This is a genomic window from Streptomyces iakyrus, from assembly GCF_000717055.1.
GTDB classification, from domain to species: Bacteria; Actinomycetota; Actinomycetes; order Streptomycetales; family Streptomycetaceae; genus Streptomyces; species Streptomyces iakyrus.
In genome coordinates, this window is the sequence record NZ_JNXI01000003.1 from 57,237 (window position 1) to 114,068 (window position 56,832).

Below are 56,832 nucleotides of genomic sequence, written 5' to 3' on the forward strand. Positions count from 1 at the left end.
GGACCCGGGTCGGCGTTCCTGTCCGCGCTCCGGTACACACAGATCGTCATCGGCTCGGCGCCGGTGAACGGCGACCCCTGCCAGTCCCCGTAGCGCGCCTCCAGACGCAGCCCGGCGCGTTCGGCGTACGCATCGATCTCTTCGGGTATCGTCAGCCTGCTGCTCTCCGAGGCGAGCCGGGTGCCGCCGCCCTCGTGCCAGATGTGTGACAGGTGCCAGAGCTGTCGGGCGGGGACGATGAGGGAGTACGACTGCAGAGCGGCGTTCTCCCCGCAGGGGATGAGGAACGTGTCGCGCAGGCGCCCCTCGTGCATCGCGTCCACGAAGGCCGGATTGTGGGTCTCGACGACCACGGCACCACCGGGGGCCAGGGCCTGCGCACAGGTCTCGAGCACCTGCTGCTGTTCTGCGGGGTCCAGCAGCATCGACAGTGTTCCGCACACGCAGAACACCAGGCCGTGCTTGCGCTCGCTCCGGTAGGTCCGGATGTCGCCGTGCACCGCGGTGACGGGCCGCGGCTCGCGCGCCAGTGCTTCGCGCAGCACCTGCAGCATTTCCGGGGAGGAGTCGACACCGACCACCTCACCGGCCTGGTCCGCCAGCGGCAGGGCGATACGTCCTGTGCCGACGCCGAGTTCCAGTGACGCCGTACCGTCTCCCGGATGGAGGTCGGCGAGCCGTTTCACCGTGTCGTCCCCCGGCGGGAATATTCGGTTGTAGAAGTCGGCGAACTGACGTCCGTAGCCGAGGTCCTGGATATCACTCATGTGACCTGCTCGATAGACGATGGTTCGGAGATCGCACAGGGGGCGAAACTCCCTTTTCTGGGCAATGAAGGGGAGGGCGGACAGGTCAGGACCGGTACGCCCTCCCCTGGTGGATCAGCTCGGCTGCTTCGAGCCGGCGACCGCGAGACTGGGGCCGCTAACCGAAGCGAAGCCCATGCAGGCAATTGCAGGGGTCGCGAGGACCGGTGCGAGTTCATCCATCTGCTGGGCCCGGTCGGACCTCAGCGGCAACTCCGCCAGTACGCTGCTGGCATTCACGCGTTCTGTCAGCACGGACACGATTACTCCTTTTACGTCATGTCATGGTTCGGGGAAGGCTCGGCCGCGCCCCGTCAGATGCACGGCCAGGGGCCGGATTCAGTTCGGCTGCTTCGAGCCGGCGACCGTGTAAATGTCGGCCAATGCGACGGCGACGGCGGCGGCGGCGGCGACCAAGGCGGCGGAAGGGGTCGCGAGGACAGGTGCGAGTTCGTCCATCTGCTGGGCCCGGTCGGCCCTCAGCGGCAACTCCGCCAGTACCCTGCTGGCATTCACGCGTTCTGTCAGCACGGACACGATTACTCCTTACGTCATGTCATGGTTCGGGATAGGCTCGGCCGCGCCCCGTCAGACGCACGGCCAGGGACCGGACTCAGCTCGGCTGCTTGCTGCCGCCGGCCGCGAGACCGGCGCCGAACGCGTTGGTGACCGCAACGCCGACGCCCACTCCGGCGGCGAAGGCCACGGCGGTGGCAGGGGTCGCGAGGACCGGTGCGAGTTCGTCCATCTGCTGGGCCCGGTCGGCCCTCAGCGGCAACTCCGCCAGTACGCTGCTGGCATTCACGCGTTCTGTCAGTACGGACACGAGTGCTCCTTACGTCCAGTCATGGTCAGGGGAAGATTCGGCCGGGCCGCGACAGGGGCACGGCCAGGGGGCCGGATTCAGCTCGGCTGCTTACTGCCGATAGCACCGGCGACGTATGGGGTGGCGACGACGTAGAGACCGACCGCAACCACAACGGCGCCAGGGGTCGCGAGGACCGGTGTGAGTTCATCCATCCGTCGGGCCCGGTCGGCCCTCAGCGGAAACTCCGCCAGTACGCTGCTGGCGTTCACGTGTTCTGTCAGCACGGACACGTGCTCCTTACGTTCTGTCACGGTCAGGGGAAGATTCGACCGGGCCGCGACAGGGGCACGGCCAGGGGGCCGGATTCAGCTCGGCTGCTTACTGCCGAGAGCACCGACGGCGTAGCCCACGGCGTATGCCGCCACCGAGACGCCCACTCCTGCGGCGAAAGCCGCGGGCGTGGCCATCACGGGAGTCAGCTCCGAAAGGTGGCGGGCTCCGTGCGTCGTCCTCAGATCGCCGAACAGCATCGGCGATCTGCCATTGACGTGATCAGAGATACTGGTCATCGTGCAGATTCCTTTCCTGTGTGGGTATGAAGTCCGCCGGAACGGTTCCGAGCGCGGATTCTTCATGGGCATGTGCCGTGACGGCCGGCCACGCTGACGGGCAGGGACGGGCCGCGGGTTCAGGCACACCGAACGCTGCGGCCGTACGTGAACCGCGCGCAGGCATATGGGTCAGTCGCACCGGTTCACGGCGCTGTGCAGGTGCCGGGGATCGGGCCGAGGTATGCCTCCAGGAAGGCGACCGTCGGACAGAACGCCCGGGAGCTGTAGCCCAGGCCGTGCACGTGCCCCGGCAGCACCAGCGTCGTGGCCTCCACGTCGGCTTCCACCAGGGCGGCGTTCATGACCTTGAGCTGGTTCAGCGGAATCTTCTCGTCGACCGAGTTAGCCAGCAGCATCGGCGGGGTGGTGGAGGCGACATGGGACACCGGAGAAGCGTCCGCGGCCGTCGCCATGCAGGCCCGGGTTCTCCTCGGGTCGCAGCCCAGGTAGTTGAGGGACGTCATGATGTTCTCGGGACTGGCGCCGGTGAAGTCGGTGAAGTCATAGGCGCCCGACCATCCGACCGCGGCCGCGACCGAGACCTCACCCTGCCCCTTGCCGGTCAACGCTGCCGTATGGGTCGCGAGGGTGGCGCCGGCCGAGGTGCCCCAGACCGCGATACGGTCCGGGTCGACCCGGTAGGTGGATGCGTTCTCGGCCAGGAACTCGGTGGCGGCCTGGACGTTCTGCACCTCGACCGGAAAGCCGGCCGTCCCGCGGGGCGGCATGCAGTAGTCGATGGAGAAGACGGCCCAGCCCTTCGACGCCAGATACGTCCCGGTATTCACGAACCATTCAGAGTTCCGTACTCCCGACACGAAGCCTCCGCCGTGCACGAGGATCACCGCCGGTGCGGCGTCCTCCAGTGGCGGTGACGGCAGGTACGCGTCCGCGAGTTGGCTCTGCATACCCTCGCCCGGGCACTCCTCCGTCAGGTAGGTGATGCCTTGGACGACCTTGACCCCGGTGTCCGTCGGCGTCACGTCCGCCGCACCTGCCCGGCTCACGGCCAAGTAGGCGAGCAGGCCGAGCGCGGTCACCCCGGCCGTCAACAGGCCGACCGCGCGGTGCCGCTTCCGGCGGCGGGTGTGCAATGCTCGCGCTACCAACAGGTTCCTCCTTTGAAAAGGCGCCGCAGCGGCGGCCGTTCTGTCTCTGCTCCTGCCGCAGGCATGCGTGTGCTTCAAAAGGGGCCGCCCGCGAGAGGGAGATGAACGACGTGATCGGCGCCCCAGGCTCACGAACATCAGTTTCCGTACGGTGGGTCCAGATCCGGTCGGCCGACGGTTCAGTACCGGTATGCCTGCTGCTCGCGCGGGGCGGTGGCGATGTGGCAGTCGGAACAGCGGGGTGCCGTGTGCTCCGCATGCCGTGAGCGGTGCCCGTGGCGCCCTGGGCCGGCAGCCGGCGCACAGGGCAACCGGCAACCGGCAACCGGCAACCGGCAACCGGCAACCGACCGGAGGGACGTGCGACCGGACACGGTCATGCGTCCGGGGCGAGGGCAGTTGCAGCCGCTGCCCCGATCGCCGACTGTGCCGCTACCTCGTTGGCGTAGAGACGGATCAGGTGCGACACGGCATACAGGGCGTCGGATGCGGCGATCTCCCCCGCGGGTAAGGCGACCACCCCCATCTCGATCAGCCGTTCCACCGTCCACAGCGCCGGCCTCTTCTCACAGCCAAGCGCCGTGGCGGCCTCCTCCAGGGTGAACAGTGCGGGCAGGGGCCCGATTCGGAGCAGGGCGGAACGGGTGGAGTCGTCCAGATGCCGCCATTGGTCGGCGACATGGCGCCGCACCGCGATGTCGCCCGCGGAGAGCTCGTCCAGTGCCGTCGCGGGGTCGTCCAGCCGGGCCGCGTACTCTTCGAGCGGCAGGTGCCGCAGCACCGCGAGTTTGAGGCCGGCGGCCCGGACCGCCAGCGGCAGCATCCCGCAGGCCGTGACGATCCGCTCGGCGGCGGCCTGGTCGGACCGCACCCGGCGGGGGCCGATGACCCGACCGAGCATGTCCAGCGCCTCGGGCATGGAGTATGGCGGCACCTCGACCCGCAGGACGGGAGCGAGTCCGGCGAGCTGGGTCCGGGCGGTCACAACGGCCGAGCTCGGGCCGGCACTCGGTAGCAGCAGCCGGACACTCGCCTCGTCCGGAGCGTCGTCGAGCACCAGCAGGAGTTTCTGTCCCACCAGCCAGGCACGCCAGAGTGCGGCGGCCCGCTCCGGCTCCTCCGGCCTGCTCTCGGCCAGGCCGGCGAACGACCACAGCTCGGCCGTCAGCGACGCGAGGCACCGGGGCTTCCCGCTGTCCTCGCGGAGCCGCACGAAGATCTGCCCGCCGGGGAACTCGTCGCGCAGGCGGTGTGCGACATGGATGGCCAGTGCGGTCTTCCCGGCACCGGCCGGTCCAACGGCGACGACGGCCGCGCTGCCGCGCGCAAGGGCCTCCCGCAGTTCCCGCACCTGGTCCTCCCGGCCGGTGAAGTCGGCGGTGTCCGGCGGCAGCAGGGCAGCAGACCTCCCCGACTGAGCGATTTTGCTTCGGCGGGCCGGCCCGGTGCCGGGCGGGAAGCCGGCACCCGTTGTCCCCTCGCCCAGGATCGAGTGGTACAGCGCCTTCAGCGCCGGGCTCGGGGGCAGACCCAGCTCGCGCGACAGATGCTGCCGCAGTGCGTCGTAAGCCGCCAGGGCCTCGGCGCGGCGTCCCGACCGGTGCAGTGCGGTCATCTGAGCGGCCCTCAGCCGCTCCCGCATCGGGTGCTGCTCCACGAGGTCACCGACGGCTTCGACGACCTCGTGGGCGTGCCCGAGCCCGAGTTCGGCCTCGGCCCAGTCCTCGCTGACAGTCAGGTATCGGCTCATCAGGCGGTCAGCCTCCGCCTGGACGGGTTGCGAACTTCGCAGTTCCGGCAGCGGAGGCCCGGCCCACAGCTCCCGTGCCTGCCGGAGAAGACTGGCAGCGGCTTCGAGGTCCCCGCTCGCGGCGGCCTGACGCCCGGCGCGGCCCATGGCCTGGAGCCGCAGGGAGTCGAGGTCGGTGTCGGCCAGCCGGAGGCGATAGCCCCCCGAGTGGTGGACGAGCCGGTCCGCGTCCCCTGCTTCGGCCAGGAGCTTGCGCAGCGCCGACACATACATCTGCAAGTTCTTGCGCGCGGTTCTGGGCGGTTCGTCCTCCCAGACCGCCTCCGTCAGCATGTCGACGGAAACCGGCGTGTTGGGGTGGCACAGCAGCATCGCGAGGACCAGTTGCTGCTTGTGAGGGCCGAGTGGGAGCATCAAGCCGTCGATTTCGGCCGACAGGTGCCCGAGGACACGGAACCGCACACGTCCCGGCTGTGGTCCGCGCCCGGGGTCGGATGCCTCAGGCATGGGCCGGGCCCGAATCGACCCCACATCGTCGGGCCAGCCGGCCAGGGGGACGGCCACGGTTCATGCGCCGTACCCGGGTCTTGCCACGTGTTGCCCGAGAGTCCGGGCGAGCCGGATGTTCGGGGCGGCCGGCCCGGTCGATGTCACCGTCACGGCCGCTGCCCGTGGCCCCCTCATCAGGCAGCTCGCCGAGTGCCGCCCTGTCGCTCTGCCGGTCGTACCAGGCGCATGGCCCAGCCATGGAGACTCCTTCCTGCCAGGCGCAAAGGCATGTCGGGAGCGGAGGCTAGGAACCATGGTTGTGAAAATTCTGTGACCGAGCGGGGACCCGGGTCCGGTGGTCCGGAGCCCAGGTCCCCGTTCACGTGGAAGGCGGGATGGAGTTCCCGACGATCAACCGTCCTTCGCGGTATCGGATTCCACGGCGGCGACCGCGCTCTCGGCGTCGTCCAGGATGCGACCCAGCTCCGCGGGGTCGGTGGCGGCCGGATCCGGTGCGCCGGTCACCGAAGGGGCGGCGGAGCTGCCCGAAGGCTGCCTGCTACCGGCTGTGCCGTCGTCACCACCACATGCGGTGGTGGCGACGGCGCACAGGGCGACCACCGCAGCCACGGCCACGCGGCGGGACCATACGGGAAGGATCACGAGGTGGCCCCGTCAGTGGTGGTGTTGGCCTTGCACCAGTCGGAGACCTTCGAGAGGTCCTTGTCCCGCTGCTGGAGTGTGGGCACGAGCGACTTGCGGTGGGTGAGCCGGCCGTTGAGGTAGGTCTCGACCTCGTCGTGTCCCGCCGTCCTGGCATTGTCGACCCTCTGCTGGAGCCGTGCGATGGAACCGCGCGCGCTCACGGGGCCGTTGAGGCGGGTCAGGGCCTTGTCGATGCGCTTGTCGATCCGCACGGCACGCTTGCACAGCGCCTGTGCCCCGTCCCCGGTGGGGCCCGCACTCGCACTGGCCGTGGGGCCGACGCCGTCGGCGGCGGCGGGCCCTGCGCCCCCGAGCAGCAGGGCGATGACGGCGAGGGGCACCACGGTGCTCTTCCTGCGCGGCATGAGGTTCTCCTTCTTCGAACGGTTGCGACGCTCCGCCGCAACGAGGGAGAAGCTAGGAGCCGCCTTTGTGGAAACTCTGTGGCTCGCCCGCGCCCGTGGTGAGCCAGTCCCGGCGCAGCAGGGGCAGGGTCGCGGTGACCGGGCCCCGTGCCGGTGAGAGGGAGACGTACTTCGAACCCGGGCCAGGGCCGCCGGGCCGGTCTGGACGGTGATCCGGCCCCGGTGCAGCGCGGTCTGCTGGGCGACCAGGGTCAGTCCCAGGCCCGAACCGGGACTGCCGGGGCGCTTGTGGAAGCGTTCGAAGACGGCTGCCCGCACGGCGGGCGGCATCCCGGGACCACGGTCGTCGACGCTGAGTACGGCGACCGGGGCGTGCTCCTCCTGGGAGCGGCACCGGGACACGTCGACCGGTGCCGGGCGGCCGTCCGTGCAGCCGTGGGCGAGGGCGTTCGCCAGGAGGTTGTCCACCATCGAGCGCAACCCCGGCTCCCAGCCCTGCACGCGCAGGCCGCCGGAGGCGCCAACCACCACCTGCGCCTCCCGGTGGCGCCGCCGCAGATCGGCGGCGGCATCCTCGACCACGTCCGCCAGGTCGACGGACCCGAAGGCTTCCGCCTCGACCAGGTCCCCCTCGGCCGGCGCCCTCAGCATGACCAGCAGACCGAGCAGCCGACCGTGGTCTCCCCGAAGGTCCTCCAGCACCTCGACCCGTTCGCTCTCGGGAAGGTCAGGGTGCCCAATGAGGTGCCGAAGTGCGTCCTCGTGCTCATCAGCGTATTCCGCAGTTCATGCGAGGCGGCTGCGGCGAACGAGCGGGCGGTGGCCAGTGCCTCGGCGATACGGGCGGCCTGCTCGTCGTAGCGCGCAAGTACGGTCTGCAGTGTGCGGGCCAGAACGTCGACCTCGGCGATCCGGGTCGGAGTGTGGTCCAGGCGGGCGGGGCTCGTCCGGGGATCGAGGCCGCCGGCGCGCCGCCGAAGCCGCCGCAGCGGGCGAGCGGCGCGGGCGGTGGCCACCCAGACCAGTAGTCCGGACGCCGGCGCGGCGAGCAGAGCGGCGGCGAGCACCCGCCGCCGTACGAAGCCCCGTTGGGTCCTGGCCGCGGTGTCGGGCGAGAACAGCCACACCGTCCCTCGGGCACCGGGTTTCGAACCGGTCACCGGCACCGACAGCACCCGCTAGCTCGCGCCGGCGGCCCGCACCGTCACCGGAACCCGGGTGCCGACGGGCAGCGGCACCGAGGCAGCGGGCTGCGGGCCGCCCGACACCGTGCCGCCAGGGCCGGTGAGTCGTACGCCGACATCCAGCGGAGGTATAAAGCTGCCGCTGCCGTGCCTCCTCGGCCGCCGGACGGTCCTGCGCAATGACGCGCAGCAGTGCCTTGGCGTCCGGTTCCACCGCCGCCGCGCGGTCCAGCAGATGGGTGTCCTGCTGGGCATTACGATCGTTCTCGACCATCCGCAGCAGCAGGGCGCCCGCAGCCAGTACGAGCAGCGGTACGACCGTCCCGACGGCCAGCGCGATCCGGGTGGACAGCCTCATCGCCCACCTCCGTACGGAAGCGACGCCCGGTCGTCGCGCAGGACGAAACCCACCCCGCGCACGGTGTGCAGGATCCGGGTGCGGCCCCGGCTTCCAGCTTGCGCCGCAGGTAACTGAAGAAGGTGTCCACCGCGTCCGTGCGCACCTCGAAGTCGTACCCCCACACCCGGTCCAGCAGCTGGTCGCGGGTGAGCACCAGGCCGACGTTTCGGGCCAGCACTTCGAGCAGGGCGAACTCGCGCCGGGTGAGCGTCAGCGGTGCCCCCTCCAGCAGCGCCTCGCGCCGCGCGGGGTCGATCACCAGAGCACCGGCACGCACCTGGCCGGTGGCCGCCGGGGGCCTGCGGCGCAGCAGTGCGTGCAGCCGCAGCACCAGCTCCTGCAGGGCGAACGGCTTGACCAGGTAGTCGTCCCCGCCTGCCTGCAGGCCGGCCACCCGGTCGGCCAGCTGGTCAAGTGCCGACTGCATCAGCACCGGCACGTCGTCGCCCTCTGCCCGCAGCGTCCCGCACACCTCGATCCCGCTCAGGCCCGGCATCGAAACATCCAGCACCACCGCGTCCGGTGCTCCGTCGCGGACGGCCGACAGCGCACCGCGGACATCGTCCGCCAGGACCACGGAGAAGCCCTCGAGGCGCACGCTCCAGCGAGCGGCGGACGGCCGCGTCATCATCGGCGACCTGTACCCGCTCTCCCGCATCCATATCCGTCCCCACTTCGGCGATCGTACGTGCACCGACGCACAGCCCCAGGGTCGGCTGCACCGCCCACCGGCACACCGCGCCCACCCGGCGCCCCCACCACGAGACTTACGTAGGAGCACGTAATCGGACACGTGGTTTCACCGGCTCGGGCACCCGCGGGCCGATGGCTGTCGACTGCGGCCTCTGACGAACAGTCCTGAGGGTTGTCTCCGGTACCTGCGAGAGGCCCACGGCCGGTTCGCGGCCGCGGCACGCCAAGACCTGCACTCCGCGCACCCCCGCCCGGCAGCGTGATGAAGCTGGGCGGGGTGCGGTCCGTACCGGCCGAAGCCCTTCCTCGCCGAGCGGCGCCGAGAGTGGACACCGAAGATGCTCCCGCAGGAACGCCCGTCGGCTGCCCGACTACCGCGCGGACAAGTCCGCTCCAGTGGCACAGCGAACTGCGACCGAGCTACTCAGGGATGACCGTGAGCAGTCGCCCGTTGGTCAACTCGGCGAGTTCCGAGGCGGTTGTGGGGAAGACGGTCCGCGGAGTGCCGGCAGCGGCCCAGACCTGGGAATACTCGGCAAGGGCTGCATCGACCACGGTGGGGAGCTGTCGCGGGTGACCGACGGGTGCGACACCTCCGATCGCTTGCCCGGTGGCCTGACGGACCTGCTCCGCTGTGGCACGCTGGAGCCTGCCACGCCCCCAACGGGCCGCAAGGGCCACCGTGTCCACCCTGTGGCGACCGCTCGTCAGGACCAGGACGGGTTCACCGTCGGACATGAACACAAGGCTGTTGGCGATGGCGCCGATGTCGCAGCCGAGGGCAGCTGCGGCCTCAGCCGCGGTGCGTGTCGATTCCGAGAGTTCGCGCACCTGTCCCGGCACATCGGCTGCGGCGAGGCAGCGGGCCACATGCTGACTTCGAACGGGCAGGGCATCGCTGTAACGGGGGGACATTGCACTCCTTGGCTCTCCTCGGCTACGTTCCATAAACAGAACGTTCTGAAGATGGAACGCTAGGCGTTGCGGATCGCCACAGTCAACGCCCGAACGAGCGCCAAGGAGGAGCATGGGACTGGCGGAACAGGTGGGTCGCCGTTTGAAGGAAGCACGTGTCGAGCAACGGCTGTCCCTGTCAGAGCTGGCGCGGCGGTCGATGATCGGCAAGGGAACCCTCTCCGAACTCGAGTGCGGCCGGCGCAATCCCACCCTCGAGACGCTGTACGCGCTCACGACCGCGCTCGGGGTCCCCCTGAGTTCGATCCTGGGCCCGGCAAAGCGGACCGTGATCTCCGGCAGCGCCGTCGACGCGGTCCTCACCGAGAGGTTCGAGCACGCCGACGCCGTCACAGAAGTGTTCCGCATAGGGATCCGCGCCGACGCCGTACAGGAATCGGCCGCCCACGCCCCGGGCACGCAGGAGCACATCATCGTGCTGCGGGGCACTGCGCAGGTCGGCGCAGTATCCTCTCCGCACCTGGTGCGTACCGGCGAGCACATCCAGTGGGCTGCCGACGTACCGCATCTCTACGGCGCACCGTCCGGGGACGTTGAGGCCGTCCTGATCGTCCGCTATCCGGTCGTCCACCCGTGAGGCCGGATCCCCCCGGCAAGTCCGGTCGGTCTCGGAGCTTGGCACGCGGGTTGTCCGAGTCAAGGGTGGTCGCCCCAGTCGCTCCGATGCGCAACCGCCACAGGCGGCCCCCACGCCGAGTCGCACCGGCCGCCGCCGGGCTGATCGCCGTACTGGTGGGAGTCACCAGTTCTGCCGCGCTCGTCTTCACGGCCGCCAAGAAGGCGGGTGCAGGGCCGCAGGAGATCACTTCCTGGATGCTGGCCCTCGGGGTCGGCATGGGGGTGACCTCCATCTGGCTGTCACTGCGCTACAAGGCGCCGGTCGTGACGGCCTGGTCCACCCCGGGAGCGGCCCTGCTGATATCGGGGCTCGACGGCGTCACCATGGCGGAGGCCGTCGGCGCCTTCTTGGTCTCGTCCGTACTGATCATGCTCAGCGGGCTGACGGGCTGGTTCGAGCGGGCCATGGGCAGGATCCCGGTGCCGCTCGCGGCGGGGCTACTGGCCGGGGTGCTCGTCCAGTTCGGTATCGGGCTGTTCAAGAGCATGAGCAGCGACTTCGCCGTCGCGTTCTCGATCTTCTCCGTGTACCTCGTGGGCCGTCGGCTGGTGCCCCGGTACGCGATCATCGCCGCACTCGCCATAGGCGTCGTCGTCGCCACCGTTCAGGGCTCCCTGCAACCGGGCCACATCCAGCTCGAGTTGGCCCAGCCGGCCTTCACCGCACCTGTTTTCTCCTGGCAGGTCGTCCTGAGTGTCGGTCTACCTCTGTTCATCGTCACGATGGCGTCCCAGAACCTACCGGGCGTCGCGGTACTCAAAGGGGACGGATACGGCCGCGTGCCGGTATCACCGCTGATCACCTGCACGGGCGCCACCAGCGCACTGCTCTCGCCCTTCGGTTGTTTCGGCCTCAACCTCGCCGCCATCACCGCGGCCATATGCACCGGCCGTGAAGCGCACGAGGACCCCGACCGGCGTTATCTGGCCGCTGTCTGGGCCGGCGTGTTCTACCTGTGCGTGGGCATACTCGGCGGAACCGTCAGCTGCTTGCTGACTGCGCTGCCCCCGGCGCTCGTCCTTGGCATCGCCGGGCTCGGCCTGCTCGGCACCATCGGAAACTCCCTGTTCTCCGCGCTGTCGGACGAGCATTTCCGGGAGTCCGCCGCCGTGACGTTCCTGGCCACAGCGTCCGGCGTGACGCTGCTCGGAATCGGCTCGGCGTTCTGGGGTCTGCTCGCCGGGGCGCTGACCTTCGCGGTGACGCGCGGGGGCCGACGGCAGACTCGGACAGCTGCCCGGTCTTCCGTCTCCGCCGACACCTCTTCCGCCCCACCGGTCACCGCAACTCAGCGTTTTCCAGGGTGAGATGGAGATCCGCTAGTGATCCGGGCTTGAGTTCACGTCTCGCCACGTGAGTCGTGGTTCGTTTCAGATTGTGGCTGGGGCGGTGACAGCGGCTGGAGGCTGCGGTCTGCTGGAGGAATGGGGGACAGCAGGCTGCAACCGCTGGTGTTATCCGAGGACGAGCGGCTGGTGTTGCGGGGGTAGGCCAAACGGCGGACAACCGCGCAGGGCCTGGCCAAGCAGGCACGGATCGTGCTGGCCTGCGCGGACGGACTCAGCAACACCGCGGTGGCCGCGCGGCTGGACACCGATCGTGGGACCGTTGCCCGGTGGCGGTGCAGGTTCCTGCGTGACCGCCTTGACGGACTGTCCGACGAACCCCGTCCGGGAGTCCCCCGCACCATCACCGACGCCCAGGTGCAGGAGGTGGTGGTGCGCACGCTGGAAGAGACGCCCCAAGGCGCAACCCACTGGTCGAAGCGGGAGCTGGCCCGGCGGGTGGGCATCTCATCGACGAGTGAGCTGCGGATCTGGCGGGCCTTCGGGCTGCAGCCCTGGCGCACGGAGACCTTCAAGATCTCCCCGGACCCGCTGCTGACCGGCAAGATCCGTGACGTGGTCGGGCTGTATCTGGCCCCGCCGGCGAACGCGGCCGTCTTCGCGGTCGACGAGAAACCGCAGATCCAGGCCCTGGAACGGACCGCGCCGGTACTGCCGATGGCCCCGGGCACCCCCGAACGCCGCAGCTTCGACCACGTCCGGCACGGCACCGTGGACCTGTTCGCCGCCCTGAACAGCGCCACCGGCAAGGTGATCGGGAAGCTGTCAGCGCAGCACCGGGCCGTGGACTTCCGCGACTTCCTCGACGAGATCGACCGCCAGACCGATCCCGGTCTGGCGGTGCACGTGATCTGCGACAACCTCTCCGCCCACAAGGCGCCGGTGATCCACGAGTGGCTCCTGGCCCACCCCCGCTTCGAGCTGCATTTCAGCCCGACCTACTCGTCCTGGATCAACCAGGTCGAGCGGTGGTTCGCCGAACTGGAGCGGCGCTGCCTCGAACGCGGCGTGTTCTGCTCACTCGACGAACTGAAGACCGCGCTCAAGGACTGGATCAAGAACTGGGACGAACAGGCCCGGCCTTTCAAGTGGACCACGACCGCAGACCAGATCATTGACCGCATCTGCCGCTACTGCCCCTACTGCCCCTACTGCCCCTACTGCCCCTACTGCGACAGGATCTCCGAGCCAGGGACACTAGGCGGACAGACCCGCCGAACCGGTTGTCGGGCGAATCTTCGTGCAAGCGGCACTCCACATCCGCCTACGTGCGCGACGAGGGCTGTCGGGGCTCAACCTCTCATCGCGGAGTCCGGCCATGCGCCGTATGAACTCCAAGCCCTCCCCCGTCCTCCTCCGCACAGCCGGCCTGCCCCTTCCCCGCTCCCCGTGACTTCCGGATGCGGCCCTGCGATCCTTGTGCAAGTGCACGTACTGCCCGACGGCGAGGTTCCACATGTAACGGGCGTGCCCACCGATGCTCGGGCATGACGGCCGCCTGTTCGCTTGTCGGGTACGTCCGAAACCGTGCCATGCCGTGAACCCGGCCCGCACGTTCCCCGACCGCGCAGGCCATCGATCAACTCAACTGTGTGAGTAACCGCTCCCGGCCACCGCCCGGCCGGCCCCCGGCCACAGGGGCCCACAGGGCCCCCTCGACTTCGAGATGCCGTACCGCCTCGCGGTCGGCCCCAGCCTCATACCTTCCGGAACGCCGCATCGCCCTGACGATGCATCGGCTCCCCCTGCCCGAAGTCAATGTGACGATGGGCTGACCGGCAGGAGCAACCTGCCATGGCTCTGTGGCGAGCCCGCGCCATCCGTATCGGACTACGTAGTTCCACCGATGCCGAAGACGCCATTCTGGCTCAGACTAACGCCCACCCGTACTCCACGTTGATCGGCAGCCGCTCACGTGAACAACGAAGATTTCAGATCACAGTCCACGTATATATGGGTAACGGTTGGCTCCCCCGGACCGCTGCTCGTCTGCGAGGTCGACTCCTTCTCCGACTGGGGCGGTGCAGTGCACGGCCCTGACTACGAACTGGATTCTGCCTGCGACTATGCCCGTGCTTGGTCGGCGGTCCACCCGGACGACGGTGACCTCGAGGCCGCGTTCGTGCGTTTCGGCGACCACGAGGAACATACCGGCCTCATATGGGAAATGGATGGCGAGGGCAGGGCGGAGATCGCATACGCCCGGTACCAGAATGGCCCTGTCGGGAACGACGACAACTTTCTGATCATGCGCTCATGGATTCCCCATATGAGGACGGATGCGCCACGTCGACGCGCCACCGAAGCGTCCGCGGCCGAAGAACAAGAAGTAGGGGAGCTTGAGCTCCGAAGCGGCCGGGTCGTTGTCGTCTGGGCAGCAGTGAACGCTCATGAGATCGGCTCGTACGCGACTTCGCAGGAAAGAGCCGCGTCGATCAAGGCCCTGGGCCGGCTGAACCCCCCTGTCCAACTCAACCTGGATGGCCAGCTGGGCCTCGGTACGGTGCTGTGGGTCAGGCCGGGCACATATCGCGTCGCCTGCGGATGGCACGAAGGAACTCGCGGACAGTATATGCCCGAGGAAGAGATGTACGGACCACGGCAGTTATATGCGGACGACGACTGGAGCTGTCGCTGGGTCCGCTTCACCCGGTCCGACGACTCCGTAGAGGCGTGAGTCCACACACGAACGGCGCGCGATCGTCCCCGGGCGTTCGCAAGTCCGCTGGGATGGCCACATATACACCGGCCCGTTTTCGAAGCTGACGTTCAGCGTGTACCGCTTTGTCACCCGAATCAGCGGTACCGCCACCCCTGTTGCGCTGTACATGTTCGTCTCCGTCAGTGCTGAGCTGCATCAACGCGAGGACATCGGCACCGCGACAGCTCGAACCCCCCAGAGAAAACTCGTCATTTCCACGGCAGTTCCCTCACATCCACATGGGGAAATCTGCTCCATTGATTCGCCAAGAGAGAGTCGAGACATGAACCAGTCAACTCAGGCCAAGAACTTCTCCCTCACCCCCGAGGAACTCAAGAAGTTCCACCGGGACGGCTACATCGGCCCGTTCGACCTGTACGACAAGGACGAGATGGAGGCCGATCTACAGGCCCTGCGTCCCCGGCTGCTGAACACGAAGAAGGCCATCTACGGCGGCGGAAAGGCGGTGTCCGGAAACACCAACCTGGCGAACTACGACCGGCACCTGGACATCGATTTCCTCGCGGACCACATCACACGGCCCGAGATCGTCGACCGGGTCTCCAGCATCCTCGGCCCGGACACCCTGTGCTGGCGAACGGAGTTCTTCCCGAAGTACCCCGGTGACGAGGGCACCGACTGGCATCAGGCCGACAACTTCTCCAACGTGGCCGGTTCCAAGCATCCGCAGATCGTCTGGCCCGAGGACGCGAAGTTCGGCGGCACCATCACCGTCTGGACGGCGTTCACCGAAGCCAGCGTGGAGAACGGATGCCTCCAGTTCATCCCGGGCTCGCACAAGACGATGAACTACGACGAGTCAAAAACAATGGATTACAACCCGGACGCCATCAACACCACGGAGAAGAACGGAATTCGCCGGGGGTTCTTCGGCCACGACTACCGTCAGCTCCAGAAGGACCCGAACTGGAGCCCCGACGAGTCCAAAGCGGTGTCCCAGGTCATGCGCCAGGGCCAGTTCATCGTCTTCTGGTCGACGCTCATGCACGCCTCCCACCCGCACGGGGGTCTCACCGACCAGATGCGTCTGGGCTTCGCCGCCCGCTATCTGCCGACCTCGGTGAAGGTCTACCCGTACTCCACCGAGCTGGAGGAGTTCGGCGGTCAGGCGAGCCTCGCCCGGTTCGGCAACGTCCTCACCACCGGTCAGGACACCTACGGTCACAACCGGTTCGTCGAGAACACGGTCACCGGCCACCCGTTCCGGACCCGCTGACATACCGAAAGGACAGCAACAGTGTCGAACAACACCCAGAGCGCCCGGACCCTGAGCCAGGAAGAACTGGAGCAGTGGGTCGTCACCACCTGCCGGGACCTCGGCCTCGGTACCGAGAACGCCGGTTCCGACTTCTTCGCGGCGGGCGGCACCTCACTGACAGCGATCCGGCTGATCGCCAAGGCGGAAGAGGAGTTCGGTGAGGACGCCCTCACCCCAGAGGAACTCTTCGCCCGCAGCAGCGTCCGGGACATCGCCGCCGCGATACTCCACAGCACGCAGGCATGAGGCAGCCGGCCGTGCGGTCTGCCAGCGACATATGGGTGCCGGTGATCCGACCCGCCTCGGGGACCTGCCGTATCCGGCTGATCTGCTTTCCTTACGCCGGCGGCGGCCCCGATCTCTTCAGAACCTGGGCGGACGGCCTGGACGACGGGGTGGAACTGCTCGCTGTCAGACTGCCCGGCCGGGGGCCGAGGCTGCGAGAGCCGCTCTACGAGAGCTGGAAACCCCTGATCGCGGACACGTACAAGGCGCTTTCCAGCGCCGGTTGTCTCACCGGCCCGCACGCCTTCTTCGGGCACAGCTTCGGCGCCCGGCTGGCGTACGAGACGGCCCGTCTGGCCGCCGAAGCCCTTCCTGGCACGACCCGGCGGTTGTTCGTCGCCGGCAGCCGCAGCCCCGACCACCCGCAGCACCGGCCGTACCTGCACGAACTCCCGCACGAACGATACGTCGAAGCGGTGCGCGCCATGGGCGGGACCCCGGCCGAGATCCTGGACAACAGGGCCATGATGCGGCTGTTTCTGCCGGCCATGCGCAGCGACATGCGACTGGCGGAACTGTGGGGCGACCGTCACGGACGCTCCCCGATGGACGTGCCCATCACGGCCTTGTACGGGCGGGACGATCCCATTGACGGGCGGGCGGCGATGCGCGGCTGGAGGCGCTGCACCCGCCGGCAGACGGAACTGCTGGAGCTGCCCGCGGGCCACTTCTTCCTGGAGACGCACCGGGAACTCCTACTGGAAACGATCAACGACAGGCTGGTGAGCACCGTATGACCGCCGCGCCCGACCGGTCGGCCCCGCAGACCGGGGCACCCCCCCGGATCGAGGCCGGGCCGGCCGCCCTGGCCGCCCACCGTGCCCTCAACCAGGGCACCGACGCCCCCTACCCGGCTGTCGGTGTCAAGGAGCTGTTCGAAGCGCAGGCGGCCCGCCGCTCCCATGCCACCGCTCTGGTACACAAGGACGGCAGCCTCAGCTACGGCACGCTGGACGCCCTCGCCAACGACCTGGCGGCAAAGATGCGGACGGTGGGCGTCCGCCCCGGGGACTCCGTCACCGTGCTGATCAGCCGCTCTGCGGAGCTGATCATCGCCCTGCTCGCGACGATCAAGTGCGGCGCCACCTACCTCCCCGCGGACGCGGCCTGGCCGGACGAACGACTGCGCACCCTCCTGGACAGGACCGGCTCGACCCATGTCCTCAGCCGGGCCGCCGACCTCGACGACGTCGCCGCCCGGCTGCCCGGCCGGCGGGTCCTGCCCGTCGAACGTGACAAGCTGACCGAACGCGGGGAAGCGCCCCCGCACCGCGGCTCGCCCGACGACATCGCCTACATCAACTTCACCTCCGGCTCCACGGGCGTCCCCAAAGGTGTCCCGATCCGCCACCGCGGCATCGTGCGCCTGGTGCACCAGCCCCGCTATGCCCGCCTGGACGAGGAGTCCGTCCTGCTGCAGTTGGCGCCGGTCTCCTTCGACGCGGCCACCTTCGAGATCTGGGGCGCTCTGCTGCACGGCGGCACCCTGGTGCTGTACCCCTCGGCCTTCGTCCGCCTGGCCCAGTTGCGCCGTACCCTGGCCGAGCACCGGGTGACCGTGCTGTTCCTCACCACCGCGCTGTTCAACACCGTCATCGACGAGGCACCGGACACCCTCGCGGGTGTGGGAACCATCCTGACGGGCGGCGAGGCGCACTCCCTCACCCACATGACCACGGCGCTGCGCGCCTACGGACCGGACCGCGTCGTCAGCGTCTACGGTCCGACGGAGTGCACCACCTTCTCGACCTACCACCCGGTCCGCACGCTCCACAGCGATGAGTCCAGCCTCCCCATCGGCCGGCCCATCCAGAACACCCGCGCCTATGTCGTACAGGACAGCCGACTGTGCCCACCCGGCGAGACGGGCGAGGTACTGCTCGCGGGACCCGGTCTCTCCCCCGGCTATCTGGGACTTCCGGATGCCACCGCGCACCACTTCGTCGAACGGGAAATCGACGGCGTACGGGAGCGTCTCTACCGCACCGGCGACCGAGCCTTCCTCTCCGAGCGCGGGGATCTCGTCTTCCAGGGCCGCCTCGACGACCAAGTCAAGATCAACGGGTTCCGCATCGAACTCGGCGAGGTCGCCTACCACCTGGACGCGCATCCCGCCGTGCGCCGCAGCTTCGTGACCACCCGGCCGAACCGGCAGGGTGGTCAGGAACTGGCCGCTTTCGTCGTGCCGGACGCGGCCGACCGCGATCCCGGGACCATCCGCGCCCACCTGAGCCGCCGCCTGCCCGCCCACATGGTCCCGGCCGTTCTCCACGTGCGCGCCGACCTGCCGCTGACCACCACGGGCAAGGTGGACCGCAGGGCACTGCTCGCCTCCCTCGACGCTCCCTCAGCGCCTGTGGGAGTGACGTCATGAACGCTGCCCTGCCACCGGTCGGAGGCTTCCTGGCCTCCGGTGAACTCGCCCGCGACTTCCCGTTCTTCGACAACACGCACGACGAGTTCCGGACCCTGGTCCGAGCGCGGCTCGCCGAGAGCGTCCTGCCCCACGCCCAGGCATGGGAACAACAGGGGCACATAGACCCGGACGGCTGGAAGGCCCTTGGCGCAGCCGGCCTCCTCGAAGTGGGCCACAGCGGCGACGACTTCCTGCGCAGCGCCGTCCTGCTGGAGGAACTCGGGGCCACCGGATACGCCGGGATCAGGGCGTCCGTCGGGGTCCACGCGTACATGGCCCTCTCGTACGTCCTGTTGTTCGGCACTCCGGAGCAGCGGGAAGCATGGGTTCCGGCTGCCCATCGCGGCGAGCAGGTCACCGCACTGGCCATCAGCGAGCCGAACGCGGGATCGGACCTGCGCGACCTGCGGACCCACGCCCGGCCGAGCGGCGCCGATGACGCGGCCGGCTTCGTACTCGACGGACACAAGAGCTACGTCGCCAACGGCACTCGGGCCGGTCTGCTCGTGGTCCTGGCCCGCACTCGTGACACAGGCGCCGACCGTGGGCTGGCCGGCGCGAGCATGCTGCTTGTCGACGCCGACAGCCCTGGCGTGACCCGCCGCCCCCAGCCCATGGCCGGCTGGCGGGCCGCGGACATCGCCGAGATCGACTTCGACCACGTCGAGGTCCCGGCGGGGGGACTGCTCGGGCGCCGCGACCGCGCCCTGCTCCAGCTCATGCGCGCGCTGGACTTCGAGCGCCTTGTCGCGGGCCTGCTGGCCGTCGGTGGCGTGCGGTACACCCTGGAACTGCTCGACACCCATGTCCGCACGCGGCAGGTCAAGGGCGTATCCCTCGGCGCCCACCAGGCCGTACGGCATCAACTCGCTGATCTCTTCGGCGAGTTCGACATGGTGCACCGGTACGCCCACCACGCGGCGTGGCTGCACGCACAAGGACGGCTGGACACCCGTACGGCATCCGTACTGAAGCTGCGCTCCACGGAGCTGGCGGTCACCGCCGCACAGGTGTGCGCCCGGTATCACGGGGCGCTCGGATACCGGGAAGCGGCCGACGCCGCCCGCGTGCACCGTGACGCGACGGCCGGCACCATCGCCGCGGGAGCGAGCGAGCTCCTGCGCGACATGATCTTCGAGGCGAACTGACATGGCCTTGCATTCCTCCGCGCCCACGTCCCCCCTCACACCTGAGCGTTCGACGCGCCGCCGGCGGATGGCGGCCGTTGCACTCACCGGTGTCCTGCCGCTCGCCGTCATCGTCCTCGTCGCGGTGATCGCCGACGGCACCGCCCTCGATGTGCCCGGTACGGCGGCGCGCCCCGAAGCCGGCGCCGGACTGCACCTCGGGAGCACGGGGCACTTCTTCCTCGCCGCCGCCGTCGTGGTGGCCGCCGCCCACCTCGGAGGCGCGCTGGCCAAACGGCTCGGCCAGCCCCGGGTCATCGGCGAGATCTGCGCCGGCCTCGCCCTGGGGCCGTCCCTTCTCGGCAATCTGGCCCCGGACATCACGACATGGCTGTTCCCGCACAGCGCCCTCGGGCCGATCAACGGACTGGCCCAGATCGGCCTGGTCCTCTTCATGTTCGGCGTGGGCCAGGAGCTGGCCGGCATGCGCCTGCGCGGCACGGCCGCCCGCGCGTTCATCGTCAGCCAGTCGTCGATGCTGGTTCCCTTCGCCCTCGGCGCAGCCGTCGCCGTTCCACTGGCCGCTCGCTACGCCGGACCCCATGGGAACGGCATCGAGTTCGTCCTGTTCATGGGCTGCGCACTGAGTATCACCGCGTTCCCCGTCCTGGCCCGGCTCCTCTCCGACCTGGGTATCACCAGGACCGAACCCGGACGGCTGAGCCTGTTCGCTGCGGCGGTCGGCGACGGCACCAGCTGGCTCGTCCTCGCCGCGATCCTTGCCGCGGCACACGGCTCGGACCCCACGACACTGCTGCTCAACGGCGTCGCGGCGGTCGCCGCGGTCGCGCTGTTCCTCGGGCCCGTGAAGCGTCTGCTCGCCCGCTGGGCGGAGCACAAACGCAGCAGCGAGGCCGGCGCGCTGGTGCTCGTCGTCGGAGTGACCGGCGCTGCGGCCCTGACCGCCGCCATCGGCGTGCACCAGCTGATCGGCGCCCTGCTGGTCGGACTCGCCTGGCCGGTCCGCCGCGAGGGCGCCTTCGATGCCGGTCCGACCGTCGAGCGGTTGACCGATACGGCCAGGACCGTCCTGCTGCCGTTCTTCTTCTTCGGATTCGGGCTCACCGTCGACCTCAGCACACTGGGGTGGAGCGCCTCACTCGTCGCGGTGTTCCTGGCGCTCCTGGCGCTGGCCACCTTCGGCAAGATCGCGGGTCCCGGCCTGGCCGCATGGCTGTCCGGCATGCGGCCAGGCCCCGCGTTCGCCCTCGGCGTGCTGCTCAACGCCCGGGGCCTGACCGAGCTCATCGTCATCCAGATCGGCTACGACGCCGGAATCATCGACGCCCGGATGCTCGCCATCCTCACGCTCGTCGCCCTTGCCACCACCATGATGACGCGCCCTCTCCTGCGCCTGTTCCGTTCCGGCCTCGGTACTGGTGAGCTCGTATGCTCAACCGTCGCGTATTCCGAGAGCGACGGCCCACCTGCATCGCATCGAGATCGCGCCCGGTCATGACGCCCGGCGGCGGAGGTACGCGGGCATCTCCAGCCCGGTTCCGGCCCCGGCTTCCGCGACGCCCCGGAGCGGACAGGCGGCGCTGGAGTCCTCGCCGTCCGGGTCGGCCGCACCTGCGGTGGCCAGGTGTTCGAGGGCGGAGAGCAGCTCGGACAGCCACTGAAGGCTCCAGGTGTGCCTCGCCGCCGCCGGACTCACCCCTGACGCGGGCCGACCCGACGACGATCCCCATCCCATGCGATGCGTATCTACTCCTCGGCCTGGATCCTGTTGCGGTACCAAGTGATCCCGTATCGCAAGCGTGTACACATCTCCCGAATCAACCTGTGACCGCAAGCGCCTCCGCTCGGCCTGGTCAGCCCTCCCAGAGGTCCCGCCTCCTTGACAGGGCGCTGACAGCCCTGCTGCGGGTCTTGGCGGAGGCGTATCCGCCGACCGGCCGGTACGACCTCGTGGGGCGTGTCGCGGTGCCGGGGGATACGGTCCGCGTGGTCGGGGCCGATGTGCGCGTCGACGGGGACCTCGTGCTGGAGGAGCAGGCGGTGCTCTTCGTCCTGGGCGGGCTGAAGGTCACCGGGGCGCTGGGCAGGCCGGACTACTCCATGGTCGCTGCGCGGGAGATCGAGTGCGCCGACGGTGCCACCACCGGCGAGGTGCTGGCGCTGCGCGGCATCCGGTGCCCCGGCACCTTCTACTTCGGCCACAACGACCACGCCGCGCGCGCGGCATCGTACGACGGCGGCGTCCTCGTCGCCTTCGAGTGCGGCAACACGTTGGGCCGGGTCGACGTCCGGGAACGGGCCACCGACTGGGACTTCCCCGCCACAGCCCGCGGCCTGGGGCTCCCCGACGACGAGGGCGACCTGCTGGGGACGTACACGTCGAAGCTGCTGGGCGACGGAGACCGGGCTTGACCGCGCGGTGCGGGGGGCGTGGAAGTAGGGCAAGCTGAAGTTCAACCGCATCAGGACCACCGTCCTCGCGGCGCACACGCGCGCGCTGGCCGCCCGCTCAGAGCAACACCAGGACGTACTACTCCGCTTCACCAGCGACCTGGCCGGCCCTTCACGAACAGTCAGGCCGAGCGCAACGTGACACCCGCCAAGGTCGAGCAGCGCTCATCGGGAGGATGCCGGCGCACCCTGCAGGGCCTGGCGGACATCGCGATCGTCCAGTCCCACCTGTCCACCCCGAGCATGTGGGGCATCAGCCGCTACGACGCCCTCAAGCGCCTCTTCACCACCGGAGCAGGGATCGTTCGCGGTCAGCGGGTGATGAGCGCGTCGAGTCCGGCCCGCACCGCCCGGTTCATGGACGGAGCAACGGACGGGTTCTTCGAGCGGCATTGCGAGGATGTGCGGAAGGCCCGCAGGGCGGGGCACGCCAAGTATTTCGAGAAAGTCCTGGAGGCGGAGAAGCGCGCCAAGACCATCGAGGAGTGGTGCCCTGGCGTCGTCCCGGGGTTGCTCCAGACCCCGGCATACGCGCGGGCTGTGGTCCAGGCAACTCACCCCCTGTCGCTCGACGAGGAGATTGAGACGAAGGTCAGTGCCCGAATGGCGCGGGCCTCTTCGAGGAAGACCACCACACCCCTACTGGGTGATCCTGCACGAGTCGCTGCTGCTGGACCCGATCCTGGCGCTGGAGGGAATGACAGAACAGCTCGACCGACTCGTGGAGTTGACGGAGCGCCGCCGCGTCGTTCCGCAGATCCTCTTGCGGAAGGGTGGCCCACACCCTTTCATGATTGGCACAGTCATGATCATGACCTTCCCTGACGCTCCTCCGCTGGTCTACACGGAGTCGCTGCACAGCGGTGACACCATTGACGATTCTGCGCTCGTGGAGGAGTCCGCCAGGTCGTCATCTCGGCTCAGGGCCGCCGCACTGTCACCAGAGACGTCCCTGGCCATGATCAAGGCTGCGGCAGAGGAATACCGAAATGGCAAGCAACCGGATCGACTTGAGTGACGCGCTCTGGTTCAAGAGCAGCTACAGCAACGGGAGTGGTGGCCACTGCGTCGCGGTCGCGAGCGGCTTCCCCGGCCTCGTCCCCGTACGTGACTCCAAGGCCCCCGAAGGCCCCGCCCTCATCCTCACCGCCCCCGCCTGGGCCCCCTTCGTCGCGGCACTGAAGGCCGGGGAACTGACCACCTGAACCGTCGGGCAGCCATGTCACGCCGACACGGCAGCCCGCACGGCTTCGGCTTCGACAGCGGCCAGTTGGTCCATGCCGAGCCAGAACGCGGGATCGTCCCTGCCGGTGGTGCCGTGCACAGTGGCGAGAGCGGCGCGGTGACGGGCGGACAGGTCGGGACGATGCTCGATCTCCACCTGTGCGTGCCAGTGGGTGCGCCGCGCGCCTGGCCCTCGTTCAACGGGCAGGGTGCCACTGGCCGGCGATGCCCTGAGCGAGCATCCACCGGGCGGCGTCGTCGCGTCGAAGTGGCGCAGCTCCTGGGTGATGCGCTGCATCTGAGCGGTGCTGAGCGCGGCCCGGTCCGGGAAGACTGTTGCCGCTGTAGGGCACTGAAGACATCGACGTGGAAGTAGTGCATGTTCGTGGCCGGAGTCGGTGACGCTCGGGTGTGGTTAGCAGGAGGCGTAGGTCTCCGGGCCCCAACCCGGCCTGCCCTCCTGGTCCTTGGCGACCACGACCGCCGTCTTCGTCCGACCGTCGACACGGTGCGAGTACAGGACGCGGTCGGTCTCCTCGCGTTCCACGACGAACTGTGAGGGGATGCCTCCCGGCTCGAACATACGGAAGTAGAGCCTCAGCCCGTCTTCCGGTGTCTTGCCGCCGTCGCCCCTCCCCCAGCCGTCGGGCGCACCGCCCCGGGAGATCTCCCCGTTGCACTCCAGCGCCCGGCCCGCAGCGCCCGAGGCGAGCAGCATGGCCTCCGGGGTGTCCCCACTCACCTCCTCGGTCTCGATATGGAGCGGACCGCTGTACGGTGTCTCCGCCGGCCCGTAGTCGATGATCACGTCCTCGTCGTCCTCGGCGCCGCATCCCACGACAGCCACCAGTGCGGCTACCACTGCGACGAGCCACCTGCGCATGTCCGCCTCCCCTTCCCGACCGTTCTTTGCACCACTTCGACGCCGCGGCGGCCCGAAACGTTCGGCGCACCTTCAGCGAGCCGTCCGGAGCGCCCTACGGTACGTCCGCGCCGAGACCTCGATCGCCGCGTGCAGATGCTGGCGCAGCGGGGCGCCGGTGGCGAGCCGACGCGGAACGGCCCGGTCGACCACTGGATCGACACGGGAATGACCGCAGCGGTGGTCCGCAGTCGGGAGCAGCGCTACGGCTGCCGGGTCGTCGGGGTGGCCACGTCACCGCCGACGACAACTACACATCACAACTAAGTAGCTCTACTGATGCCGGCATCGGGATGCGTGGTTAGCCTCGCCATACGCGGCGCCGGCGGCCCCGGTACAGGTCTGGTCAGCGCATCACGACGCACCCGAATCGGAGGATTCAACCGTGAGCGACCTGAGACCCACGCCGCCTCCGACCTTTCCGCAAGTGGGCAACCGCGGGTTCGGTGATCCGAGGGGACCCGTCTCCGCTCCCGGTGCAGGACGGCAGCGCAAACGCAGGGGTGGGCGAGTGATCGTGGTTGTTCTGCTGGTGGTCGGGCTGCTCGCCGGTATCACGCCCCTCGTGTACACGCAGGCGCGCCGCATCCTGGGCCTGTACGATCCCACCGCGTCGTCGGACGGCGTGACGCTGCGGACGTTGCCGTTGAGGGGCCCCGTGGCGTACTCGCCCGACGGGCGCACCCTGGCTTCCTGGAGTAGCAACGGCACTGTAGAACTGTGGGATGTCGACAAGGGCACGCGTCGACACGTCCTGCCCTTCGCCGTTCACTCCAATGCGCGACACTCCTACCGGAAGGTGGTTTTCGCACCGGACGGCGACACGGTGGCGACGGAGCTGAACGACGGGAAGACAATCCAGATCTGGGATACGCAGACCGGTGCCACGCGCATCGTGATCAAGGTCCCGGTCACCCATCCCGAGGGGCTGATGCCGCTGCGAGGCGTCAACAAGCTGGTGTATTCACCCGACAGTCGTACCATCGCGACCACCGGTGACCATCTGCACATCTGGGACGTGGCCACCGGCACGCTCCGCCACCAGATCGACGTCTCGGCCCGGGATGCGGCTTTCGCGCCGGACGGCAGGACCATCGCCGCCGTGGCCGAATGGCAAGGCGGCATCTGGGACGTCGCCACCGGTGCCCAGGTACACCCGCTCGACCCGTCCGGAGGACATTTCAGCTGGACGGTCGCGTTCGCGCCGGACGGACGAACCGTGGTCGCCGATGGTGACAGGGTTCGGGCCTGGGACACGGCGACAGGTGCTGTGCGGTGGTCGTCAGGGCCGTATGCGGGAAGCGCGCCGGTCTACGCCCCGGACGGGAGCCTGCTGGCGGAGCGCAGTGGCGACGACGTCTGGCTGGTCGATCCGGCGAGCGGCAAAAAGCTCCGTACGCTACGTGGCCTGCATGGTCTCCTGATATCGGTCGGCAATATCGAGCAGGTGGATCAGATTGCCTGGGCCCCGGACAGTCACACCCTGGTGGTCAGGCACAGCCGCGCGAACGAGTCCTGGGCCAACACTCCGCAGGTCTGGGACGTCAGGACCGGTACCGCAGTCCAGCTCCTCAAGGGACACAAAGGCCCGGTTCAGGATGTCGCGTACTCCCCGGACGGCCGCACCATCACCACCGTCAGCGGTGACGGGACCGCGCGGATCTGGCGCGCGACCCCATGACTGAGGTGCCCTAACGGCTGGACGCGCTGGGCATGGCGGTTGCCCTGGCTGGGATCGCCGTTGCAGCGGTGGACGAGGGCACGTCGGGCCCGCTCGGGGCGTTCGCCTTGTGCATCGCAGCCGCTGCCTGCTGGGGCGCCTCCAATGTCCTGACCCGCAAGGCGGCCCCGCCAGACGCGCTGAATGTCATGGTCTGGGTCAGCACGATCCCGGTACTTCCGCTGCTGGCCTTGTCCCTTTTGCTTGAGGGCCCATCGTGCGACCTGGCGGCGCTGCGCACCCTCGACTGGCAGGGCGCGGGCGCAGTCCTCCACGTCGCCTGAATCACGACCGTCTTCGGCTTCGGCGCCCGGGGCTGGCTGCTGCGCCGGCACCCAGCATCCACAGTGGCCCCCTCCTCCCTCCTCGTCCCGGTCTTCGGGATGTCGTCAGCGACCGTCTTCCTGGGCGAACCGGTGAGCGGGCTGCGCTGGTGCGCGGCGGTTCTGCTGGTCGGCGGCGTGGCCCTGACCTCGTTCGCTCCCCGGCGCCCGGCACCCGTGACCCACCCCGGGGACGTCCCGGCAGTGAAGGCGGCAGTTGGCCGATCGTGAGGGGCGGAGGGCAGAACCGAATCCCTCGAAGCGAGGATCGAAAGCGTAGGGACACTACCCGTCCGGCAGAACCCCATAGGCGAGCCATGAAGCTCTGCAGGCGCAGGCCTCTCCCCAGAAGCCAGCACTATGAGTAGCGGCCGATCGAGTCGAGTGCCCTTGACCACAGGCCAGGTAGGTCCGATCCTCACCGTCCCGGGATTGACCGGCCTGGGAAGGCACGGTCAGGGAATCCAGGTACTCGCTCAGCGTCTACTCGGTGAATGCCGTGTGGTCCTTCTCTCTGTTGCCCATGACGAGCTGCACCGGCAGCGACGGGGCGAGGGAGGCGATGTGACGGAATGTCCAGGTGCTGACGGCGGGCCAGCCCGAGGCCATGTGGCGGAACACCGCCGGGGTCGCGCTCCGCAGGTGGTCCATGGGTGTGCCCGTGGCCGCCGGCAGTCACTGTCTGCCGGTGCTCCGCGCGGGTGGCGAGGGGCCGCCGGCCAAGAATTCCGGGGCAGGCGTGACGCCGCCTGAAGAATACCCGCGAACTCCCGCGAGACGGGAAAAAGTAGCCGGGATCACATTCACTTCGAACGTCGAATGAATACGGGATTTCGGACATGAACCCGAGGTGAATCATTCGTGCACACATCCCTTCCATGACACCAAAGGGCTTCCCGAACGATCGGTCGGTCGGCATGGTCGATGTGCATTCCGGTTCGGCTCCCAGGAGAGAAACCATGACCATGGCCAGTCCACGCCGATTGGTCCAGGACCACCCCTACAGAGGACCCGCTGGTCCCTCGGACTCCATCGAGGTCCGCTTTCTGCGGCCGGATGACGTCGAGGCGCTCATCACGCTGGAGCAAGCGAAGTGGGACCAGGACCAGGCGGCGGACCGCGCGGAGTTGACCGCCCGCATCCAGGCGTATCCACGGTTGAGCATCGGGGCGTTCGAGCCGGGTGGAGCGGCGCTGGCCTCGTTGTTCATGAAGCCGATCACGACCGCGGTGTTGAGCTCGGCAGCCACCTGGGCCGACTGCGCCCGGGTGGAGGCGCCCCGTCCGGAAGCCACCGGATCGCTCTTCGGAATCAGCCTGAGCAGTGTCGAAGCGGACGCGGTGACCGCCATATTCGAGTTCTTCTGGCCACACGCACTCAAATACGGCTGGCGCGATATCTATCTCGGCTCCCCGATGCCCGGCCTCCGGGCCTGGAGACGCATCAATCCGGACGTTCCGACGGACGTATACATGCGTGAAAAACGTCACGGCCTCCCCCGTGACCCGCAGCTGCGTTATTACCACAAGAAGGGATTCAAAGATATCGTGGCCTGCAAGCCCGGATATTTTCCGCACGCCGCGTCACTCGGTTACGGAGCCATACTCCGCGGGCACGTACCGCTGTCCGCCGGTGCTCCGCTGTGGCGCCTTGTGCCGCTGCCGTGGCTCAAGCAGATGCGGCGGCTCCTTTTCCGGCTGGTGTAGCCGACATGAGCACCGAGCACACCGTCATCATCGGGGCGGGCATGGCCGGACTGCTGACGGCAGCGGTGATCGGGGCGACCGGTCGCCCCGTCACCGTCCTCGAACAGGACCGGAGCCATGGAATGCCTGCGCCACGCGGCGGTGTTCCACAGGGCCGTCAGCCCCATGTACTGCTCCACCGTGGTCTGTCGGCGATCGAAGAGCTGCTTCCCGGGCTGCGCGGGCAGTTGGTCGCCGCGGGCGGAGTGCCGCTGGACACGGGCGAACTGGCGTGGCTGGGCGAGCGCGGGTGGGCACCGTTCGGCACACCCGCACTCGAAGTGGTCTCCGCCACCCGCCCGTTGGTCGAGCACCTGGTCCGGCGGCGGGTGGCAGAGTTGCCCGGGGTGGAGCTGCGTGGCGGCACGCGAGTGCGGGGCTTGAGCCGCTGCGCCACCACGACCGGCGGGGCCTGGCTCCTCGAGTGCTTCGACGCACCGCCCGTTCGGGCCGACCTCGTCGTCGATGCCTCCGGGCGCAGCTCCCGACTGCCCGACTGGCTGACACAGTTGGGCATCGAGGCGCCCGCGACCACCGTCGTCGACGCCGGATTCGGCTACGCGGGACGGATCTACGCCGCCCCACCCGATCACCTCGGACGGGTCGCGGGCATCGTCATGCTTCCGGTTCCGGGCGCACCGGCCGGCGGTGTGGCGCTGCCGGTCGAAGGCGGACGCTGGATGGTGGCGGCGGTAGGCGCCGGAGACCACCGGCCGCCCCGCGACCCGGCCGGTTTCGACGCCTTCCTGAACCGGCTGCGGGACCCGGCGCTCGCCGACTTCACCCACAGCGCCCACCCGATCGGCGACATCACGGTCCACCGCCGCACCAACAATGTACGGCGCCGCTACGACCGTCTGACGCACTGGCCGGACGGGCTCCTGGTCGTGGGTGACGCCCTGTGCGCCTTCAACCCGGTCTACGGCCAGGGCATCACCGTCGCCGCCACCCAAACCCTGCTACTGCGGCAGGCGCTGGCCTCAGGCGTGCGGCCGGGATGGGAACGGCGGCTGATGCATCGGCTACACCGAGCGGCGGACCTCCCCTGGGCCATCGCGACCGGGGAGGACCTGCGCCACACCGTCGGCGGCCCGGCATCGGGCCTCGACGCGCTGTTCGGCCGATGGTCGGGCGAGGTGGACCGGCTCGCCGCGCACGGCAACCTGAGGGCACAGCGCGCCCTGGACCGCGTCTACCATCTCGTCGGCTCCCCTGCGGGCCTGCTCCACCCGGCGCTGCTGGCCGCAGCTGTCCGGGGACGCCTCCTCGGACTGCCCACCCCGGTCCCCCGACCGCCACTCACCACCAGCTCCGCACAGCGGGACCAGACGGACACCGAGCGGCATCCCGCGTACCCACCGCCGCCATGACCGCCTTGGCCTGCCCCGGCCCGTGTGCCATATCTCAACTGCCCGGGTCATTGTCGGTCCTTGCCAGGTCAGCGGCGCCGCCCTGGGAGCCCAGGTCGGCGAAGAAGTCGGCGTTGGCCGCCAGGTATGGCTTCTACTTCGTCAGGAGCTCGAGGTCGTAGTAAATGGCCTCGGCGGAGCACTGGCTGGCAGACGCCGCAGTCCCCGCATGTGCTCGCTCGCACCGCCCACTGCCCACCCGAGGGCGGACGCCCATGGACCGGACGATCGGTTTCAGCGGGTGGATGAGGTTGGGTCGACCGCTACGATCAGGCCTTGAGCGTGCGGGGCCAGGGAGGGCTGTGTATGGCCGGCTCGGTGGGTGTCGGACGGCGCAGGATACTCGTGTTCGGCGCCGTGACCGTGGGGGCGGCGTGTACGCCGCCCCTGCGAGGCACGAACGGCGAGAAGAACGAGGTGCGCACGGACGTGGAGCCGTTGGAGCGTAGATTCACTGCGTTCGGTCCCCTGTCCGATGCGCACTGGCTCGGCACCGCCTTGGGCCAGGATGCAAGGGGGTCCGCTCCCGGGCCCACCGATGTCCGAGTGGTGGGTACGGCTCAGCTTAGGGCGGGGGTCGGTGCTGCCATTGTTGGGGCGCCGCAGTGGCACTTTCGGCCTGACCAGCCGGGTCCGCTGCCGGAGGAACTCGCCTCCTTCATGCCCAAGAGTGCCAGGTGGGTCCGGAGCGAGTCCTTCGACGAGGAAGTGACGGGCGGGGCCTACCCTGGTGCGTTCTATCTCCGTATCGACGCTGACCAGGTCTACTTCGACACGACCAATCCGAACACTCCTGCCGGCCCAGGGACTTTGCGAGGTCGCGGGTTGAGGGAGATCGCCCGGTGATGGGCTGTCATGTCACGTTGGTGTGGGTCCAGATGCCGATGCAGGCACGGCTTCGGTGATCATGTAGGTGTCGAGTCCGCATGACCACAACCGAAGACCGTGCCTGCTGTCTCACCTTCTCCCATCCCCCCGGGCCTGGGGCAACTGGCCCGTACCCTTTGCCCGCAACCGCTGCCGGACGCAGTGTGCCTGGCCCGGTTTCTTGCTGGCCTGCCCGATCCACGCGACCGTCGCGGCCGACGGTTTCCGCTGCTGGCGATGGTGGCGGCCGCCGCAGCCGGCGTGCTGGCCGGGGCGAGGTCCCTGACCGCGATCGCCGAGTGGATCAACGATGCGCCCCGCTGGGTGAGCATGGCCCTGGGCGTCGCCGTCGACCCGTTCACCAAGACGGTCACGGTGCCCCACCTCACCACAGTGATGCGGCTGCTCACCCGCCTCGACGGCGATGCCCTGGACACCGCGGTAACTGCGTTCCTGCAGGCCAGGTCCACTGACCGGGGCACGACGAAAGCACGGTGGCGGACAGGCGCCGTCGACGGGAAACAGTTGCGCGGCTCCCGGGCGGCAGGCGGGAAGGCGGTGTGGCTGCTGGCCGCGATGGACCACGCCGGAACCGTTCTCGGGCAGCGACAGATCGAGGCGAAGAGCAACGAGACACCCGCATTCGTCCCACTCCTGCAAGACCTCGGCCTGGAGATCACCGTGATCACTGCGGAGGCGGCGCACCCGCAGCACGCGAACGGCCGGTGGCTGCGTGAGCAAGGCGCCCACTACATCGCTGTCGTCGAGGGCAACCACCCTGGCCTGCTCAAGCAGTTGAGAACACTGCCATGGGCCGACATCGCCCTGGATCACAAGGGCCGAACCAGAGGCCGGGGCCGGCTCGAGGTCCGACACCTGAAGACGGTCACCTTCCGGCACCTCAGCCCTCGGAATCACGTGATCAACCGGACAGATCGACTACACGCAAAGTCCCTGCCGCGGGTGGGCAGGCTGCGGTGCGGGCGGAGAGCGCAGCGCAGCCCCCGTCCCTGCGTCTTTCACGACAGGAAGACTGACAGCGGTGCGCAAGCGCTTGGGCCTTCTGGCTCACCACGGAGTCGTTCTTCCTGCGCCTTCATACGGGTCTCGACGCCCTCGACGAGGTGAGACCCGTCGGACTGGAGGCGGTGCGAGAGCACGACGAACGCAGCGGTACGAATACACCCGCACCGTCGACTGCTACTTGCGGTACCTGGGCGACAGTGCCCGAGCGGCGGCCGAGATGTGCGTGCAGTACAGACCACTGCCGGGTTCAGCGGTGGTCTGCGCGGCGTTTCGATGGTCTCGGCGGCTAGAAGTTGCCGCGCTTCTCCTGCTCGCGCTCGATCGCTTCGAACAGGGCCTGGAAGTTGCCCTTGCCGAAGCCCAGGGAGCCGTGGCGTTCGATGAACTCGAAGAACACCGTGGGCCGGTCACCGATCGGCTTGGTGAAGATCTGCAGCAGGTAGCCGTCCTCGTCGCGGTCGACGAGGATGCCGCGCGAGGCCAGTTCCTCGATGGGTACGCGGACATGGCCGATCCGGGCGCGCAGTCCCGGATCGGTGTAGTAGCTCTCCGGGGTGGCGAGGAACTCGACGCCCTTGGCCCGCAGCACGTCGACGGTCCTGATGATGTCGTTGGTGGCGAGGGCGAGATGCTGGGCGCCGGGTCCACGGTAGAAGTCGAGGTACTCGTCAATCTGTGAACGCTTCTTCGCGATCGCCGGCTCGTTGAGCGGGAACTTCACCCGGTGGTTCCCGCTGGCGACCACCTTGCTCATCAGTGCCGAGTACTCGGTGGCGATGTCGTCGCCGATGAACTCGGCCATGTTGGTGAAGCCCATGACGCGGTTGTAGAAGTCGACCCACTCGTCCATGTGCCCGAGTTCCACGTTGCCCACGACGTGGTCAAGGGCCTGGAAGATGCGCTTGGGCTCGCTCTCCGGCTTCACATAGCCAGACGTCCGGGCCACGTATCCGGGCAGGTAGGGGCCGGTGTAACGGGACCGGTCCACCAGGGTGTGGCGGGTCTCTCCGTACGTGGCGATGGCCGCCGTCCTGACGGTGCCGTGCTCGTCGGTGACGTCGCGCGGCTCCTCCAGCACGGTCGCGCCCTGGGCGCGGGCGTGCTCGACGCACTTGTCGACGTCGGGCACCTCGAGGGCGATGTCGATCACCCCGTCACCGTGGCGACGGTGGTGGTCCAGCAGCGGGCTGTCCGGATCGACGCCGCCCTTGATCACGAACCGGATCGCTCCGGAGCGGAGCACGAACGCGTGATGGTCGCGGTTCCCGGTCTCCGGACCGGAGTAGGCGACCAGCTCCATCCCGAAGACCAGCTGGAAGTACAGCGACGCCTGTGTCGCATTGCCCACCGACCAGACCACCGCGTCCCATCCGGTCACCGGGAAGGGGTCGCCCTGGGCGTCGTACTCCACGAGCCCGACCAGCTGCCTGAGCTGCTGAAGGTCGAGCTCCGCCAGACGTTCCTGGCTCGTGAGGGTCTCTTCCACACTCATGCGTCGTCCCTTTCGCTGTGCCTGTCCCCAACGGACGGCGGTCAGGACACACCGAGCCCCCCTACCAGCACAAGAGTCGCCCTTTGAGCTGTTCAAGCTGCTCAGTTTGTCCCCTTGACACGCGCTTCTTCTATACAATCTGCCTAGCTGAGAGTGGCTGATCGTCATGGCTGAGGATCTGCCACCGAACTCGATGGACATCGACGTGCTGCGCTCGCTGCGGGACAGCCCGCGCGCCGGCGTTCTCGAGCTGTCGCGGACGCCCGGGATGGCCCGGGGAACCGTCAGGGCCCGACTCGACCGATGGGAACGCAGCGGTGCCCTCGTCCGATTCGGCCCCGAGCCGGATGGGGGCGCGGCGGGATTTCCGGTCCAGGCGTTCGTGACTCCGGAGATCGCCCAAGAAGGCGCTCGATGACGTTCTTGCCGAGCTTGCCGCCCTGCCCATGGTGCTGGAGGCGTACGCGACGACGGGAGCCTCAGACGTCCCGTGCAAACTGGCGGCCTCGTCCACGAGGACGCCTACCGCGCTCCTCAGTGAAGCCCACCGGCAGGCAGCAAGGCGCCGGGGTCAGGGGGGCCGGCAGCCGTACGGCGGCGGACGCCGCGCGTCGTCAGGCATTGCTGAGCGACGCCAGCCGCGAGGCCGCCTCCTTCACCTGAGCAGCAACCGACTCGACATCGAACTCGTGCATGGCCACCACGCCGACCGAGGCGCCTACCGCGCCCGGGACCTCGAACCCGGCCGCGACACCGGTGGCCCCCTGCTGGAGTTGTCCCGAGGTGATGCTGTAGCCCGACTCCCTGGCCCGCGCGATCTCCTCGGACTCCTCCGGCCAGGGCGGCTGCAGCGCGAGGATGGCGACGCCGTTCGCCCCTCGCTCCAGCCGATGCCGGACGCCGATGCGGTAGCCCACCTGGACGGGACCGTGATGGACGGTCGGCTGCGCCCCGGCGACGGGAACGCACTCCCGCGCACCGTGCGCCAGCGTCAGAAAGGCGGAGGCACCGGTGGCATCGGCGAGCTCCTGGAGAACCGGCTGGGCCGCCAGTACCAGCTGATGCTGGAACCGCCCCGCCAGCGTCGCGGCACCGGCACCGAGCCGCACCCGCTTGCCCTGCCGGGACACCAGCGCGTGCTCCTCCAGCGTCTGCACGATCCGGTAGGCGATGGCCCGATCGACATCAAGCTGCGCCGCCAGGTCTGCGACCGTCAGACCATCGGCCGCCAGAGAGATCGAGTTCAGAGCCCGAAGCCCACGATCCAGACCTTGCAGGGTGGCCACCGACACCTCCTGATCCCGCGGCCGCACAGGGCACCCGCAGACACCGGCACATCTTCATCGGGCGCCACGTTAGGGCACGTCGCACCCACGAGTGGCGCCGACCGACCTTGACGGTGCTGTCATCGGGGACCTAACTTCGCCCTGTTGCTTTTATCGCACAAAAATGTGCGCTGAGCGCACACTCTTGCATCACACGCGGCACCACGACTCCGAATCATGAGGAGAATCACTTGCCGTACTACCACCGGGCGGGCGCGGTTCCGCCGAAACGTCACACCCAGCACCGTGACCCGGACGGGAAGCTCTACTACGAGGAGCTGATGGGCGAGGAGGGGTTCTCCTCCGACTCCTCACTGCTCTACCACCGGCACATACCGTCGGCGGTGCGGGAGTTCCGGGTGTGGGACCTCGGGGACCAGTCCCTGGTGCCCAACCATCCCCTGGTGCCCCGCCATCTCGCCACGCACGACCTGTTCACGGACGGCGACTCCGGCATCGACGCGGTGACCGGCCGCAGGCTGCTGCTGGGCAACGAGGACGTACGGCTGGCGTATGTCGTGGCCGACACGGTCAGCCCCTACTACCGCAACGCCATCGGCGACGAATGCCTCTACGTCGAGGACGGGCGCGCACGCGTGGAGACGGTCTTCGGGGACCTCGAGGCCGGCGACGGGGACTACGTGATCGTCCCGCGGGCGACCACGTACCGCATCGTCCCGGACGAGGCCGTACGCATCTACGCGATCGAGGCCAACTCGCACGTCGGTCCGGCGCGTCGCTACCTGTCCACGCACGGCCAGCTCCTGGAGCACGCGCCGTACTGCGAGCGCGACCTCCGCCTGCCGGTCGGGCCGAGGCACGTCGAGGGCGAGAACGTCGAGGTGTACATCAAGCACCGCGGGCCGGGCGGTGTCGCCGGAACCGTCCACACCCTGCCGAACCACCCGTTCGACGTGGTCGGCTGGGACGGCTGCCTCTATCCGTACGCCTTCAACATCCGTGACTTCGAGCCCCTCACGGGCCGGATCCACCAGCCGCCCCCGGCCCACCAGGTCTTCGAGGGCCACAACTTCGTGGTCTGCAACTTCGTACCACGCAAGGTGGACTACCACCCGCAGTCCGTCCCGGTGCCGTACTACCACTCCAACGTCGACTCCGACGAGGTGATGTTCTACTGCGGAGGCGACTACGAGGCGCGCAAGGGCTCCGGCATCGGACAGGGCTCGATCTCCCTGCACCCCGGGGGCCATCCCCACGGTCCCCAGCCGGGCGCGACGGAGCGGTCGATCGGGGCGGACTTCTTCGACGAACTCGCGGTCATGGTCGACACCTTCCGTCCCCTGCAGCTCGGTGAAGCCGCTCGCGCGACCGACGACGGGACGTACGCCTACTCCTGGGAGCAGAACCGATGATCGCCCCGCCGACTGCGGAGATCCCCCCGCTACTCGCCGGACTGTTCGACGACGCGGCGGTCTTCCCGCCCGGCAGCCTGCCGATCGAGAAGGCCGTCCGGGCCCACGTGGCGCACACCCGCGCCGCCCATGCCGGGCTCGTCGGTGCGTTCGTTATCGCCGCCAAGGACATCGGCCGTCTCGCCGAGCTGACGGGAGACCTTCCCGAAGGGGCCTTCGACCTCTCGGTGACCGTGCCGCTGCCTGATGTCTCCGACGCGCTCGCCGCCGCGCACCGGATCCCGGCCGTGCGGCTGGTCGCGCTGGAGGTCTCCGTACCGGACGGGGTCGCCGCCAACACGGTCCTCCCCGCCCTGGCCGAGGCGATCGACGACGACGCCGATCTCGCCGTCCATGTCGAAGTGCCGCGCGACACCCGGCGCGACACACTGCTCGCCGAACTCGCCGGGACGCCCTGTCTGGCCAAGTTCCGGACCGGAGGCGTACGCGCCGACCTCTACCCCGACGAGCGCGAACTCGCGGCAGCCGTCCTGGCTGCGACGCGGGCCGGGGTGCCGTTCAAGGCGACCGCGGGGCTGCACCACGCGCTGCGCAACACCGACCCGGAGACCGGCTTCGAGCAGCACGGGTTCCTCAACCTGCTCGTGGCCGCCGACACCGCCCTCCAGGGTGCCGAGGAGACGGAGCTGGTCCGGCTGCTGGCCGACCGAGACGGCGACCGGGTCACCGAGCGGGTGCGCGCCCTGTCACCCCAAGTCCGTGATCTGTTCCGCTCGTTCGGCACCTGCTCCGTCGCCGAACCCGCCGTCGAGTCGGCCGGGCTGGGACTGCTGCCCGCCGCGACGATCGCCGACCTGACCGAGGTGTCCGTATGACCAGCACCATCCAGTTGACCGTCCCGGCCGACTCACTGTTCGGCCTGACCAATCTGCCCTACGGCGTCTACTCGGCGCCCGGTCGAAAGCCGCGCGTGGCGACTCGCTACGGCGGCCACGTCATCGATCTGGCCGTGTTGCTGGACGACGACGTCTTCGCCCGGCCGAGTCTGAACGCGTTCATGGCGCACGGCCACGCCCGCTGGGTCGAGGTCCGGGCAGCGATCACCGAGCGGCTCGCGGGCCGGATCCCCACGCAGGCGGTCCACGACCTGGGCGCGGTGACCCTGCACCTGCCGTTCGAGGTCGCCGACTACGTCGACTTCTACGCCTCCGAGCACCACGCCTCGAACCTGGGCAGGCTCTTCCGGCCCGACAACCCGGACCCGCTGCCGCCGAACTGGAAGCACCTCCCGGTCGGCTATCACGGCCGCGCGGCCTCCGTCGTCGTCTCAGGCACCGACATCGTCCGGCCCTCCGGCCAGCGCAAGGGCCCCCAGGACCCGGCACCGGTCTTCGGGCCCTCGACCCGACTCGACATCGAGGCCGAACTCGGCTTCGTCCTCGGCACCGGCACCGCCATGGGAGATTCCATCGGCGCCGAGGACGCGGAGCGGCACATCTTCGGGGTGGTGCTCTTCAACGACTGGTCCGCGCGCGACATCCAGGCCTGGGAGTACGTCCCTCTCGGCCCCAACCTGGGCAAGTCGTTCGCCTCGACGATCTCGCCGTGGGTGGTGCCGCTGCTCGCCCTGGACGCCGCCCGGGTCCCGCTGCCACGCCAGGAACCGGCCGTACTGCCGTATCTCCGGATGCAGCGGCCGTGGGGCCTCGACGTCGACCTCACGGTCGCCTGGAACGGCCAGGTCGTCTCCCGGCCGCCGTACTCCGCGATGTACTGGTCCCCCGCCCAGATGCTGGCCCACCAGACGGTGGGCGGCGCGCCCTCACGCACCGGTGACCTGTTCGCGTCCGGCACCGTCTCGGGCCCGGAGAAGGAGCAGAGGGGCGCCTTTATCGAACTGACGTGGGGCGGCAAGGAGCCCGTCACGGTCAATGGCCGTCAGCGCACGTTCCTGGAGGACGGGGACGAGGTCGTCCTCACCGCCACGGCCCCGGGCTCCGGCGGAACCCGGATCGGCTTCGGCGAGGCCCGCGGCCGGATCACCAGCAGTAAGCGGGAGGCGTGATGAGCAAGACGGTCGCCTCGGCCGCCGAGGCGGTCGCCGACATCACCTCGGGCAGCTCGCTGGCCGTCGGCGGGTTCGGGCTCTCCGGGATCCCGGACCGCCTGATCCAGGCCTTGGCCGAGCAGGGGGCCGACGACCTGGAGGTGTTCTCCAACAACTGCGGTGTGGACGGGATCGGGCTCGGCATCCTCCTCGGCCTCGGCCGGATCCGCCGGGTCACGGCGTCCTACGTAGGGGAGAACAAGGAGTTCGCCCGCCAGTACCTCGGCGGCGAACTGGAGGTGGAACTCACCCCCCAGGGCACTCTGGCCGAGCGGCTGCGGGCGGGCGGCTCCGGCATCCCCGCGTTCTACACCCCCGCGGGCGTGGGCACGCCGGTCGCCCAGGGAGGTCTGCCCTGGAGATACGACCGGGCGGGGGACGTCCTGGTCGCCTCCCCGCCCAAGGAGGTCCGCGAGCTCCACGGCCGCCGGTACGTGCTGGAGGAGGGCATCGTGGCCGACTTCGCGCTCGTCCACGCCCGACTCGGCGACACCGACGGCAACCTCGTCTTCAACAAGGCCACGATGAACTTCAACCCGCTCGCCGCGATGGCGGGGCTGATCTGCGTCGCGCAGGTCGAGGAGCTGGTGGAGCCCGGTGAGATCGACCCCGCCCAGGTGCACCTGCCCGGGATCTACGTCCAGCGGATCGTCCACACCGGCCCGCAGACCAAGCACATCGAGAAGCGGACCGTCCGGGAGAGTGCGGCATGAGCGAGCCCACGAGCGAGCAGCGTACCGGCTGGTCCCGGTCCCAGATGGCGGCCCGTGCGGCGCGCGAGCTGCGTGACGGCGAGTACGTCAACCTCGGCATCGGCCTGCCGACGCTCATCCCCAACTTCCTTCCGGAGGGGGTCCGGGTCACACTGCACAGCGAGAACGGCATCCTCGGGACGGGTCCGTACCCCGTCGACGCCGAGGTCGACGCCGACCTGATCAACGCCGGCAAGGAGACCGTCACGGTCAGCCCCGGGGCGTCGTTCTTCGACTCCGCCCAGAGCTTCGGCATGATCCGCGGCGGCCACATCGACACCGCCGTGCTCGGGGGCATGCAGGTCTCCGCCACGGGCGACCTGGCCAACTGGATGGTGCCCGGCAAGACGGTCAAGGGCATGGGCGGCGCGATGGACCTGGTCCACGGCGCCAAGCGCGTGATCGTCCTCATGGAGCACGTCGCCAAGGACGGCTCCCACAAGATCGTCGCGGAATGCACACTGCCGCTCACCGGGCAGGGAGTGGTGCAGCGGATCATCACCGACCTCGCCGTCCTGGACATCACGGACGAGGGGTGCCGACTCGTCGAACTGGCCCCCGGTGTCACCTACGACGAGGTGCGCGAGAAGACGGGTACTCCCGTCAAGGGCTGACCCGGCTCACGACAGAACCACCCCGCGACCCAGGGACTTTGCGGGTTGCGGTTCTGTCCGGTTGAGCACGTGAGTCCACCTGGTTGATCATGTCCATCCGAGTGCGGCCAGGGGGCGGCCCGGGTGGCGGGCGTTGTGGCGGGTGGCGGCGGCAATGTTGGTGCGGCCGTCCTGCCGGCAGACGCTGATGGCGAGGTTGCGAAGGCCGGCCATCACGCGGGGCAGGTGGCCAGTGCGGATGGTGGAGGCGTCCTCAGCGAACATGGTGTCGCGGACGTGGTGGAGCTGGTTCTCGATCTTCCAGTGGCCGCGGATCCAGGCCGCGATCCGGGCTCCGGACACCGCGCCGGGTGGAGGCTGGTAACGAAGTACAGTCGCTCGATCGCGATCTTGTTGCTGGTCAGGTCCTTGCGCCAGCGCATGACGCGTAGGGCCTGACGGGCGCCGGGATAGTCGAGGTGCCGGAACGCGGCTGTCCTCAGGTGTCGGACCTCGAGCCGGCCCCGGCCCCTGGTGCGGTCCTTGTGGTCCGGGCGATGTCGGCCCACGGCAGTTTCCTCAACTGCTTGAGCAGGCCGGGATGGTTGCCCTTCACGACAGCGATGCAGTGGGCGCCCTGATCGCGCAGCCAGAGGCCGTTCGAGCGCTGGGTGTGGGCCGCGTCCGCGGTGACGACGATGTTCTCCAGGTCCAGGCCGTCCAGAAGAGGGATGAACACGGGTGTCTCGTTGCTCGTCGCGTCGATCTGCCGCTGTGCGAGGACCGTTCCGGCGTGGTCTCGCGGCCAGCAGCCATACCGCTTTCGGGCCGGCCGCTCTTGATCCGCGCAGCTGCTTCCCGTCCACGTCGACCGCCCGCCACCGTGCTTTCCCTGTGTCCAGGTCAGCGGCTCTGGCCTGCAGAAACGCGCTCACCGCGGCGTCGAAGGCGTCGCCGTCGAGGCGGCCGAGCAGCCGCATGACCGTGGTGAGGTGCGGCACCGTGACCGCCTTGCTGAACGGGTCGAACGCGAAGCCGAGGGTCAGAAGGACTCAGCGGGGCGCGTCCGCGATCCACTCGCCGATCGCGGTCAGGGATCTCGCACCGGCCAGGACGCTCGCCGCAGCGGCCGTCACGATCGCCGTCAGCGGGAAACGCCGGCCACGGCGGTCGCGTGGATCTGGCAGGCCCGCGAGAAACCGGGCGCGGCACACCGCGTCGGGCAGCGGCTGCGGTGACAGGGCATGGGCCAGTTGCTCCAGGCCCGATGGCATAGGGAAGCTGAGACAGCAGGCACGGTCTTCGGTTGTGGTCACGTGAACTCGACACTCACATGATCAACGAGGCCGTGCCCGCACCTGCATCCGGGCCCCACAACGCGACATGACAGCCCATCACCGGGCAACCTCACCCGACCCACGACCTTGCAAAGTCCCTGCCAGCGCACATCCGCAGGACCGCGTTCGAGCTTTTACGTGGTTTCACGGATGCTGGAACGCATGGCGGATTGTAGGTTTTTCGGGACGGATTCAGTCGCTCGCCGTGAATGCGACGTCACGGCGGCCGTCAATGAAAAAGTCAGCGTCTCCAAGGTCAACCGTGCTTCGCTCCGATTCGAATGCCGATGGTAACCCTCGGCATCAGGCCACAGGCGAAACCGGTACAGGGGCACTTCGAGTCGGACCACGGTCAACCTGCAAGACAAATCAATCATGAAGATTCGCCACACGGAAGGGATCTGTAGATGGCTACACCGCTGACGGCAGAGGGCAAGCAGCGCATCGAGGAAATTCTTGCGCGCGCCGCCGAGGACATCGAGTTCCGGGAGGCACTGCTGCTTTCTCCCGAGACCGCGCTGAGCGACACAGAACTCACGGAGAGCGAGCGGGAGCTCCTCGCCACCATGAAGCGCGTCGCTCTCGAGGAGTGGGGCGTCGACGTCCGAAAGTTCCGCGCCTTCCTGATGGACAACGGGTACGGCAGGGGGAACGACTAGCTATTCCGGTACCCCGGGAGCGCCTCGCCGAATCCCGGCGGGGCGCTCTCACCGCACAGGAGGGATGAATCATGGCGACGTCGTTGTACCTACTCGGCAGCGGCATTCAAAGCCCGCTGCATTTGACAGTGGAAACCCAGCAGGCCCTGCGGATCTGCAGGAAGGTGTTCGTCCTGCACGCCGACCCGGCGGTCATGCGCAGCATCGAGGCACTCGGCCCCGAGGTGATCGACGTGGCCGACATGTACGAGGGCCTGACCATGAGGCAGGACGCGTACAAGGCCATCGCCGACCGCGTCGTCAGCGAGGCCGCCGCGGCCCCGCCGGTGGCGTTCCTGGTCCACGGGCATCCGTTGTTCCTGGTCAGCGCCAGCGAGTACATGCTCGACCTGGCCCAGCGGCAGTCGGTCCGCACCAGCGTCCTGCCGGGGATCAGCAGCTTCGACACACTCATGTGTGATCTGGGTGTCGACTTCGGCTACGGCCTTCAGATGTTCGACACGACGACGCTGCTCATGCACGGATGGATCCCGAACCCCGAAGTCCCGATGCTCCTGTTCCAACTTGCGACGACCATGGAATTGCGGATCACCAAGGAGAACCGCACGGGCACGGCGCTGGAGCCGATCGTCGATCTCCTCGCACCGCTTTACGGGGAGAATCACGAGACGTACCTCATTTCCTCAGCCTCGAGCATCCTGGAGACGGCGGACGTCACACGGATCCCTCTGGCGGCGCTGCAGTCGGAGAGCATTGACCTCACGGGGAGGCCGACACTGTATGTCCCTGCTAAATGAGACAAAGTTGGACCTCCCGACCGGAACGGTCCTGCAGGACGTCGTCAACGACCTCTACACGAACGGCTTCGTACACCTAAGGAGTGCGATACCACCCGCGACACTGAAGGAACTGCAGGACGAGCTGGTCGGATCACTGTCCGCGGCCGCCGAGGACAGCAAAGCAAAGATCGTTCTTGACGCCCGCGGTGAGGTTCTCTCCGCAAGCGGCCTGGACAGATACAGCGACTTCATATTCGACCTGCTCCGTATCCCCGCGCTCCTGGAATTCGTGGGGGGACTTCTTTCCACCGGCGCGATCCCCCTGGTCGCGGAGTATTTCGCCAAACCGTCACAGGGCTCTGTCGCAACGCCGCCGCACCAGAACCAAGAGTTCCACAAGGACCATTTCACCGACTGGCTCGCGATCGGCCTCTGGTGCCCCCTGACCGAGGTCACGCTTGACGACTCGCCCTTGGAATACGGCTATCCGGCGACTCCGCCGGGAAGACTCCTGCCGCACAAGCCCTCCGACTCGCCGATCTTCGAACGAGAGTTGAGCGAGGAATTCCCCCAGGGCTACACGCCGGTACCCGCATCCCCAGGGGATGTGATCGTCCATCACGCCTACTCGGTACACCGGAGCGCGGAGAAGCTCAGGCCGGGACCACGGCAGGCGTTCGTCATGAACTACAGGTCATCCCCCTACCGTTAGGATGCGACGAAGTATGCGCGTCATCGCCTTCATCGGGCCGAGCCGACCGCGTCTCCTGAGCGATTCCGCCCGGATCGAGTGGCACGGCCCCGCTGTACGGGGGGACTTCGACGCGCTCGATGTGTCCGAGGGCGACGTCGTCGCCCTCGTCGACGGAGTCATGATCACGGGGCATTCGCCGTCCCCGACCGAATGCTTCCGCCTGATCTCCCGGGGAGTGAGGCTCGTCGGCAGCAGCAGCTTGGGCGCGCTTCGGGCGGTTGAGTTGCGCGACCTGGGCATGACCGGCTACGGCTGGGTCTACGACAAGGTCCTGGACCGGACCGTCACCTGCGATGACGAGTTGGTGTCGGACCTCGACCCGCGGACCTACGAGGCGCGCACCGTGTTCCTCGTCAACGTCAGGTTCGGCCTGGAGGCCGCCCTGGCGGAGGGGATGCTGTCGCCGGCCGTGGCACGCCTCGCCGTCAGCGGGTTGCGCGAGTTGCATTTCACGGAACGCAGCCGCGCCGCGGTCGCCGCCGTCATGCGAACCGCCGGAATGACGAGCCGAGCCGTGGAGTACGTGCTCGACGACCGACATGACATCAAGAAGCGTGACGCGGAGCTTCTCTTCGACGCGATCGCCACGGGAGGGGTCCGGTGAACAAGGAGACCGACGTGCTCGAGCGGCAGCTGGACGCGTTCTACCCGCGGTTGGCGTCATGGGGCATTACCCGGCTTGCCGATACCACCGGGTTGGACACCCTGGGTGTGCCGACCGCCAGCGCCACCAAGCCGGGGACGAGCGACGGGCTGTGGGTCTACAGCGGCAAAGGCGGTACGCGGGCTGAAGCCCGGCTTACCGCGATCATGGAGTGCCTGGAGCGTACCGCGGCGCTGTGGCCGTGCGAGCCCGAGTGGATCTGGTCGTCGGAACAAGACCTCGGGACCCGCGAGGAGGTATGGGGGCCGGACCGCTTCACCGAGCGGAAGCGTCGATACGATCGTGGTTCTGCACTGCCCTGGGTCAAGGCCACCCGCTACCCCGACGGTTCTCCGGTCTGGGTGCCGGCACACTACGCGTTCAGCGGCACGGCACCGGCCGAAGCCGGCCCGTCGCCGTTCGTGTTGACGTCGACCAACGGCCTCGCCGCCCACACCGATCCGGACTCCGCGCTTCTCCACTCACTGCTCGAGCTCGTCGAGCGGCACAACGTGTCGGTGGCCGAGGTACAGGCATCCCACGGCGGATTCCTGCCGTTGGCCAACCTCGCCACGAAGCTCGGGTTGGGCCTGGACATCCTCGCGGGATTCCGGGACAACCTCGACGTGGCCCACACCGTCGACCCCGAGACCGTGCCGAAGAGCCTGCAGTGGATCCTCGAGAGGTTCGCCGCCGCCGGGCTTCGCCTGACCATCAAACAGATCCCCTCACATGTCGGCCTGCCGACGTTCGGAGTGGCCGCGATCGAAGAGGTCGGCTTCGAGCAGTACCTGGGGTGCGCCGGATACGGTTGCGCGCTGTCCAAGGAGAAGGCGCTGCGAGCGGCGTTGCTCGAACTTGCGCAGACGAGGGCCACCGACCTGCAGGGCGCACGGGAAGACCGGCATTTGGTCGAGAAGCGCCGCCTGACAGCGATGCCCGAGGAACACTGGCTCGCCAGTCCGGGTACGCCCCACTCGTTCGTCGAGGACGAGGCTGCCCCGGTGACAGGACGACAGGCCCTGCAGCGCGTCTCCGCCGCACTGGCCGCCGCCGGCTTCGCCGACTGGGCCTACATCGCCTTCCCGAGGTATGAGGGGATCCACGCCTGTCGCGTCTTCGTGCCGGGGCTGGAAACGTGGCACCCGAGCGCTGGAAGGTCCGACTACGGGGCAGCCCTCCAGACCGTGACCGGGATCGTGATGACCGATGCGACGGGTCCATGACTTCGAAGCGACGACATACGGGCGGCTATCCCCACCCAGCCAGGGAAGCTGACTTGGCCGTCCACCATGCCGAAGAATCAGCGGACAGGAAACTCGTGAGCCAGGACACGGCCTTCGCTACGCCCGGCCGAGCGGTGCCGAAGCATGAGAGGAGGCAGCTCACCCTGCTTCTGATCGGCCAGACGACCAGCGTGCTCGGCACCCAGACGACCGGGGTGGCCCTGCCGCTGTTGGCCACGGGACTGGCCGGCGCAAGCCCGCTGGCCATCTCGGCGATCGCCGCCGCACGCTACCTGCCCTACCTCTTCCTGGCAGTCCCGGCAGGAATCCTGGTGGACAGGAGCAACCCACGAAGGCTGATGATCGCCGCTGACGCGCTGCGCCTCGTCCTGCTCGCCTTGCTGCCGCTGCTCTATTTCTGCGGGGCACTGTCGGTCGTCGGCATGATCGCGATCGTCATGCTGGTCGCGGCGGTCCGAGTGGTCTTCGAGGCAAGTCTGGGCAAGTACGTCATCGGCGCTTTCGACGAAAAGTCCTGGATCACTGTGAACTCGCGCGTCGATGCCTGCACCAATACCGGCATGCTGGCCGGCCCGCCGATGGCGGGTGCCATTGCCGGCGCTGTGGGGGCGGCTTGGGCACTGGTACTGGACGCCTTCACCTACGCCGTCTCGTTGATGACCGTGCTTCGGCTCAGGCCGTCGGCCTTCACCATCCAAGCAACGGCCAAGGAGAGTCCCAGCAAGGTGAACCCAGCGATGTCCGGGGCCGTAAAGCTGGTCTGGCGCAACGTGACGCTGCGATACCTCGCCGTCGGGGGTGCACTGTCGAATTTCGGCTTCATGACCCTGCAAGGCATCTCAGTCGTCTACATGGTGCAAGCCCTGCATCTGGGCTCGCTGGTGACGGGACTCGTCATCGCCGGCCTCGGCGTCGGCAGCGTCGTCGGCGCGGCCGTCGCCCCCGGACTGGCCCGCAGGTGGAGCGTCTACCGCCTGACAGTGCTGGCCGCACCGGCCGCCATGCTGGGGCCGCTGTCCTTGATGTTCACGTCGGTCTCCGTCGTCGTCCCTGTCCTGGGATACGCACTCATGGGGGGCTCGGGCTCGCTGGTGAACGTCTTCACGCGTCGATATCGGCAGGGACATGTTCCGGCCGATCTCTACGGCCGCGTATCCGGAGTCTGTGGAACCATGCTGATGGGCATGCTCCCGATCGGAGCGATCTGCGGCGGCCTTGTTTCCGTCTACGCCGGATACCGGCCGGTCCTGTGGATCAGCGTGGTGGCGTTCGGCTTGGGGACCCTCAGCTTTATGAAATCCTTCAGGTCTGGGTTCCGAAGGGTAGGGTTCTGACAGTGGAAGCGCTGAATCCACGAACTCCTGAAGAAATAAGGAGCGACCTCCTCGATGCCTGGAACCCACGCGGGGCGGGGTCGACGGTCGGTACGGAGTACGAGCGACTGATCATTCTTCCCATGGCGAATCGCATGGCGCTGGTAAAGGTCAACAAGATTGCCAGCGCTCTACTTCTCGAAGAATGGCAGGCGGCGAGATCCCTGATCGACGGTTTCTCACAGGCGGAAGCACGGTTGTGTACGTTGCGCGGGAGTGTTCTTGCGGCGAAGACGATCCGCGACGCCAAAGCCGAGGGCACGGACGCCACTTTCGACGGCGAGGTCGATCTACGTTGGCGTGCGGCGACACTCCGCCTCAGAGAAGAAGCCGGCGTTGCTATGGGCTATTCCGCCAACGCGTTTCATGAAGGGGTCGACCGGCTTTTGGACCACTGCCCGGATCTGGCATCCGGCAACGTAGTGATCCTGGACATGATCAGTCGACTCCTGGCGCCGCTGTCGGCCGACGCCGGCCGGGGGGCTGCCTTCGCGGGCGCGGCGCTTTTCGTCGGCTCGCTGCTGGTGTCGGACTTCAGGACGAGGCGTGACCTGGCCCGGGAACAGTTGGCGTTGGTCATCGCGTTCACGCACGGCGACGTCATCTCCTGCAGCGACGGACACATCCAAAGCTCCTCTTGATGCTGCAGTCGCAGTTCGCTACGGAAGTCCGTGGCCCTGGATGCAGCGGCGGCAGCGGCAGCGTCTGGTGATGGCGTGGTGGTGCCTGCGCTCGCCGCCATGACAGCGAGCGACGCCGGCACATCGGTCATCCTCCTCGACCGAGACGAGTTCACCGGCCGGCCAGCCCCCGGGACGGCGTGCCGCATGGCCCGCCACGTGCTGGAAGCGGTGGCCGCGCACGGCCACCTGCGTACTCAACGGATCTCGACCGGCTCTACCACCTCATGGACTCAGACGCCGAGCTCTTCCACCCCACGCTGATCGCCGCCGCTGTCCGGGCGCGGCTGCTCCGGCATCCCGCTGCCGTACCGCGCCCGTTGATGCGGTCGGTGGCCACGACCGGGATGGCCGCGCTGCCGTGACGTCCCCCTGGTTCCCGCACGAATACGTCCCGTGAGGCGAGTGCCGCACCGCGGCCTCCGCTTCCCGCTCGCCGGGCTCGACGAAGGCCAGTACCGCCCGGCGGACCGCAGCCGGGCCTTGGAGACCAGAGAGGTCAGGAACGGTCTCTGGGAGAGCGTCTCGCTCCGAAGAGCACTGGTTCCGGGGTCGGTTCGGTCCGCCGTTCGAGGGCGGCGCGCGTCACGAGGCCAGCCAGTGCGGACCGGGAAGGCAGTCTGGTCTTGCGGTAGATGGCCGACAGGTGGCTCTCCACCGTGCGGCTGCTGAGGAACAGCTTCGTCGCGATGGCCTGGTTGCTCAGCCCTTCCGCGACGAGATCGGCGATCTCCCTTTCGCGTCTGGTCAGTTGGTCGAGCTCTGTCGGCGTGCGCAGCAGTTCGTCCATCTGTTCCGGGCCCGTGGCGGGTCGGTAGGGTTCCGTCGGCCCGAACGTGGCCGCCTCACCCGGTGGACGCACGATCGCGGCCAGGTCGGACAGCAGGCGGGCGTCGCCGTCGGCGAGGAGACGGCGAGCCCGGCTCCACATCGCGCTGGCGTGTCGGGCGTCGCCTGCGGCCTGTGCTTGCGGGGTGGCCAGGAGCAGGGAGTACGCCTCCCAAAGCGTCGCACCGGAGGGTACGTACGCCTGCGCGGCGCGTTCGAAGAGACGGGCGGCCGCGCGGGGGTCGCCCCGATGCTGGGCAAGCGCCGCCTCGGCGCGCAGTGCCGCCCCCCGCTGGCCGTGCAGCCCCATCCGTTCGGCCTCCGCGACCGCCTGTGCGGCCCAGCGCGCGGCCTGCTCGGCGTCGCCGACCGCGAGGGCGGTGTTGACGAGGGTCTCCAGCTGGCCGGGGCGGATCGAGGGCTGAAGTTTCATCAGTTCGGGACCGCCCGCCGTCAGAATGGCGTGCTGTGCCCGGTGCGGCTCGCCGCGGACGAGGGTCGTGTGGCCGAGCATGCATCCGGCAAGTGAGGCCCACCAGTGTGCGCTTCCGCCGGCCGCGGCCACGGCCTCCTCGGCGGTCACCAGGGCACCGGTGTCGCACAGGGGGCGGCACAGGAGGAGGATCAGTGCCTTGAAACACAGTGTGAAGGCCAGCAGATCGCTGCTGCCGATGGCTCGTGCGACGGATTCCGCCTCCTCTGCCGACTCCAGGGCGGCCGGCACCCGGCACGTGGTGAGCTGCACGAAGGCCTTGCCGGTGAGCAGGTGAGGCAGAACGTGGACCTGGCCGCTGCGGCGAGCGATGTCCAGCCCCCGGTCGGCGTGGCGTTCCGCGTCGGCGTAGCGCTCCAGCACGGCTTCGGCCCAGGCCAGCCAGACCAGCGACTCGGAGACTTCCGTGACGGCGGGATCGGTGAAGCCGTCCACGAGCCCGGCCGCGGCGTCGGCGAACCGGCGGGCCGCCGCGACCTGTCCTTCGTAGGCCTCGCCCAGCGACGCCAGCGCCAGGACCGCTGTCTCTCCCATGAGATCGCCGTGCGAGCGGGTCACCGCGAGGGTCCGCGCCATGTCGTCCCGCACATCGGCGTAGGAGACGGTGTTCAGGGCGGCCATGCCGAGGGCGAGTCCCACGGAGACCGCCTGGCGCGGCTCGGGACCGGGGATACGGGCGAGTTCCCGCTGCAGCAGGGCGAGCGCTTCCGGGGAGTGCCCGAGGTGGCGTTCCATCATGGCGCACAGCGCTGTCGCCTCACCGCGCAGCGACGCGTCGGCCTGCCCCGGCCCGCTGATCAGCGCATGCAGCAGATCACGGCTCTCCCGCAGGCTGCCGCCCACACCCAGCGCTCTGGCACGCGCCAGGGTCAGCTCGCCGCGCTGCCGCGCGTAGGCGGGCGTGTCCGGCATGAGCCGCAGGACGGCCTCCAGCAGATGGGCGGCTGTGGCGGGTGCAGTGTGGGCGAACTGGGCGGCGGCCTCGCTCAGAACGGCTGCCGCCACGGGATCCCAGCCGACCAGTGATCTCTCCACATGGTGGGCGCGTTCGGCGGCGGTGGCGCCGGTGCGGGCCAGTTCGTCCGCGGCGATGCGGTGGATCTCGGCACGGCGGGATGCGGGGGTGTACTCGTAGACCGACGCCCGCAGCAGCGGATGGCGCAGCGTCCAGCGGCCGTCGGATCCCACGCGCAGCAGGTCGCGCCGTGCCAGTGCGCCGATGCAGTTGTCGAGTTCTGCCGCCGTGGGTTTCCCGATCCCCAAACTCACCATGGCGGGCGTGGCATGGTCCCCGAGGACCGCCACCGCTTCGAGAGTCCGCTGCTGTGCCGCAGGCAGCGCGTTCAATTCCTCCAGGAGCAGGGCGGCGAGTCCGCTCGGTGCCCCGGTCCCGGTGTCGTCGTGGCCGCGAGCGGCGACGCCGCCCCGGCGTGCGCCGCGCCGGTGCGCGTGCAGGAGGCAACGGAGGTAGAGCGGGTTGCCCCCGCTGGCCTCGTAGATCTCCTTGGCGTCGCGCGGTGGCAGATCCGGGGCCAGTGCCTCGATCGACTCCTGCTCGGCCAGCGGTCGCAGCCTCGTGCGCAGAACGGCTCCGCTGTCGACGCCCCGCATGAGCGCGGCGTCCAGGCGGCGCGGCGTCTGCCGTTCGCGGCGGGCCACGACCAGCAGCACGGGCCCTCGTACCGGGTGCCGGATCATGTGGTCCAGCAGTTCCAGGGACGCGGGATCCGCCCAGTGCAGGTCGTCCAGCGCCATCATCAGCCCGCTCCGCCCCGCGAGCCTGGTCAGCACATCCGCGACGGCGCGGTAGAGGCCAAAGCGGTCGCGGACGCCCATGCCCTGTGCCGCGTGCTGCGCCACGCCGGCCCCGTACAGGAGGGGTGCCACCGCCTCGGGCACGGCGTCCGAGGTGAGGAAGGAGGGATCGGCGTCGACGAACGCGTCCGTGAACGCCTGGAACGGGGTGTGCAGTTCGTACTCCGTGGCCCTGCCACGCAGCACGGTCAGCCCCCGCTGTCGCGCCCTCGCACAGAACTCGCTGAGCAGTCGGCTCTTGCCCATGCCGGCGTCTCCGGCGACGTCGATCACGGCGGGAGCGTCGTCCTGCCCCACACGGCCGATCACCGAGTCGAATCGTGCCAGTTCGGCAGCCCTGCCGACCAGCTTCGTCGCCGTCTCGTCGAACGCCAGCACCATCCTGTCCCCCTCCATTGATGTCCCTCTCGATGTCCCCCCGGTGAGCGCTCCGGTCCCCTCGGACAGGACGCCCCGAACCTCTGTGCGGTCGTTATCACGACGGGGGTAGCACGGTGCGGTCCTGCCGCGGGTCGCGACCTCGGCGGCGGCTCAGGCGCCTCTCGCCGTGGCCGCGTGGACCCATGTGCCGTTGGGCATGCCCCGCAGCTGGGCGGCGAGGCTGAGACTGCGTCCGGAGGGCAATACCGAAACGGCTGTGGTCATGGTTTGGCAGCTCCGTCTCGGCCCGACAGTCCGGTTTGCATGCTTCGCTCACTTGCTGGTCCTGTCGACGAACGAGGCGTCGGTCCGAGGACGAACAGTGCCGCGCTCGGCGCCCACTGGGGTCTCACCAGTAGCTCGTTGTGTGTCGTAGAAGCCGATGCGGTGTCTGTGCGCTGGTCCCTGGGGGCGACAAGGACGGTGATGACCGAGCCTTGATCGAGCAAGGAGCCGGCAGACGGACTCTGGCCGCAGACGCGGCCCCCTGTTTGCCTGAGGTCGCTGCACGCACCCGAGCTGCTGCGCACCAGGCGGAATCCGGTGGTCCGGGCTTGGGCCCGTGCGTCCGGCAGCGTTCTTCCGAGCAGGTCCGGAGCGGGCACTTGATGCTGTATGGACTCGGCGGCGGAGTGGTGGAGGGTCAGCCAGACGGACGTTCCCGCACCGCCCAGTGCGATGACCAACGAGACGGCCACGGCGGGAAGGACGCGGCGGGGGCGTGTTCGACGGCGGGGGCTCCTTGCCTTGTGCGGGGCGGCTGATGGTGGCTCGCTTTGCTCCGAGTCGCAATGGAGGGTTGCGGTGGTTGGGGCTTCGGCCGTCAGTGAGGTCCGCACCTTGGCAACGGCGGCCCGCATCGCCGGAGCGCCCTGGTGACGTTGTGCCGGGTCCTTCGCGAGCGCCTTCAGGACCAGTGCGTCCACCTCCGGGGGAATGCCGGGAACGATCTCCGAGGGGGCTCTCGGTGTTTCCTGGACCTGTCGGTGGGCGACTGAGAGGGGAGAGCCGCCATGGAAGGGAGGGCGTCCGGTCAACAGCTCATGAAAAAGGCAGCCGACCGCGTACAGGTCGCTGCGCGCATCCGCGGGCTGCCCGGTGGCCTGCTCCGGCGACAGGTATTCCGCAGTGCCGATCACTATGGAGGCCTGGGTGATCGCCGTCTCCTGGCCCGACATGGCCCGCGCGATGCCGAAGTCCATCACCTTGACGGCGCCGTCGGCGGTCAGCATGACGTTGGCAGGCTTGACGTCACGATGGACGATGCCTGCCCCATGTGCGTGTTCCAGTGCCCGCAGGACGCCGTCCGTGAGCTCCAGCGCCTGCTGGAGCGTGGGGAGAGTCTCGGAGCGCAGCCTCTCGGCGAGTGTCGTCCCTGGCACGTACTCCATCACGATGTACGGCAGGACGCCGCCGCCGGTGAGTTGTTCCTCGCCGCTGTCGTAGACAGCCACCACTGACGGGTGGTTCAGTGACGCCGCCGACCTTGCCTCGCGGCGGAACCGCTCGTGGAAGTACGGGTCGAAGGCCATATCGGCACGCAATGTCTTCACCGCCACCGTACGCCCGAGCCGCAAGTCCTGAGCCAGGTAGACCTCGGCCATTCCTCCGCTGCCTAGGCGGGAACCGACGCGGTAGCGTCCCGCCAATGTCTGACGCTGGATCACCTGTTCTCCTGTGGGCGCTCTACCGCGGGCGCGGTGGACGATACTGCCGGCCAAGCCGCGTGTGAGGTCCGGAGGGCCCGTTCGCGGAGCACGTGGTCTCCCCGAGTGGCCCGGCCCGCACCCCTTCGGCTCAGGCGGCCGGACCGTAACGGGGAAGTCTGTGGAAATCTTGTGGAGCGCCTGGCGGTGCCCATGCGGCCTCGGCCTGTTCTGCGGTTCGCTCCCGTGACCGGTCAGGGGGCGTCGAGGGGATTCTTCCGGTGCGGGAGGAGGGGGCCCGGCGACGAAGTTCTCGGGGCGGTGGTGCAGGTGTCAAAGAACGCTCCCTCACAACCGATCCGCACCTTTGGCTCTCGTCCAGCAGCCGCTCGCCCTGCCTATCGACCCGGATCTCGGGCACGGAGGAACTGACGGGCCCGCGGAGGCACGGTAGGGGCGGTCCTTGTGGAAACTCTGTGATCCCAGGAGCAGATCCGGGCGCCGCTTCGGCGCACGTACCATCGCCGCCGTGAGAACCGACATACATGGTGGCGAGCGGGTGCTGGTCGCCGACGACGATGCGGCCGTCCGACGCTCCCTGGAACGCGGACTGAGGCTTGACGGTTTCTCGGTGCTCCTCGCGGACGACGGCCACAGCGCGCTCGCCACCGTCCGGGGCAGGGCGCCGGACGTGGTGGTGCTGGATGTCTCGATGCCCGGCCCGAGCGGGATCGAGGTATGCCGGACGCTGCGGGACGAGGGCAACGACGTGCCTGTGCTGATGCTCTCCGCCCTGGACGAGCTGGGCGACCGGGTGGCAGGCCTGCAGGCGGGGGGCGACGACTACTTGGTCAAGCCGTTCGCTCTGCAGGAGTTGGTGCTGCGCTTGCGGGCGTTGCTGCGCCGCAGGCCCCCGGTGGTCAACGACGAGGTGTGTGCCGGCGGCCTGGTGATCGATCCCGTACGGTGCGAGGCCCGGCTGGACGGAGCACCGCTGACGCTCACCCGGCGTGAGTTCGGACTGCTGGAAGCGCTGGTACGCAACGCCGGTCTGGTGCTCACGCGTGAGCAGTTGCTCGATCGGGTGTGGGGATACGACTTCGACGTGCGTACGGATGTCGTGGACACCTTCATCAGTTATCTGAGGCGCAAGCTGGAAGCGGGCGGCCGGCCCCGGATCCTGCACACGGTGCGCGGGGTCGGATTTGTGCTGCGCGATGACCGGGCACCGAACGGGAGCGGGCGATGAGGCTGTCCACCCGGGTCGCGCTGGCCGTGGGCATGCTCGTACCGCTGGTGGTGCTGACGGCGGGCGCCCTGTTGCTGCAGATGGTCGCCCGCGACCTGCACGCCCAGCAGGACGACCATCTGCGTGAACGCGCACAGGCCGCGCTTCCGGACGCCAAAGCACTCCTGCGCGCCGCCGCCAAGGACCGTTCCACGGTCGAGGAGGCCCGGCAGCGGCAACTGTTCACCTCCGCGCTGGATGTCGGCATACGGCTCACCGGGCCTGGCGGCACCGTGTCGGGCGGCCCGCAGCCCCACCCCTCGGTCGCGTTGCGCGCCCCAACGCGTGTGCCGGTGACGGTGCGGGCCGAGGGAGCCCGCTGGCGCGTTCTCTCGGTGTCCGTGACCGGCTCGGCGCCCGGGGTCCGGGGAACGCTGTGGCTGTTCTCACCCGACACCGCCGCCAGGACCCAACTCGGCTTCGTGCGACGGCGGATGGTCGCCACCGCCTTGCTCAGTGCCCCGGTGGCCGGCGTGCTGGCCTGGGCTGCCACCGCCCACGCCGCCCGCCCTCTGCGCAGACTCCAGCAGCGTGCCGGCGGCCTCGACCCCCGGACCAGCGCGGCCCGTTTGGATCACACTCCGAGCCGGATCACCGAGGTCGACGATCTCGCCCGCGCATTGCAGACCGCGCTTGCCCGCTATGACGAGCAGGCCGGCCGTACGTCAGAGGCATTGGCCACGGCCCGTTCGTTCGCCGCGGCCGCCTCGCACGAATTGCGCAATCCCCTGATGAGCATGGGAACCAACCTCGACATCCTCATCGGCCACCTCCGCCTGCCGGAGACAGAACGGGCCGAGGTACTGGAGGATCTACGGCGGGAGCACGGCCGGGTGCTGGCTCTGCTGGTGATGCTCCGCGCACTCACCGAGGGGGACCTGATCGAGGCGGACGCCTTCGGCCCCGTCGACCTGGCAGATGTTGTCGACGCAGCCGTGGCCGATCTGCGGCGGCGGCACCCGGGCGCGGAGGTGCTGGTGAACGCCCCTGAGGGCCTGCACGTGCAGGGCTGGGAGCAGGGCCTGCGTTCGGTGGTGGACAACCTCCTGATCAACGCCCTCGTCCACGGCAGTACGGATGCTCGCCCGCCCCAGGTCAGCATCCTGGTGCGCCGCGTCCAAGAGACGAATGGCCCGACCGCCGTCCTCACCGTCGACGACCGCGGGCCGGGGGTTCCGCCCGCGGCGTGGGCATCCGTCTTTGAGCGCTTCTACAAGCGCCCCGACAGTCCCGGCTCCGGCCTCGGGCTGACGCTGGTGGCTCAGCAGACGGCTCTGCACGGCGGGCGGATCACCGTCCAGGGCCGACCCGACGGGCCCGGCGCACGATTCGAAGTACGCCTTCCCCTCACCGACACACGGGACTCAGCAACCCTGGCCTTGTCCCTGCCCCTGCTGCACCGGGACTGGCTCAACGTGGGCGCGCAGGAACCACAGAGTTTCCACAAAGCCGGCTCCTAACTTCTGCCTGAGCGCGGCGGAGTGCCGCAACAGACAGCGGAAGGAGAATCTCGCGCTGCGAAGGAAGACCACCGTGGCGGCAGTTGCCTGCCTCGCCTTGCTACTCGGGGGTTCAGGGGTGGCTGCCGCCGACGGCGGCAGCCCCGCATCCAGTCCGAGTGCGGGCCCCACGGGAGACGGGGCGCAGGCGTTGTGCAAGCGTGCCGTGCGGATCGACAAGCGCATCGACAGGTCTTTGACCCGCCTGAACGGCACGGTGAGCATGCGTGGTTCCATCGCGCGGCTCCAACAGCGGGTCGACAACGCCAAGGCGGGACACGGCGCCGTTGAGACCTACCTCAACGGCCGGCTCGCATATCGCATCACTTGTTCCCACGCTGCGGCAGCGGAGCGAGGACCTCGCCAAGGTCTCCGACTGGTGCGAGGCGAACACCACCGCCAACGGGGCGACCCCGTGACGCTCCCGGCCCGCAGCGCGGCCCTGGCCGCCGGGGTGGTTCTCTGTGCCGCCCTCACCGCCGCCGCCTGCGACACCGACCGCAACGCGGGCGGCGGCCGACAGCCGTCCGGGAACGCCGTCACCGCCACGGTCGCACCGGATCCAACTGCCGCCGAGCTCACGGATCTGACCCGCGTCCTGGACCGCGCCGAGCGCGCGGCCTCGGCCGCAGAATCCGATGGAGCCGACGACGACTGATCACCTGGGGGCCCCTTGCGCCTTCACGGGGACAGCGGTCCCGGACACGGCAGCACCCTCCCAGGCCCGCAGCTCAAGCCTGATCCGCATGAGGGGGGCGACGGTCGGGCCTGATAGGGAGCATTGGAGTGCAATGCGGGGCCCATATGCTAATCGAGCATCTTGCCATGAACGACTTGACGAACGGGGCACGGTACGGGCCATGGAGGAAGGAACCGCACAGCGTCAGAAGCTCCACCAGCGTGTCGACGAGCTGACCCGGCGCATCAACTGCCTGGAGCAACATCGCATCGTGCCGACAGGCCCTGCCCGTCTCGATGACACCGAACTGGACGCGTTGCGCGAGGAGGTCGTGGCGCTCCTGGCGGAGATTGAGGGCTCCGGCGCCACCACCAGGCTCAGGGCTCTCGGGCATCCGGTCCGTCTCCGTATCCTGGCTGCGCTGCTGGACAGACCGCACAGTGCGCGGGAACTGCTGCAACTCTGCGGCGCGACTGCCACCAGCGGGCTGTTGTACCACCATCTGCAACTGCTCATAAGCGCTGGATGGGTCGCCCGTTCCAGCCGCGGACACCATGCCGTCGCTGACACTGAACGCACCGTCGCGGCCTTGGCTGCTGTGCATGCCTGCCGCTGACTGCTCCCGCGCGGCGCGTCGGCGGCCCGGGGCAGATCGTTGGACATGGCCGGTGTGGCGACCCCCATAACCGTCGGGGCGGTGGAGCGGTCATGAGCACACGGTCACGACAGACGGCCGTACGGTCCCCGTGATCCTCCCGGTACAGGAGGCGTTCCGGCTCGATGGTCTTGGTCACGTGAGGCCGTCCGTCCGCAGGATTGACACTCCGGTGTCGTCGTGCATCGTTTCGTTGGCTTCGTTGAGGAAATCGGGCGCCCCGATAGGGGGATGAATCCTGGTCCCCCTACGCCGATATGTCCTGAACCAGCCTGACCCGCCCGCTACCATTGGCACGGATGCGAGTCTTGACTGTTCTACTTAACCACCTTGCCCTGAGTGCCGCGCCGCCAGAATTACCGCCTGATTCCGCGAAATAGTTTTTCGTACGAAACTGTCACGGTCCCGAACGATTCTCTTCGCCCGCCTTGACAACACAGCACGCTTGCGAACTTTCCATTTCGGCGTGAGGGCGTACTCCAAGGGTATTTCCAAGAATCCCTTTGCCAACTGCAGAACCGCCTTTGCGCTATCTCGTGATATCTCGGTAGCGGCACCCTCACCCATCGTCTCACGCGCGTAATCCACCGCGACGACCGATGCGGCAACCATGGCGCGCATCGTCCCCAAACGTATGGACAGGAGAGCCCTAACAGGCTCACTAGCCCAGTCGCCCAGAAAAGCGCGTTGGTTGCTGTATTTAGCCAGATCTTCATCCAGTTCTCGCAATAGTGAGTTCACATCCCACACTGCCCCGAGTTCATAGTTCACATCCCACACTGCCCCGAGTTCATGCGGGGCAGTTCGGTATTTCGCTTCCATACAGGCCAGCTGGACAATTTGAGGATCGCGAGCCAGCTGCAGTAGGCGTTCTATACGTCGCTCATTCCAGGGCTTCGCTGTCAACTCGAAAACTATGGACACTACTGCGACCACGCCAGCACTGGCCAATAGGGCACCCCAGGATATGGACAAATGATTTCCCCCCGACAAATCCGATCTCATGGTGCGAGAGATTC

At 68.6% G+C, this 56,832-nt stretch carries 58 protein-coding genes and 4 pseudogenes (1 of these 62 cut by a window edge); 37 read left to right on the forward strand and 25 right to left on the reverse strand.

Going from position 1 to position 56,832, the window contains the following annotated elements:
• The 13 genes and pseudogenes from OO68_RS05245 to OO68_RS05305 form a co-directional block, all read right to left on the reverse strand.
• Positions 1-767, reverse strand: the 5' portion of a protein-coding gene (locus tag OO68_RS05245; RefSeq protein ID WP_063739297.1) for a class I SAM-dependent methyltransferase. The gene continues 43 nt to the left of window position 1, outside the view; the window shows 767 of its 810 coding nt (coding positions 1-767); the start codon lies at positions 765-767; the stop codon falls past the left edge of the window.
• Positions 768-881: 114 nt separating this feature from the next.
• A complete protein-coding gene (locus tag OO68_RS05250; protein WP_033306962.1) occupies positions 882-1,067 on the reverse strand; it encodes a hypothetical protein in 186 nt (61 codons plus the stop codon).
• Between the two features lie 78 nt (positions 1,068-1,145).
• Entirely contained in the window at positions 1,146-1,343 is a 198-nt protein-coding gene (locus OO68_RS05255) for a hypothetical protein (RefSeq protein ID WP_033306963.1), read from the reverse strand.
• 76 nt (positions 1,344-1,419) lie between these two features.
• Positions 1,420-1,632 (reverse strand): hypothetical protein, encoded by a 213-nt coding sequence (locus OO68_RS05260; protein ID WP_033306964.1) that lies wholly within the window; start codon positions 1,630-1,632, stop codon positions 1,420-1,422.
• 77 nt (positions 1,633-1,709) lie between these two features.
• Positions 1,710-1,898, reverse strand: a complete 189-nt coding sequence (locus OO68_RS05265; protein WP_033306965.1) for a hypothetical protein — start codon at positions 1,896-1,898, stop codon at positions 1,710-1,712.
• Positions 1,899-1,979: 81 nt separating this feature from the next.
• Positions 1,980-2,183: a hypothetical protein gene (locus OO68_RS05270; RefSeq protein WP_033306966.1), complete on the reverse strand. Its 204-nt coding sequence runs from the start codon at positions 2,181-2,183 to the stop codon at positions 1,980-1,982.
• A gap of 185 nt (positions 2,184-2,368) precedes the next feature.
• The gene (locus OO68_RS05275; protein ID WP_157852676.1) at positions 2,369-3,334 is read right to left on the reverse strand and encodes an alpha/beta hydrolase; all 966 of its coding nucleotides are present in this window, start codon (positions 3,332-3,334) and stop codon (positions 2,369-2,371) included.
• A gap of 376 nt (positions 3,335-3,710) precedes the next feature.
• Complete coding sequence (locus OO68_RS05280; protein ID WP_245236924.1) at positions 3,711-5,498, reverse strand: AfsR/SARP family transcriptional regulator; 1,788 nt, start codon at positions 5,496-5,498, stop codon at positions 3,711-3,713.
• Positions 5,499-5,984: 486 nt separating this feature from the next.
• Positions 5,985-6,209 carry a hypothetical protein gene (locus tag OO68_RS05285; RefSeq protein WP_051814465.1) on the reverse strand — a complete coding sequence of 75 codons (225 nt, stop codon included), beginning with the start codon at positions 6,207-6,209 and terminating at the stop codon, positions 5,985-5,987.
• 23 nt (positions 6,210-6,232) lie between these two features.
• Positions 6,233-7,345, reverse strand: a complete 1,113-nt coding sequence (locus OO68_RS48435) for a sensor histidine kinase (protein WP_329503435.1) — start codon at positions 7,343-7,345, stop codon at positions 6,233-6,235.
• Positions 7,288-7,803 carry a hypothetical protein gene (locus OO68_RS47440; RefSeq protein ID WP_245236907.1) on the reverse strand — a complete coding sequence of 172 codons (516 nt, stop codon included), beginning with the start codon at positions 7,801-7,803 and terminating at the stop codon, positions 7,288-7,290. The genes OO68_RS48435 and OO68_RS47440 overlap by 58 nt, the downstream gene beginning before the upstream one ends.
• A gap of 378 nt (positions 7,804-8,181) precedes the next feature.
• A pseudogene (locus OO68_RS42105) lies at positions 8,182-8,889 on the reverse strand (response regulator transcription factor).
• A 451-nt stretch (positions 8,890-9,340) separates the two neighbouring features.
• On the reverse strand, positions 9,341-9,835 hold the full coding sequence (locus OO68_RS05305) for a YbaK/EbsC family protein (RefSeq protein WP_033306970.1): 495 nt from the start codon (positions 9,833-9,835) through the stop codon (positions 9,341-9,343).
• Positions 9,836-9,947: 112 nt separating this feature from the next.
• Between OO68_RS05305 and OO68_RS05310 the strand changes: the two genes are divergently transcribed.
• The 10 genes and pseudogenes from OO68_RS05310 to OO68_RS05355 all read left to right on the forward strand — a co-directional run bounded on the left by OO68_RS05310 (position 9,948) and on the right by OO68_RS05355 (position 21,187).
• Positions 9,948-10,472, forward strand: a complete 525-nt coding sequence (locus OO68_RS05310; protein WP_033306971.1) for a helix-turn-helix domain-containing protein — start codon at positions 9,948-9,950, stop codon at positions 10,470-10,472.
• Positions 10,473-10,558: 86 nt separating this feature from the next.
• Positions 10,559-11,821, forward strand: a complete 1,263-nt coding sequence (locus OO68_RS05315) for a benzoate/H(+) symporter BenE family transporter (protein WP_078625194.1) — start codon at positions 10,559-10,561, stop codon at positions 11,819-11,821.
• Between the two features lie 117 nt (positions 11,822-11,938).
• A pseudogene (locus OO68_RS42110) lies at positions 11,939-12,997 on the forward strand (IS630 family transposase); the annotation flags it as partial.
• Positions 12,998-13,775: 778 nt separating this feature from the next.
• A complete protein-coding gene (locus OO68_RS42115; protein ID WP_245236908.1) occupies positions 13,776-14,537 on the forward strand; it encodes a hypothetical protein in 762 nt (253 codons plus the stop codon).
• Positions 14,538-14,844: 307 nt separating this feature from the next.
• Positions 14,845-15,798, forward strand: coding sequence for a chlorinating enzyme (locus tag OO68_RS05330; RefSeq protein ID WP_033306972.1), 954 nt, complete (start codon positions 14,845-14,847; stop codon positions 15,796-15,798).
• A 21-nt stretch (positions 15,799-15,819) separates the two neighbouring features.
• Positions 15,820-16,086 carry a phosphopantetheine-binding protein gene (locus tag OO68_RS05335; RefSeq protein ID WP_033306973.1) on the forward strand — a complete coding sequence of 89 codons (267 nt, stop codon included), beginning with the start codon at positions 15,820-15,822 and terminating at the stop codon, positions 16,084-16,086.
• Positions 16,083-16,862 carry a thioesterase II family protein gene (locus OO68_RS05340; protein ID WP_051814467.1) on the forward strand — a complete coding sequence of 260 codons (780 nt, stop codon included), beginning with the start codon at positions 16,083-16,085 and terminating at the stop codon, positions 16,860-16,862. Before OO68_RS05335 ends, OO68_RS05340 begins: the two co-directional genes overlap by 4 nt.
• Entirely contained in the window at positions 16,859-18,499 is a 1,641-nt protein-coding gene (locus tag OO68_RS05345) for an amino acid adenylation domain-containing protein (RefSeq protein WP_033306975.1), read from the forward strand. Before OO68_RS05340 ends, OO68_RS05345 begins: the two co-directional genes overlap by 4 nt.
• Positions 18,496-19,689 carry an acyl-CoA dehydrogenase family protein gene (locus tag OO68_RS05350; protein WP_078625195.1) on the forward strand — a complete coding sequence of 398 codons (1,194 nt, stop codon included), beginning with the start codon at positions 18,496-18,498 and terminating at the stop codon, positions 19,687-19,689. Before OO68_RS05345 ends, OO68_RS05350 begins: the two co-directional genes overlap by 4 nt.
• 67 nt (positions 19,690-19,756) lie before the next feature.
• Positions 19,757-21,187: a cation:proton antiporter domain-containing protein gene (locus tag OO68_RS05355; protein ID WP_051814469.1), complete on the forward strand. Its 1,431-nt coding sequence runs from the start codon at positions 19,757-19,759 to the stop codon at positions 21,185-21,187.
• Here the strand turns inward: OO68_RS05355 and OO68_RS05360 are convergent.
• Entirely contained in the window at positions 21,182-21,424 is a 243-nt protein-coding gene (locus OO68_RS05360; RefSeq protein ID WP_157852677.1) for a hypothetical protein, read from the reverse strand. The genes OO68_RS05355 and OO68_RS05360 overlap by 6 nt on opposite strands.
• Positions 21,425-21,600: 176 nt before the next feature.
• Here OO68_RS05360 and OO68_RS05365 point away from each other — a divergent pair, with 176 nt between their 5' ends.
• From OO68_RS05365 to OO68_RS05375, 3 genes and pseudogenes are all read left to right on the forward strand, one after another.
• Positions 21,601-22,101, forward strand: coding sequence for a hypothetical protein (locus OO68_RS05365; RefSeq protein ID WP_033306977.1), 501 nt, complete (start codon positions 21,601-21,603; stop codon positions 22,099-22,101).
• A gap of 396 nt (positions 22,102-22,497) precedes the next feature.
• Positions 22,498-23,158, forward strand: a pseudogene (locus tag OO68_RS42120) (DUF5753 domain-containing protein).
• Positions 23,130-23,345: a DUF397 domain-containing protein gene (locus OO68_RS05375; RefSeq protein ID WP_033306978.1), complete on the forward strand. Its 216-nt coding sequence runs from the start codon at positions 23,130-23,132 to the stop codon at positions 23,343-23,345. The pseudogene OO68_RS42120 and the gene OO68_RS05375 overlap by 29 nt, the downstream one beginning before the upstream one ends.
• A 17-nt stretch (positions 23,346-23,362) precedes the next feature.
• Here OO68_RS05375 and OO68_RS05380 read toward each other — a convergent pair whose 3' ends face one another.
• Together OO68_RS05380 and OO68_RS05385 are read right to left on the reverse strand one after the other, a co-directional pair.
• Positions 23,363-23,662: a hypothetical protein gene (locus tag OO68_RS05380; protein WP_033306979.1), complete on the reverse strand. Its 300-nt coding sequence runs from the start codon at positions 23,660-23,662 to the stop codon at positions 23,363-23,365.
• 117 nt (positions 23,663-23,779) lie between these two features.
• A complete protein-coding gene (locus tag OO68_RS05385) occupies positions 23,780-24,247 on the reverse strand; it encodes a hypothetical protein (protein ID WP_033307478.1) in 468 nt (155 codons plus the stop codon).
• A 129-nt stretch (positions 24,248-24,376) separates the two neighbouring features.
• Here OO68_RS05385 and OO68_RS46150 point away from each other — a divergent pair, with 129 nt between their 5' ends.
• The 3 genes and pseudogenes from OO68_RS46150 to OO68_RS42125 all read left to right on the forward strand — a co-directional run.
• Positions 24,377-24,553 (forward strand): hypothetical protein, encoded by a 177-nt coding sequence (locus OO68_RS46150; RefSeq protein WP_157852678.1) that lies wholly within the window; start codon positions 24,377-24,379, stop codon positions 24,551-24,553.
• Positions 24,554-24,797: 244 nt separating this feature from the next.
• The gene (locus OO68_RS48680; RefSeq protein ID WP_033306980.1) at positions 24,798-25,967 is read left to right on the forward strand and encodes a WD40 repeat domain-containing protein; all 1,170 of its coding nucleotides are present in this window, start codon (positions 24,798-24,800) and stop codon (positions 25,965-25,967) included.
• A gap of 14 nt (positions 25,968-25,981) precedes the next feature.
• A pseudogene (locus OO68_RS42125) lies at positions 25,982-26,560 on the forward strand (EamA family transporter); the annotation flags it as partial.
• Between the two features lie 252 nt (positions 26,561-26,812).
• On the opposite strand, the gene OO68_RS46155 reads toward OO68_RS42125, so the two are convergent.
• Positions 26,813-26,980 carry a hypothetical protein gene (locus OO68_RS46155; RefSeq protein ID WP_157852679.1) on the reverse strand — a complete coding sequence of 56 codons (168 nt, stop codon included), beginning with the start codon at positions 26,978-26,980 and terminating at the stop codon, positions 26,813-26,815.
• A 308-nt stretch (positions 26,981-27,288) separates the two neighbouring features.
• Between OO68_RS46155 and OO68_RS05400 the strand changes: the two genes are divergently transcribed.
• From OO68_RS05400 to OO68_RS05415, 3 genes are all read left to right on the forward strand, one after another.
• Positions 27,289-28,035: a hypothetical protein gene (locus tag OO68_RS05400; protein WP_245236909.1), complete on the forward strand. Its 747-nt coding sequence runs from the start codon at positions 27,289-27,291 to the stop codon at positions 28,033-28,035.
• Between the two features lie 5 nt (positions 28,036-28,040).
• The gene (locus tag OO68_RS05405) at positions 28,041-29,444 is read left to right on the forward strand and encodes an NAD(P)/FAD-dependent oxidoreductase (protein ID WP_033306981.1); all 1,404 of its coding nucleotides are present in this window, start codon (positions 28,041-28,043) and stop codon (positions 29,442-29,444) included.
• Between the two features lie 1,068 nt (positions 29,445-30,512).
• Positions 30,513-31,478 carry an ISAs1 family transposase gene (locus tag OO68_RS05415; RefSeq protein WP_280922477.1) on the forward strand — a complete coding sequence of 322 codons (966 nt, stop codon included), beginning with the start codon at positions 30,513-30,515 and terminating at the stop codon, positions 31,476-31,478.
• Between the two features lie 184 nt (positions 31,479-31,662).
• Here OO68_RS05415 and hppD read toward each other — a convergent pair whose 3' ends face one another.
• Complete coding sequence (gene hppD, locus OO68_RS05420; protein WP_033306983.1) at positions 31,663-32,868, reverse strand: 4-hydroxyphenylpyruvate dioxygenase; 1,206 nt, start codon at positions 32,866-32,868, stop codon at positions 31,663-31,665.
• A 166-nt stretch (positions 32,869-33,034) separates the two neighbouring features.
• Between hppD and OO68_RS42130 the strand changes: the two genes are divergently transcribed.
• Positions 33,035-33,286 (forward strand): Lrp/AsnC family transcriptional regulator, encoded by a 252-nt coding sequence (locus OO68_RS42130; protein WP_157852680.1) that lies wholly within the window; start codon positions 33,035-33,037, stop codon positions 33,284-33,286.
• Positions 33,287-33,482: 196 nt separating this feature from the next.
• On the opposite strand, the gene OO68_RS05430 is transcribed toward OO68_RS42130, so the two are convergent.
• A complete protein-coding gene (locus tag OO68_RS05430) occupies positions 33,483-34,154 on the reverse strand; it encodes an IclR family transcriptional regulator (protein WP_033306984.1) in 672 nt (223 codons plus the stop codon).
• Positions 34,155-34,384: 230 nt separating this feature from the next.
• On the opposite strand from OO68_RS05430, the gene OO68_RS05435 reads away from it, so the two are divergent.
• From OO68_RS05435 to OO68_RS05455, 5 genes are read left to right on the forward strand one after another with little or no spacing between them, the layout of a single operon-like run.
• A complete protein-coding gene (locus OO68_RS05435) occupies positions 34,385-35,566 on the forward strand; it encodes a homogentisate 1,2-dioxygenase (RefSeq protein WP_033306985.1) in 1,182 nt (393 codons plus the stop codon).
• Positions 35,563-36,441, forward strand: coding sequence for a hypothetical protein (locus tag OO68_RS05440; RefSeq protein WP_033306986.1), 879 nt, complete (start codon positions 35,563-35,565; stop codon positions 36,439-36,441). The genes OO68_RS05435 and OO68_RS05440 overlap by 4 nt, the downstream gene beginning before the upstream one ends.
• Positions 36,438-37,631 carry a fumarylacetoacetase gene (gene fahA / locus OO68_RS05445; protein ID WP_033306987.1) on the forward strand — a complete coding sequence of 398 codons (1,194 nt, stop codon included), beginning with the start codon at positions 36,438-36,440 and terminating at the stop codon, positions 37,629-37,631. The genes OO68_RS05440 and fahA overlap by 4 nt, the downstream gene beginning before the upstream one ends.
• Positions 37,631-38,386, forward strand: a complete 756-nt coding sequence (locus OO68_RS05450) for a CoA transferase subunit A (protein ID WP_033306988.1) — start codon at positions 37,631-37,633, stop codon at positions 38,384-38,386. The genes fahA and OO68_RS05450 overlap by 1 nt, the downstream gene beginning before the upstream one ends.
• Complete coding sequence (locus OO68_RS05455) at positions 38,383-39,039, forward strand: CoA transferase subunit B (protein WP_051814475.1); 657 nt, start codon at positions 38,383-38,385, stop codon at positions 39,037-39,039. Before OO68_RS05450 ends, OO68_RS05455 begins: the two co-directional genes overlap by 4 nt.
• A gap of 87 nt (positions 39,040-39,126) precedes the next feature.
• Here OO68_RS05455 and OO68_RS47450 read toward each other — a convergent pair whose 3' ends face one another.
• From OO68_RS47450 to OO68_RS47460, 3 genes are all read right to left on the reverse strand, one after another.
• Entirely contained in the window at positions 39,127-39,381 is a 255-nt protein-coding gene (locus OO68_RS47450; protein WP_051814477.1) for a DDE transposase family protein, read from the reverse strand.
• Between the two features lie 136 nt (positions 39,382-39,517).
• Positions 39,518-39,757 (reverse strand): hypothetical protein, encoded by a 240-nt coding sequence (locus OO68_RS47455; RefSeq protein ID WP_051814479.1) that lies wholly within the window; start codon positions 39,755-39,757, stop codon positions 39,518-39,520.
• 313 nt (positions 39,758-40,070) lie between these two features.
• A complete protein-coding gene (locus OO68_RS47460) occupies positions 40,071-40,292 on the reverse strand; it encodes a transposase family protein (RefSeq protein WP_033306989.1) in 222 nt (73 codons plus the stop codon).
• A gap of 470 nt (positions 40,293-40,762) precedes the next feature.
• Here OO68_RS47460 and OO68_RS05475 point away from each other — a divergent pair, with 470 nt between their 5' ends.
• The 8 genes from OO68_RS05475 to OO68_RS46160 all read left to right on the forward strand — a co-directional run bounded on the left by OO68_RS05475 (position 40,763) and on the right by OO68_RS46160 (position 46,855).
• On the forward strand, positions 40,763-41,014 hold the full coding sequence (locus OO68_RS05475) for a hypothetical protein (protein WP_033306990.1): 252 nt from the start codon (positions 40,763-40,765) through the stop codon (positions 41,012-41,014).
• Between the two features lie 71 nt (positions 41,015-41,085).
• Complete coding sequence (locus tag OO68_RS05480) at positions 41,086-41,811, forward strand: SAM-dependent methyltransferase (RefSeq protein ID WP_033306991.1); 726 nt, start codon at positions 41,086-41,088, stop codon at positions 41,809-41,811.
• 7 nt (positions 41,812-41,818) lie between these two features.
• The gene (locus OO68_RS05485) at positions 41,819-42,505 is read left to right on the forward strand and encodes a phytanoyl-CoA dioxygenase family protein (RefSeq protein WP_051814481.1); all 687 of its coding nucleotides are present in this window, start codon (positions 41,819-41,821) and stop codon (positions 42,503-42,505) included.
• Between the two features lies 1 nt (position 42,506).
• Positions 42,507-43,151: a TfuA-like protein gene (locus OO68_RS05490; RefSeq protein ID WP_078625200.1), complete on the forward strand. Its 645-nt coding sequence runs from the start codon at positions 42,507-42,509 to the stop codon at positions 43,149-43,151.
• Positions 43,148-44,416: a YcaO-like family protein gene (locus tag OO68_RS05495; RefSeq protein WP_033306993.1), complete on the forward strand. Its 1,269-nt coding sequence runs from the start codon at positions 43,148-43,150 to the stop codon at positions 44,414-44,416. Before OO68_RS05490 ends, OO68_RS05495 begins: the two co-directional genes overlap by 4 nt.
• A gap of 95 nt (positions 44,417-44,511) precedes the next feature.
• Positions 44,512-45,771, forward strand: a complete 1,260-nt coding sequence (locus tag OO68_RS05500) for an MFS transporter (protein WP_033306994.1) — start codon at positions 44,512-44,514, stop codon at positions 45,769-45,771.
• Positions 45,772-45,773: 2 nt separating this feature from the next.
• Entirely contained in the window at positions 45,774-46,451 is a 678-nt protein-coding gene (locus tag OO68_RS05505; RefSeq protein WP_157852681.1) for a hypothetical protein, read from the forward strand.
• 266 nt (positions 46,452-46,717) lie between these two features.
• A complete protein-coding gene (locus tag OO68_RS46160) occupies positions 46,718-46,855 on the forward strand; it encodes a hypothetical protein (RefSeq protein ID WP_157852682.1) in 138 nt (45 codons plus the stop codon).
• Positions 46,856-46,989: 134 nt separating this feature from the next.
• Here OO68_RS46160 and OO68_RS05510 read toward each other — a convergent pair whose 3' ends face one another.
• Positions 46,990-50,007, reverse strand: a complete 3,018-nt coding sequence (locus OO68_RS05510) for a helix-turn-helix transcriptional regulator (RefSeq protein ID WP_245236910.1) — start codon at positions 50,005-50,007, stop codon at positions 46,990-46,992.
• A gap of 260 nt (positions 50,008-50,267) precedes the next feature.
• Positions 50,268-51,713 carry a protein kinase domain-containing protein gene (locus OO68_RS05515; RefSeq protein ID WP_078625202.1) on the reverse strand — a complete coding sequence of 482 codons (1,446 nt, stop codon included), beginning with the start codon at positions 51,711-51,713 and terminating at the stop codon, positions 50,268-50,270.
• Between the two features lie 508 nt (positions 51,714-52,221).
• Between OO68_RS05515 and OO68_RS05520 the strand changes: the two genes are divergently transcribed.
• The 4 genes from OO68_RS05520 to OO68_RS43780 all read left to right on the forward strand — a co-directional run bounded on the left by OO68_RS05520 (position 52,222) and on the right by OO68_RS43780 (position 55,774).
• Positions 52,222-52,941, forward strand: a complete 720-nt coding sequence (locus OO68_RS05520) for a response regulator transcription factor (RefSeq protein WP_033306996.1) — start codon at positions 52,222-52,224, stop codon at positions 52,939-52,941.
• A complete protein-coding gene (locus OO68_RS05525) occupies positions 52,938-54,440 on the forward strand; it encodes a sensor histidine kinase (protein ID WP_033306997.1) in 1,503 nt (500 codons plus the stop codon). The genes OO68_RS05520 and OO68_RS05525 overlap by 4 nt, the downstream gene beginning before the upstream one ends.
• A gap of 454 nt (positions 54,441-54,894) precedes the next feature.
• Entirely contained in the window at positions 54,895-55,137 is a 243-nt protein-coding gene (locus tag OO68_RS05530; protein ID WP_078625203.1) for a hypothetical protein, read from the forward strand.
• A 202-nt stretch (positions 55,138-55,339) separates the two neighbouring features.
• Positions 55,340-55,774, forward strand: coding sequence for an ArsR/SmtB family transcription factor (locus OO68_RS43780; RefSeq protein WP_157852683.1), 435 nt, complete (start codon positions 55,340-55,342; stop codon positions 55,772-55,774).
• Between the two features lie 360 nt (positions 55,775-56,134).
• Here OO68_RS43780 and OO68_RS46165 read toward each other — a convergent pair whose 3' ends face one another.
• Positions 56,135-56,719 (reverse strand): hypothetical protein, encoded by a 585-nt coding sequence (locus OO68_RS46165; RefSeq protein ID WP_157852684.1) that lies wholly within the window; start codon positions 56,717-56,719, stop codon positions 56,135-56,137.
• Between the last annotated feature and the right edge of the window lie 113 nt (positions 56,720-56,832).

Coding starts and splice junctions, on each gene's coding strand:
- OO68_RS05355 (WP_051814469.1), top strand. CDS start 19,757: ATGGCGGCCGTTGCACTCACCGGTGTCCTGCCGCTCGCCGTCATCGTC.
- OO68_RS05345 (WP_033306975.1), top strand. CDS start 16,859: ATGACCGCCGCGCCCGACCGGTCGGCCCCGCAGACCGGGGCACCCCCC.
- OO68_RS05440 (WP_033306986.1), top strand. CDS start 35,563: ATGATCGCCCCGCCGACTGCGGAGATCCCCCCGCTACTCGCCGGACTG.
- OO68_RS05490 (WP_078625200.1), top strand. CDS start 42,507: ATGCGACGAAGTATGCGCGTCATCGCCTTCATCGGGCCGAGCCGACCG.
- OO68_RS05405 (WP_033306981.1), top strand. CDS start 28,041: ATGAGCACCGAGCACACCGTCATCATCGGGGCGGGCATGGCCGGACTG.
- fahA (WP_033306987.1), top strand. CDS start 36,438: ATGACCAGCACCATCCAGTTGACCGTCCCGGCCGACTCACTGTTCGGC.
- OO68_RS05360 (WP_157852677.1), bottom strand. CDS start 21,424: ATGGGATGGGGATCGTCGTCGGGTCGGCCCGCGTCAGGGGTGAGTCCG.
- OO68_RS05305 (WP_033306970.1), bottom strand. CDS start 9,835: ATGTCCCCCCGTTACAGCGATGCCCTGCCCGTTCGAAGTCAGCATGTG.
- OO68_RS46160 (WP_157852682.1), top strand. CDS start 46,718: ATGGACTCAGACGCCGAGCTCTTCCACCCCACGCTGATCGCCGCCGCT.
- OO68_RS05400 (WP_245236909.1), top strand. CDS start 27,289: ATGACCATGGCCAGTCCACGCCGATTGGTCCAGGACCACCCCTACAGA.
- OO68_RS05480 (WP_033306991.1), top strand. CDS start 41,086: ATGGCGACGTCGTTGTACCTACTCGGCAGCGGCATTCAAAGCCCGCTG.
- OO68_RS47460 (WP_033306989.1), bottom strand. CDS start 40,292: ATGCCATCGGGCCTGGAGCAACTGGCCCATGCCCTGTCACCGCAGCCG.
- OO68_RS05350 (WP_078625195.1), top strand. CDS start 18,496: ATGAACGCTGCCCTGCCACCGGTCGGAGGCTTCCTGGCCTCCGGTGAA.
- OO68_RS05475 (WP_033306990.1), top strand. CDS start 40,763: ATGGCTACACCGCTGACGGCAGAGGGCAAGCAGCGCATCGAGGAAATT.
- OO68_RS05510 (WP_245236910.1), bottom strand. CDS start 50,007: ATGGTGCTGGCGTTCGACGAGACGGCGACGAAGCTGGTCGGCAGGGCT.
- OO68_RS05315 (WP_078625194.1), top strand. CDS start 10,559: ATGCGCAACCGCCACAGGCGGCCCCCACGCCGAGTCGCACCGGCCGCC.
- OO68_RS05375 (WP_033306978.1), top strand. CDS start 23,130: ATGGCAAGCAACCGGATCGACTTGAGTGACGCGCTCTGGTTCAAGAGC.
- OO68_RS05310 (WP_033306971.1), top strand. CDS start 9,948: ATGGGACTGGCGGAACAGGTGGGTCGCCGTTTGAAGGAAGCACGTGTC.
- OO68_RS05280 (WP_245236924.1), bottom strand. CDS start 5,498: ATGCTCCCACTCGGCCCTCACAAGCAGCAACTGGTCCTCGCGATGCTG.
- OO68_RS05330 (WP_033306972.1), top strand. CDS start 14,845: ATGAACCAGTCAACTCAGGCCAAGAACTTCTCCCTCACCCCCGAGGAA.
- OO68_RS46155 (WP_157852679.1), bottom strand. CDS start 26,980: ATGGACCACCTGCGGAGCGCGACCCCGGCGGTGTTCCGCCACATGGCC.
- hppD (WP_033306983.1), bottom strand. CDS start 32,868: ATGAGTGTGGAAGAGACCCTCACGAGCCAGGAACGTCTGGCGGAGCTC.
- OO68_RS05270 (WP_033306966.1), bottom strand. CDS start 2,183: ATGACCAGTATCTCTGATCACGTCAATGGCAGATCGCCGATGCTGTTC.
- OO68_RS05380 (WP_033306979.1), bottom strand. CDS start 23,662: ATGCAGCGCATCACCCAGGAGCTGCGCCACTTCGACGCGACGACGCCG.
- OO68_RS05455 (WP_051814475.1), top strand. CDS start 38,383: ATGAGCGAGCCCACGAGCGAGCAGCGTACCGGCTGGTCCCGGTCCCAG.
- OO68_RS05340 (WP_051814467.1), top strand. CDS start 16,083: ATGAGGCAGCCGGCCGTGCGGTCTGCCAGCGACATATGGGTGCCGGTG.
- OO68_RS42130 (WP_157852680.1), top strand. CDS start 33,035: ATGGCTGAGGATCTGCCACCGAACTCGATGGACATCGACGTGCTGCGC.
- OO68_RS05525 (WP_033306997.1), top strand. CDS start 52,938: ATGAGGCTGTCCACCCGGGTCGCGCTGGCCGTGGGCATGCTCGTACCG.
- OO68_RS43780 (WP_157852683.1), top strand. CDS start 55,340: ATGGAGGAAGGAACCGCACAGCGTCAGAAGCTCCACCAGCGTGTCGAC.
- OO68_RS05385 (WP_033307478.1), bottom strand. CDS start 24,247: ATGCGCAGGTGGCTCGTCGCAGTGGTAGCCGCACTGGTGGCTGTCGTG.
- OO68_RS05450 (WP_033306988.1), top strand. CDS start 37,631: ATGAGCAAGACGGTCGCCTCGGCCGCCGAGGCGGTCGCCGACATCACC.